This window comes from [Clostridium] clostridioforme AGR2157 (assembly GCF_000424325.1).
GTDB classification, from domain to species: domain Bacteria; phylum Bacillota; class Clostridia; order Lachnospirales; family Lachnospiraceae; genus Enterocloster; species Enterocloster clostridioformis_A.
Genome location: NZ_AUJR01000041.1, coordinates 1 through 44,951 on the forward strand (window position 1 = coordinate 1; position 44,951 = coordinate 44,951).

Here is a 44,951-nt window from a genome sequence, read left to right on the forward strand (position 1 = left end):
AAGCTTTACTCCGTGACAGCGAATGTTTTATCGCCACTTTCACGTCCGTGAGACCTCCCCGGGTACTCACACGTTCTTTCCCACTTATACCTGCCCCGTTTACTGCTGGCGTTCCGTGCAGTTATTGGACTTTAGTTTGTTAGGCAACCTCATCCACGCTTCACAGCCTATCCGGACAACTTTTACAGGCCAGTGGTTTGCCTCCGGCTTCCTTCAGACCCCACCTCACGATGACGCCCTTGCCATTGGCTGCACCCTTCCCACTGCCGGGCGGGTCAGGGACTTTCACCCGTTAGAACGTGCGCCCGCCGGGCGCACCTACAACCATACAGGCGGGTATTTCTCCCCGCCTGTATGGTTCTCATCTTTTCCGGCCTGTTTCACCGGTCCATCTGATTACTTTAACTGGTCTTCCGTGTAATAACCGGAATCAATCAGCATTTCTTTGTAATTATCGATTGTGACAACCACCGGCTCGCAGAGATATGTGGGGATTACGCCTGTGCCGTTGTCATAAGACTTGGTATCGTTTACTTCTGCCTCTCCGCCCTGCATAACGGCGTCCACCATCTTAACTACCTGTGAGGCCAGGGTACGTGTATCCTTGAATACGGACATTGCCTGCTTGCCTGCAATCAGGTTCTTCACATTGGCGATATCACAGTCCTGACCGGTGATGATGGGATATTCGCCGGTATAGGAGGATGCAAGGGCATTCTCAACACCCAGTGCGGTGGAGTCGTTGGAGCAGAGCACTGCGTTTAAAACGGTACCGTCGGAGTAATTTCCTGCGATGATGGTATCCATTCTGTTCTGTGCCTTCTCTGAATCCCAGTTAGCGGTTGCCACCTGCTCAAATGTGGTCTGGCCGGACTTTACAACCAGCTTTCCGCTGTCAATGTATGGCTGAAGCACGTCCATGGCTCCGCCGAAGAAGAAGTTGCAGTTATTGTCAGCCGGGTCGCCGGTGAACATCTCGATGTTAAATGGTCCGTCGTTCTCCTCTAATCCAAGGGCCTCTACCAGATATTCGCCCTGCTTCTGTCCTACCATGTAGTTGTCAAAGGTTGCGTAGTATGTAACAGCGTCAGAGTTCATCAGAAGTCTGTCATAAGAAATAACAGGTATGCCTGCTTCCTTTGCCTGTCCCAGAGGCTCGCCCAGAGAGCTTCCGTCGATGGATGCGATTACCAGCATCTCACAGCCGTTGGAAATCATGTTCTCCACCTGGGATACCTGAGTCTGTACATCGTTGCTGGCGTACTGAAGGTCTACCTCATATCCGGCTGCCTCCAGCTCTGCCTTCATGTTGCTTCCGTCCTGGTTCCATCTCTGCAGGTCCTTGGTTGGCATTGCCACGCCAATCAGGTGCTTTTCGCCGGATGCAGCCCCGTCCTTTGCTGCTTCTGTCTCAGTCTTGGTATCCTCTGCTTTGGCGTCCTCTGCCTTTGCATCGGCCTGCGCCTCTGTATTTGCCTCTGAAGCAGGAGCGGCTCCCTCCTTGCTTCCGCATGCCATTAGGCTGCCTGCCATGGCTAATGTAAGCATGGTCACTAACAATTTCTTTTTCATATTGTAAATCCTCCTCCAAATGTTTTTGATGGTTTCAATATACCACAGCCTGCTCTGGACTTGCTTGGCACCCATCTGCACACTTTTAAGAGGTTTAAAAAAATGCCCTGTGCTCTACAGGACATTTTTGCTGAGTTTGTATTATTTTTAGTTAAAAATGTGCTAGCTGCAATCCTTTTCTTACCTTGTATTTTAGGCTGTATCTTACTGACAGAAAAATCAGTTTACATTCAGATACACATCCTCCTTGGCGTGGAACCCGCCCTTAATGATGACCTCGTCCATATTTTCCTTGGTGACGGCAATGGGCTGCAGCTCCAGATAGGGCACATTATAGGTGCCGTCATAAGCAGTGTCCTGCACCTCCCCGATTTCCTCCCCCAGTCCCAGGAGCACCGCGCATTTGGCAGCCATGCCGGCCTCCTGTTCCACAGATTTAAAGGCCGTCATTTCCTGGGTTCCCTCCACAATGCGCTGACAGGCTGCCAGGTCGCCGTCCTGACCGGTCACGCACACCTTTCCGGCCAGCCGTTCCTCGGACAAGGCCCGGAATGCCTGGCTGGCCAGATCATCGTTTCCGCAGATGATTCCCTTTACATTGTGGCCCTGTTTTAATCCTTCCTTGGTATAGGTATAGGCGTTCTCTGCAATCCAGCCAGGGCAGTTGGACTCATAGACCACATTGAGATTGCTGCCGGCCAGGGTCTCGTCGATGCCTTCGCGGATGAGCCTTACATTGTTATCGGTTAGCGGCCCCTGAATCAGGAAGATATCGCCTCCGTCCGGAATGTTTTCCAGCATGCTCTCAGCCATCAGCCTGCCCACCTCGGTGTTGTCAAAAGATATGTACAGGTCGCATCCGGCATTCAGTATGAGCCGGTCATAGGAAACCGTCTTGATTCCCGCTTCCCTGGCTTTAATCATCACGTCTGTCAGCGCTTCACAGTCCCCTGCCACTACCACGATGACGTCCGCCTGCTTCTTGATGAAATACTCAATCTGGGAAATCTGTTCCTTCACATCCCCGTTGGCATTCTGTACATTAACCTCCGCCCCCAGCTCCTTTGCCGCGGACACGAACACATCCCTCTCCCGCATCCATCGTTCTATTACAAAGGATTCAAAGCTCAGTCCAATCTGTACCCCCTGCTCCTCCTGCTCCACACTGCCCGCCGCCGCGTCCTCTGTCTTGGCGCAGCCCGAGGCCGCCAGGACTGTGAACAGTGCTGTAAGCAACATGCAGGCACTGCGCCCCGCGGTACTCCTTTTGCGTATACCCATATCGTTTCCCTGTCCTTTCCTTGTCCTTCTCTTAACCTTTGCCTGCCCCGTTCTCCATCCGTTCCCTGTACTCGCTGGGATTGACGCCCTCGTATTTCTTAAAAATACGGCTGAAATAATTCGGGTCGCTGTATCCAACCATGGCGCATATCTGCTTAATGCTGTAATCCGGATTCCGGAGGCAGGCACAGGCCTGTCTCATCCTGGTCCGTGTCAGGTACTCGATGAAATTTTCCCCTGTTCCCTGTTTGAACAGCTTGCTGAAATAGTAAGGGCTTATATTCACCAACCTGGATATCTCGTCCAGGGAAATATCCTTCTGGTAATTTTCGTCAATGTATTTCCTCACCGTATCCACCAGGTACTCCATCTCCTTCTTTTTCTCAGTTCCCGCGCATTTGCATATTTCCCTTGTCTTTTCCAGGAACCAGCGGCACAATTTGTCGCTGTCAGATGCCTCCTTTATCTCCCGGATATAACTGCCCCGGGGCTTCAGGCCGAACTCAGTGCCGTCCTTTGTGCATATCCGGTACTCCAGCTGCATGATTAGCTCCAGCACCTTAGCCTCCATGTCCTCCCGGCAGACATACCTTCCCTGCATGCGTGAAAACAGTTCAGCCCCGCAGGCAGCGGCTCCCTCGCTGTCCGCCTTCAGCCCCCGCTCGTAATAACTGTATTCCAGCTCCTTTGGATATTCCCCGGTCACATCCTCCTGCCTGCTGGGGATATCCGTGATGTGGACCACATGGCTGACGCTCTCCCGCAGGGCCCTCAGCGCCTCCCCGTATGACTCCTTTGCGTTTCCCAGAGTTTTTGTGCTTCCGATGCCGCTGCGGAAATCGCTGCCAATGTGTTCCTCCAGCTTCTGGAGCATGGTCCTGGTCCTGGTGATGACCTCCACCCGCTCTTCATATTTAAGCACCGGCTCAGAGGAAGGCACAAACAGTACCACCCGGTTGCCCATGACAGGCCCGGTGATACAGGAAAAATAATCCTTCACGATTTCCCTCATGTCCTGGTAATACTTGTTGGCCTTTACGCTGGAACCGATTGCATTGGTCAGCCTGCCGCTCTCATCCCTGTCTCCGAATTCCAGCACCAGGCAGAAACCGTAATTGTCCTTAATTCCCAGCAGTTCCTCGTAGCCGGAGCTGTCCGCTCCGCCGTCGTCCTGAAGCATGTTGTAGATAAACCCGCTCTCAATCATGGGCACCACGATTTCCAGCCTCTCCCTGATTTTAAGGTCGTCGCTCCGCTTCTGCCTGGCTTCCTCCACCCGCTGCATGGCTTTCATGCATACGTCCAGGATGATCTTTTTATTGGAAATGGGCTTGGTCAGATACTCCATGACACCCAGGTTCACTGCCTCCTTTGCATAGGCGAATTTGTCGTAAGCCGTGATGATAATGACAATCATCTCCTTATTGACCTTCCTTATTTCCTGGATGGCCTGGATTCCGCTGAGCCCCGGCATATGGATGTCCACAAACGCAATATCCGGGTGAAAGCTCTCTGCCATCTCCACCACAGCCCTGCCTGTCTTGACGCATCGTATATCGCATTCACTTCCAAAGCTGGTGGTAATGATATGCTTAAGGGACTCCAGCATGATTCCCTCATCATCTGCCAATAATATCCGAAACATTTCCAATCTCCTCCTTCACCGGAATATGGATAATGACCTCGGTCCCCATTCCGGGACCTTCGCTTACAATCTGAACCAGGCCCTTTTGCTGGTAATACAGTTCCAGACGGCTGACCACATTGTCCAGGCCGATCCCCGTGGAGTCGCCGTCGTCCGGTGTTTCCTGCTTCCTGCCCTCCATGACCTCAAGAATCCTCTCACGGCTCATGCCCTTTCCGTTATCCCGCACACTGATGCGGATGGAATCCCTGCATCCCTGAACCGTTAGAAGGATTGTCCCATTCTCCTCCATGCCGCGGATCCCATGTCTGACCGCATTCTCCACAATGGGCTGCAATATCATGCTGGGCATCTTCACATCCAATACCCGCTGGTCTACGGACTCTTTAAACTGTATGTCCCCTGCAAACCTCACATTCAGTATGTAGATATAATTTTCAGCCGCAGCCGTCTCATCCCCTACCGTGGCGTCCCCCAGCCCCTTCTTCACATTGTAGCGGAAGAACTCCGCCATCTTGTCCAGGAAAATACAGGTCTTTTCCGCGTCCTCCATCATGGCCAGCTGGGCCCCGGCATTGAGGGAATTAAACAGAAAATGGGGATTAATCTGGGACTGCAGGTATTTGAGGCGCGCTTCCTTCAGGTGGTTTTCCATCAAGAGCTCCCGCTCCAAAAGCTCCTGCTCCTTCTCCGCCCCCTCCTTTACCTTAGCCACATATTCCTCCAGACTGCCTACCATCTGGTTGAAGGTCCTGGTGACAATGCCAATCTCGTCGTTGGAATCCGTATCCGGCATCTTTACGTTAAAGTTACCCTGTCCCACCAGATTCGCGGTCCTTGCCAGACTGGTAAGGGGCGTTACCATATCCTTTACCAGCATCCTGAGCACCATAAGTCCTGCCAGCATGACAATCATCAGGATTACCATATTGAAAACCTCCATATAGCGAAGGGCTTCCCTCATGGTCTGGTAGCTGGCAGAGTTGTTTTTAAACTGGAACTCATTGAGCTCCGATATGCGCGTGTTGATGTACTGATACAGGGTAAGGGCTCTCTCATAGGCCTCCCTGTACCGCTCCACGTTCCGCCCCCGCTTGGCCTGCACCGCATCCTGGGTCACATCCAGATAGGATTCCGACATCATGCGGATGTTCTTTTCCAGGATTTTCCCCGGCTTGTCAACCGTCTTATCGTTCAGGCGTTCTAAAAATCCCCGGTATTCCTGCTGGCTTTTGTAGTAGCTCTCAAGGCTGTCCGAGCTCTTCACGGACACATAGTCCCCCATGTCCTTCTGCACATGCTCCAGGGCCTCCGACAGCCCGCTTAAGTTCACATTGCTGGCATATACCGTATCCATCTTGCCTGCTATCTTATTTACCTGGAGATAGATAAATATGTTGCTTATAAATAATGTCAGTATCATAAGAGTCACGGCCAGCAGTATTTTCTTCTCCAGGCTAAGATGGCCCCATATGTTCTTTCCCGGTCTCTCCATACGCATCGCTCACTTTTCAGACAGGCTCTAATCCACATTTTCTTTCGTGACAAACTGCAAATCCACACTGTAATAGGAATTTGCATGCCCCTCCTGCAGATACTCCTCCAATGCCTGCACACAGTACCGCCCCATCTGCTCCGTATCGATGACAAGCGTTACCGGAATATTCCCCTTCCTGACAGCCTCCAGAAGCTGGTCCGACTTGTAATACCCCAGAAGCTGGAGCTCCCCCACCTTATTGTAGTCAATCATGGCCTGGTAGGCAGCCTCTGTATCCACGGCCTCGGTACACACCAGGACGTCCGGTATTCCCTCCTTGCGGAAGAATATGTTCCTGATGGTCTCGTCCGCATCCACCTTCCCGGTGGAGCGCATGGTCTCCTGTATGAGCCTGACCCTTCCCGATGTGTCCGGGGAGGTCACCAGCAGGTTATTAATCTGTTCTGCAATCTGCACCTGACTGCTGTTATCCCTGTCGTGGAGCAGAAGCATCACCTCCACATCGTCCTTATCCGGCGGCACCAGCTTTAAAATCTGTTCCCCGTACTGCCGCCCCAGCTGGTAGTCGTTGACCCCCACAAAGCTTATGCGGCTGGTATCCGGAGCATCCTTGAGGACCGTGACCACAGGTATTCCCTCCTTACCAGCCTCATTAATCCGCTCATCTATCTTATGACCGCCCGTGTATTCCAGGATGATTCCGTCCACCCTGGAGGCAATGGCCATGTCCATGAGACTCTCTATCTCTATGGTGGAGGAGAGACTCTTGCCCATCAGCTCCACCAGGGCATTGTGCTCCCTGGCAGCCTCTCTGGTGCTCCCGTACACATCCTTCCAGAAAGGCATATCGGAATCCTCCACAATCATGACGTAATGGTAGCGGTATTCATTTCCATCCTCGCCGCCGTCCTCCCCCACCTGCTTTAAGACATTCTGGTAATAGGATCTGGTGACCAGCGTGAGGAACAGCACTACCAGTATTCCCGCAATTACAATTATCCGTTCCAAGCGTACCCGGTTTTTCATTGTTTTTTTGTGCCTGCCCTCTCAATCAGCCTCTTCTATTTTCCCCCAGCCACACATTATAATAAAATATCGGTATCCCTCTATTTTATAGCCGCCCCCAGTTCCTGTCAATCCGCCTTATCTTTTCACACTATCAAATCTCCCCCCGTCGTGCTATAATTAAATTATCACGTTCAGCCTGGGGCTTAGCCATAGAAGACCCGGCACACGGCAATGTAATGATATACGAGGGGGATGGTTATGGTATTAAGATGTTTTTCGGCTCCGGATGAAAAGTTAAATCTCAGCTTTTATCCCTGCAGCTTTGACACTGGCCTGGGAGACCACTATACATACTGTAAGGAACCACTGTGCATTTATAAGACAGACTATACAAAACTCCTGCTATCCTACCTGGAATCAGAATTCCCGGAATTTGACGTCTGTTGGGATAACCGCATACCTGCCGGGACCTGGAATATCATAATAGAGAAAATCGAAAATGACATGAGCCACATCCATTTCGACGATACTGTCTTTGACTTTTACAGCCGATTCATCGGCTGGATTGCAGATGCATTGGAGCAGGAGGATATAATTATAGTGGAAGGGAACCAGTAAGAAAGCGGCTGTAACTCACTTTTAAATGACAGCAGAAAAATGGTTTCATAGGGAGCCTTTGCCATATCTGCCAGCCGTACCAAAAAACTGTAAAATATATTTTCATAATTCTTACAAAACATGATAGTGGGGAATGATGTCCTCATAATGCCCATCCTTCATCAGGAATCCTCCCGGTATCACCCCCAGCTGCGTAAACCCAAGCTTTTCATACAGATGCAGCGCCGAAGCATTGCTCCTAACCACCGCGTTAAACTGCAGGATTCCAAATCCCAGCTCTTTTCCCTTTGCCATACAATGCTTCACCAGAGTCTCACCGATATGATGTCCCCGCAAATCAGCTCTTACCGCATAGCTTGCATTGCAGATATGGTCACAGCGCGCCTTAAGAAAATCAAGCCCCCCGCTTATATTACACACTTCATGGAATACCGGCATCCCCGAGTGGAAATTATTCTTCATTTAGTGATTCAGATAAGCATCCACAGATGCATTTGCCTTCTCGATGACAAGTGCTTCTTCTACACCGGTCAGCTGTCCTTCTTTTACAACGATCTTACCATTGACTACCGTGTAATCTACACTGCCCTTCAATCCAACTGTACACAGCATGGATTTTACATCGTACTGGGCACCAACCAGTTCCAGTCGGTTTAAATCAATCATAAAGAAATCTGCTGCCATTCCCTCTGCAATCTGTCCCAGTTCTTTTCTTCCCAGAATTGATGCACTTCCTCTGGTATCCATTTTCAGGAAATCATAACCGTTAGGTGCTTTCTGACTCCAATTCAAACGATGAAGCAGATAAGCCACACGCATTTCCTCTAACAGATTGGAACCATCGTTACTATTTTACATTCTTAACCAGCAAAGTTCCCTTCATTTTTTATCCCCTTCTGCATAATACCGTTTCATAGTATCCACTATATTTCTGGTGTACTGCTTGCAGTTTAAGGTAATCACGAAGACGCCTGCTGCATTTTCGGCAATTCATATAACATGTGAGTCCAGCTACGTTTTAAACAGCTATATAGATATATTTTTGTCAATCTGCTTTGTCCTTTCGGATCATCATCCGCATTGCTTCTATATCGGTCTCAATGGCTCGCTGCTCCCAGCCAGTCGGGTAGTCCTCGGCATCGTTGGAATATGTCAAAATGTTCTGCAATCAAAGATGCACGTTCCACACTGCCCGGAAGCTACATATTTTCAATCTGGTCTTTCTTCATCCCAGCCAGTTGCCAGTCCTTCGTTGACAGTCTCATAAATCACCTCACCGGTAATCAGGTTGCCGGAAACCGCACTAATCATAGCAGCACGTTTCTTTCTGCGATGACATACCGTATACAGTGCGGAACTCTCCATCTCAACATTCAGGCAGCCCAGTTTGGAAAGCATCTCTTTTGCAGTGTCAATGATCGCACGGGTCAGATCAAAATCCGGTACAGCCGGGAAACATTCCGGTACATAGAAACGGCTGGTTCCCTCATTTTTCATGAAATCGGTAGAGATCGTAAAATCGCTGATTTCTTTTCCTATTAATGACATATTGTTTCCTTTTCAGGAAACCGCAAAAAACAGCCAGACAAGTTTCCTCATCTGGCTGTTCCCACGCTGCGTTTCTACTCTTCAAACGAATTAATGACTGATAATTCCGGCTTGATATCATACTTTTTCTTAAAGGCAATGGCTCCCACGATTCCAGCCAGGGTACCGCTGATGGCAGCCAGCAGCAGCGCCATAAGTACCTTTAATGGCGGATTGAAGGCAAAGGGCGCCAGCAGTCCGGGTATGGGAGAAGCGGTTCCCGGGGCATTGTTGATAATGCCCAGGAATGCGGCGGCCACTCCCGAAAAGCCTCCCCCGAAAAAGTTGGAACAGTAAATCGGTATGGGATACTTTGTTATGATATGTGCCTGCGTCAACGGCTCCATCATAACAGCTGCCACGTTGCTGTTATCCCCGAAGTGGAGCATTTTAAAGATGACGCCGTTGGTAAAGGAGCCGCCGAAGCAGGCAATGGCTGCAATGCCCATGGGCAGTCCCGTAAGTCCCAGCATGGCGGTAAGGGCCATGGAGCTGAGGGGCGACGTACAAATCATCTTGATGACCCCTCCCAGCAGAAGTCCCATAAGGACGGGTGACTGCTCTGTAGCTGCCGTAATCATGCCGCCGATGTGTGCCAGGGCCGCATTCACAGCCGGATCCACCAGGAATGCCATGAATCTGGCAATCGGTGCAATCAGGAGAGCTCCCAGCACGGAATCCAGGCCCTGCGGAAGATGCTTCTCAATAAACGGTGCAATGAAACCAATTGCATATCCTGCGATAAATCCCGGAAGGATGCCGTATCCTCCCAGGGCAACGCCTGCAACTACCGCGAACACGGGATTCACTCCCATGCCTATCGGTACCATGATTGCCGCTGCCACGCCGCCCATGTTGCCCGATATGGTGCCCGTTTCCCCAAGGAATGCCAGGTGAAGCAAATCTCCGGATATGTACCTGTGGACAGCCTCCACAAGGAAAGATGCGACTGCTGCATTGGCCATTCCCGACATGGCCGCTGATCCCTTGGGCGCCTTCATGCTGAAAAGTGAGAAGGCTGCCAGCGTCAATAATAGTAATCCTAACCCCGTAATAATTGTCATAAATCTACGTTCCTCCTGTTTTTTGCTCTCCGTAGATATGCCTTGGCCGCTTTCCACCACAGACCGCCGTTACACAGCTCTTAAGCTAAGATATATCCTTGGTAGAGTTTTCGCAATGCAGGTAACGAAGAAGTCCCCAAAATTGCAAAAAAACAGAGACAGACATAAACGTAGCGTAGATGTCTGCCTCTGTCCTTTTACCTGAAAGTTTCCCTGACGCGGTTGCTGCTATGCCGCCGGTTGCTTCATCGGTATTCACATTTTAGTGACCTTCTCCAGAGTCCCGTCCGAATTCGATTCTTTTGCCTGAGAGTTTGCGCATCCCCTTCGGCGTTACCTAACGGTAATCTCTCCCGAATTCATCAACCGGTCTGTCATTAACTTTGTTTATATTTTAACATCAAACATAGAAAAAAGCAATAGAATTATGTTCAGTTTATTTATTTTCGCAAAAATTAAACCATATTTTTATGCATTTATCACAATTTATTTTGCAGAAAATGACAGAAAACAAACATATGTCCATTTATTCCGGTCAATCCGGTCCATGAGTCCCCGGCTGATGGCCCTCAGTGTCACCAGCTGGAACAGATTGTCCTCAGAGATGGTGATATCCGCTATCTCCCTCCTCCTTCCTGACCGGCACTGACTCTCCTGTCATGGAAGCCTGGTTCACCATGGCGTCCCCGGAAGTGACCACGCCGTCCAGAGGTATCACATTTCCCATATGGACCGTTACCAGGTCCCCCTCCCGGATCTTTGAAACAGGGACCAGGACCTCTGTTCCATCCACATTCTGCCATACCCTGGAAATGTTTAAGGACATGCTCCTGGCAAGGTCTCCCACTGACTTTTTATGGGTCCATTCTTCCAGAAGCTCCCCTATTCCCAAAAGGAACATAACAGAACCAGCCGTATCAAAATCCCTTCTCAGAACAGACACGGCAATGGCCGTGGCGTCCAGCACCTCCACCTCCAGCTTCCCCCTGAGCAGACAGCGGATTCCCTTCAGCAGATACCAGATGGAGTGGACTGCCGTATAGACGGCCCGGGCAGGCGCCGGCAGGAAGGACTTGGTAAACGCCCGCGCCATTACCTTCTGAGCCAGCTTTTCCTTGTATTCACGGTTCAGGGCCCTGCCGCTGTTCTTCGGCACCAGCTCCCGAACCGCTCATTATCATAAGAAAACCCCTGTATTCCCTCCAGGATTTCCCCGCAGCTGCCCTCATACAAGCTGTCTCATCTTCCTTCAAATCTTCTGAGGTCTGCTCCGGGGCTTTCTCCCCGCTCTCATCCTCAAATACGTCCTCCCGGCAGCGCTGCGCGTTGATTTCCCTGGCCTCTGTTCCTACTTATGCTTATAGCCTGTGTAAACCGTCATCGCCAGACAGAATACCATGGACCAAGCTCAGAATCTGTGATTTTTCATCTTACGTCACATCCTTTACGTAAACAATCCTTATCAGATACAAAAGAGTACTGATAGGAACGAGTCAGGACACCGATTTCCTCCAGTGTGCTTACAGTCCTGTACACGGTGGCCATCCCCAGCTTCGGATCACGTTTCCGCGCTTCGTAGAAAATCTCCTTGCAGTTTGTCCAGTTTCCTTCCAGGATTACATCCAGGAGCATCCTGCGCTGCTGCGTAATCCGCATTCCCCTCTTCTGAAACTCGTCTATCACCTGTTCCTTCTGCCACATGTCGGTTCCCTCCTCACCTGCAATCGGCCATATCGAAATGTGTCCGGAAAATGCCTGCGTAAGCTTTTCCGGACACCTCTGTCCCCCAGGTCTGCCGCAGCCGGACTGTCCAGAGTCCACTTCCGCCTGCATCAGGGCTGTTATGATACTGTCTTTATCTTTACATTCACATTAAGGGAATTGCTCTCTTTATAAGGCCTTACCAGCAGATAGATGAATCCGGCCACGGCTGCAATTGCCGCAATGGTTCCGATTCCAAAGGTTCCTGCTGTAAACCAGCTGCCAAACTGGTATATGCACAGTGCCACCACATATGCGAGTACAGTCTGATAACCGATTGCAAACCAGGTCCACTTTGCATTGTTCATCTCACGCTTGATGGCGCCAATGGCCGCAAAGCAGGGCGCGCACAGCAGATTGAACACCAGGAAGGAATATGCGCTGACAGCCGTAAAGCTCTGGGCCAGTGTTCCCCAGATTTCCGCCCCGTCCTCAGCCACTTCCGCAAAACCATAGAGAATGCCGAAGGTGCCAACTACATTTTCCTTGGCAACCAGACCTGTGATGGCCGCCACAGCAGCCTGCCAGTTTCCCCATCCAAGAGGAGCGAATATCCAGGCAATGGCCTGACCGATGTACGCCAGAATTCCATCAGACAAATCCTCCACCATTCCAAAGTGTCCGTCCACAAAGCCAAAGCTGGATGTAAACCAAACAAAAATGGTGGACAGCAGGATTACTGTTCCCGCCTTTTTAATAAAGGACCAGCCTCTCTCCCACATGCTGCGCAGAACATTCGACACGGTTGGAAGGTGGTAAGCAGGAAGCTCCATTACGAACGGCGCCGGGTCGCCTGCAAACATTTTTGTTTTCTTTAAGATGATGCCGGAGCAGATGATGGCTGCAATTCCTACGAAGTAGGCACTGGGTGCTACCCAGGAAGCGCCGCCGAACAGTGCTCCTGCAAACAGTGCAATAATGGGCAGCTTTGCTCCGCAGGGAATGAAGGTGGTGGTCATGACGGTCATTTTGCGGTCCCTGTCATTCTCAATGGTACGGGAAGCCATGATGCCTGGAACGCCGCAGCCGGTTCCAATCAGCATGGGAATAAAGGACTTTCCTGACAATCCGAACTTGCGGAAGATTCTGTCCATGATAAATGCCACCCTGGCCATGTAACCGCAGGACTCAAGGAATGCAAGGAAAATGAACAGCACCAGCATCTGGGGCACGAAGCCAAGCACAGCGCCCACGCCCGCCACGATACCGTCTAATATCAGGCTGGAAAGCCAGTCAGCACAGCCGACAGCCGTGAGGAATCCCTCCACAATAACAGGTATGCCCGGCACTTCCAATCCGAATAGGCTCCAGCCTTCCCCAAACACGCCGTCGTTAGCCCAGTCAGTGGCCCAGGTACCCACGGTGGTAACTGAAACATAGTAGACAACCCACATTACTGCCGCAAAAATCGGGAGAGCCAGGAAACGGTTGGTGACGATATGGTCAATCTTGTCGGAGACACTCATCTTCTCCCTGCTCTTCTTTGTATAGCACCTGCCAATAATGGATGTGATATATGTATAGCGCTCATTGGTGATGATGCTCTCAGCATCATCGTCCATGGCGTCCTCCATGCGCCCTATGATGCTTCCAACATCCGGAACCATGGTCATCTGCGCCGCAATCTTGTCATCCCGCTCAAACAGCTTGATGGCATAGAAGCGCTTCTGCGCCTCACGCACATTGCCTCCGATGCACTGCTCGATTTCCTCCAGGGCCGCCTCCACATCGGAGGAAAACTTGTGTACCGGCACGGACGCCCTGCTGTCCCTCGCAAGCTCCGCTGCCTTGATGGCAGCCTCCATGATGCCGGTACCCTTTAATGCGGAAATCTCCACCACCGGGCAGCCCAGTTCCCTGCTCAGTGCCTGAATGTTAATCTGGTCCCCGTTCTTTTTAACAACGTCCATCATGTTGACAGCCATCAGCACGGGAATTCCCAGCTCCATCAGCTGGGTGGTCAGGTACAGGTTGCGCTCCAGGTTGGTTCCGTCCACAATGTTTAAGACGACATCCGGACGCTCGGTAATCAGATAGTTCCTGGCAACCACTTCTTCCAGTGTGTAAGGCGACAGTGAATAAATGCCGGGAAGGTCCATGATGATGACATCCTTGTTCCCCTTAAGCTTGCCTTCCTTCTTTTCCACCGTGACACCGGGCCAGTTTCCTACAAACTGATTGGACCCGGTAAGGCCATTGAACAGCGTGGTCTTTCCACAGTTGGGATTACCGGCCAAAGCAATTTTGATTGACATTATCATATCCTCCTCATTCTCTTATTGAGAAAATTTATCAACAAATTAGTTGCAACTAACTCAATCTTTAAAAAAAAGCAGTTCCTACTGCACTTCAATCATCTCGGCATCCGCTTTCCTTAAGGACAGCTCATAGCCCCTTACATTCACTTCCACGGGGTCACCCAGAGGTGCCACCTTGCGGACATAGACTTCCGTCCCTTTTGTGATACCCATATCCATGATACGGCGCTTTACAGCCCCTTCTCCGTGAAGTTTAACAACCGTTACCGTGCTTTTGCATTTTACTTCCTTCAATGTGCGCATCTTATTAATGCTCCTTTCCTTACCATACCCGCGGCCAGTTTACACCATAATCTTATTGGCCATCTCTTTGCTGATAGCAACCCTTGATTCCTTTACATTGACAATCACATTCCCATTGTTAGCAGAAACAACAGTCACGCTCGCTCCCGGTACGAATCCCATGTTCTCCAGATGACGTCTTACCTCTTCCTTACCGCCCACCCGGACTATGGATGCCACCGTACCTTCTTTTACCAATGTCAACGGCATACCCTTCACTCCTCTTTCTGAACCTGATGTAATTCTGTTCCCTGTATCCATATTGCAGCCGGATAGTTATGCTATCCTAACTGCAAATTTAGGTTAGCACCAGTTAACTGAAATGTCAATCATTTTTTCAATTTAATTGCGGTTTTTTGCAATTTCAGCCCTGCTGCCAATTTGCGTTTCCTTTCAGGGTATGATAGAATAGAAAATAGCCGCCGCAGACTTAGAGCTAACTAACGTTTATCAGTGGGAGGATTTGATTAAATTGAAAATACAGGAATCAGCTGAAAATTATCTGGAAACAATCTTGATTTTAAGCCACCGCAACCCCTATGTCCGCTCTATCGACATCGCCAACGAGCTGGCATTTTCCAAACCCAGCGTCAGCGTGGCCATGAAGAATCTGCGTGAAAACGGTTATATCCTCATGGATGACCAGGGCCATATCACCCTCAGCAGCATAGGAAAAGAAATCGCCGAGACCATGTATGAACGCCACACCATGCTTTCCCAGTGGCTCATGTACCTTGGCGTGAATGAACAGACAGCAGTGGAGGATGCATGCCGCATTGAACATGTGGTCAGCGCCGAAAGCTTCCGGGCCATCAAGGACCATATCACCAATGGGCATGAACTTCCGGGAGACAACGTATAAAACACGCAGTCAGGAACATTCACAAAAACACAGCGCTTACCTGCCATACAGTGCGGAAGCGCTGTGTCTTTTTATGGCTTCTCACTGTTTCTCTGTTCCTGCTGCTGTGTTCCCGCTGCTGTGTTCCCGCCGCTGTTCTTGCTGCTGTTCCTTCTGATATTCCTACTAATGTCCCTGATTTTCTTCCAGGTTCCCCGGCCTGTCCGTCCTTATATACACGCTCTCCGGCCGCCCCTTGGTGGTGGTCCTGGTCTTATACGCAATCTTTAAATACCCCTCCTGCTCCAGTACGGCCAGAAAACGGTTGGCGCTCCGCTTGGTGATGCCCAGCCTGAGCGCGAGGGTCCTGGCTGTGATTTCCTGCTTATCGGAGGCGCTGATGGCAGTAAATATTTTCTTTACCGTCAGGGGCGAAAGCTTGGACTGTACGTCCAGCACCTCGCTGTTGTCCACATTCATGAGAAGCTGGCCGGAGACCCCCATGGGACCGATGAGCTGCTCCCGCTCATTGATCAAATAGGCCAGGGACTGCTTAAGTTCAGCCTCGTGGCAGGCGTCAAGGGCATTTAACCGGGCCTGGGAAAGGCTGTTCCCAAGGCCGCAGCCGATGCTGAAACGGGCGGACAGCTTTTTCTCCCTCAGAAACGGGCTGAGGCGGTCCTCCTTAAAATCTCCGGTCCAGCCCGACACATGTTTCTTGGTGGACACGATTTCCAGCCCGTAATGGCGCCGGTAGACCGAACAGTCAATCATGGATGCCCCTATAAATTCAATCACAAGATTTTCAAGCCTCATATAATCATAATCCAGCTCCTGGAACATCTCGCCGCCGAAACCATTTTCCGACAGCTTCACGATGATGACTCCCGGTATCTGCTCCTCCAGCTTCCTGCGCTCAATCTCTTTGAGAAGCTTATCGCACATCTCCCCCACATATCGCTTGCTGGGAAAGGGGAAATAGACCTTCACGCCGGCCTCCTGCAGTGCCGGCACAATGCTGGAAAACCTCGTGACGGATAAATCAACCTTTCCTTCCTCCCAAAGCCTTACATGTTTCCTGTACTCCTCCTGCTCAATCCTAAGCATCCGCTCCATGTCAAACTCATCCTCTGAAAGCTCCCGGATATCAGGCATGGGGCTGCGCCCCTCCACAAAATCCTTAAGGCCCACACCGAAGATTTCCACAATATCAGCGTAAACCCTTGTAAAATCCAGATTCCTGTTCTCATTTAACAGCTTCAGAAATAAGCGGTACAGGGCAGCCTCATCCGTGTTGAAAAAACAGATGGGGCGTTTCTCTTCTTTATAATAAAGATGTATCATATGCGCAGGAAAACTGCCGGAGGTTAGAATGCCGTCAAACTCCTCGGTAACATTTTCATGGATATGCTGTATATCCGAAAATGTCTTATACGTAAATATGCAATAATCAAAGTCCAGGTCCGCAAGCATGGACTGGAGAAACTCTTTTATATATTCTGTTGCAATGACTGCAATCTTACTCTTCAATTCCATTCCTCCCAAAACCGCTCTGTCTCCTATCTTAACATAGCAACGGGAAATCCGCACCCTCCAAATAGAAAAATCCCTTGTTTTTTGTCAATTGTGCATATAATTTTTTTTATTATCTTGACATCTATGGTCTTTTTGCTATAATAAAGACGAGTCTTTATATAGTCTTTTTATGCTTTAGGAGGGTACCACAATGAACGAATTCTTACGACGAGCAAAGGAACTTGAACCCCAGATGCAGAAGGACCGGCGCTACCTGCACCAGCACGCCGAAGCAGGAGAGCACCTGCCCGGCACAGCCAAGTATGTCATGGAACGCCTTGCTTCCATAGGGCTTTCCCCCCGGGAAATCTGTGACTCAGGCGTCACTGCCCTGATTGAGGGCAGCCGCCCCGGCAAGACCATTCTCCTCAGGGCTGACATGGACGCACTCCCCATGAATGAGACCAACAGCCTTCCCTTTCAGACGGTCACGGATGCGGCCCACAACTGCGGCCATGACATACATACCGCCATGCTTCTTGCGGCTGCCCAGATTCTGTACGAGCGCAGGGATGAACTCTGCGGGAGCGTCAAGCTGATGTTCCAGCCGGCGGAAGAGGTCTTTACGGGTTCCGAAAACATGATTAAGGCAGGGCTTCTTTCCAATCCCACAGTGGATGCCGCCATGGGCATGCATGTGATGTTGGATACCTCGGTTCCCTCCCTCAACTATGGCACAGGCTTCATTACATCCTCCTGTGACGGTTTTAAAATCACGGTAAAAGGCGTGGGCTGTCACGGCGCCATGCCTCATCTGGGTATTGACCCCATCAATGTGGGCTTCCATATTTACAGCGCCTTCCAGAACCTCATAGCCAGGGAATGCGACCCCGGCGAGAAGGCAAGCCTTACCCTGGGCGCGTTTAATTCAGGATCCACATCCAACATTATTCCTGACAGCGCCGTGCTCATGGGCACTCTGCGCACCTATAATAAGGAGCTGCGCGCCAGGCTTGTAAAAAGGATGCATGAGATTACAGAATACATGGGAAAGGTCTTTGGAGTGACCGTTGAATACGAATCCCTCTCCGAGGTGCCCTCCACCTACTCTGACCCGGACCTTACCAGGGAACTGGCAGGATATGCCGCCGAGGTGGCGCCTGATTTCATTAAACGCACGGATTACTCCGTCACACCTTCCGATGATTTTGCCCGCGTGTCCGAAAAGGTCCCCACTGTCTACTTCATGATAGGATGCAGGGTGGATGGATGCACGGTCCAGCACCATAATCCGGGCGTATTATTCGATGAAACCGTCATGCCCTACGGGGCCGCAGTACACGCAGCCTGTGCATTTAACTGGCTGAACAGGAGAAACGCATAATGGAACGCAAAAAAATATATTATGGCTGGTTTGTTGTCTTTGGATGTCTCATGATTACATGTACCATGGTGCCCCCCATCATGGCGCTCAGCAATAAATTTCTGATTCAGGTCACGGGTGAGCTTCAGATTTCCAGAAGCGCCTTTACCCTGGCCAATACCATTCTCCAGGGCCTTGGAATCTTCCTGTCCCCCATTGTGTCGGCCAGGCTTGCAAGAGGCAACATGAAACGGATTCAGACCGTCAGTATTATTGGCTTTGTCCTTTCATACGCCTCCTTCTCCCTTGCCACCAACGCGATTCATCTTTACATTTCCTCCCTCTTTACCGGTATTTTCTTCTTAAATGCCTCCCTGATTCCGGTAAGCATGATGATTACCAACTGGTTCGTCAAAAAGAGAGGACTTGCCATGAGCATTGCCATGGCCGGAATCGGCGTGGGCGGCACCATCTTCAGCCCTGTCATCACATGGCTGCTGGGAGCCTATGGCTGGAGGAGCACCTACCGAATCATGGCTCTCATTATCCTGGTACTGGCCCTTCCCGCTGCCCTGTTCATCCTCAGGAAACGTCCGGAGGACATGGGACTTTTACCCTATGGCAGCGAGGATGCCTCCATCCAGGATGCTGCCTCCAAACGTATCCCCAAAAAGGCCGACATTATATTTCCGCTCAGCGTGAAGGAATCGAGGACAAAGCTGTTCTTCATCCTTTTCATCTTCGGCATGCTGTGCAACGGACTGATTAATACCGGCTCCCTGGGCCACTTCCCTCCGGCCATTGAGGAACTTCAGGGCCCCCAGGTACAGGCTTTAATCATCTCCATGTATTCCATGATTGGTATTTTCGGGAAACTGGTCTTGGGATGGCTCAATGACAGGTTCGGCGTTGTGACCAGCACTGCCTTTGGATGCATCACCTTTGCCCTCTCCTTTATCTTCATCCTTTTTGGGCAGAACATCAGCATGCTCTACATCATGGCCTTCCTCTTCGGCCTGGGAGATGCCATCGGCACCGTGACCCCTCCTCTTATTACCTCCGCCATCTTTGGCGCTGAAAAATACGGCGAGGCATACGGAATCGCCAACAGCTTTACACAAATCGGCCTTTCCCTGGGAGCGCTCATGGTGGCTGCCATATATGACGCCAGCGGCTCCTACAATACGGCCTGGATTCTCCTTCTTATCCTGACCCTGGGCGCCTTCACGGGCTGGGTGGGCGCGTACGCGGCATCCAGAAAGTACTGCCAAAAGCCTGTGGCGGACAACACGCAGAATGCTCAGGCCACGCAATAAAGCCAGAAGCGGAGCAGGATATAATTAAAAGATAAAAGCAAAGCGCCTTCAAACCATCCATGTATACCAGAATGGTGTTGGAGGCTCAACACATTAAAAATAACTCGGTCAAAGGCCGCTTCCCGCTGCTTCATAAATCCCCAATCAAAAATTCCCTCCTGGTTATGGGTTTTGTAGACAAATCAAAATACTCCACCCGGCCCAGGATCAATCATTTCTCCGTCAAATCATTGTATCATCCCTCATTCCCTCCACTATATTGATGTCGCGTATCCTTCTGCCGGCTGTCCAGTATGCCATACCCACAAATACCAGAATCACTCCCCAAAACAGTGCCAGAGGCTTTAATGGTATGACGGACAGATAATCACGGAACATAAACCTGCTCTGCCGGACCGTGAATATGACGAATCCTATATTAACCGGAATGCTTGCCACAACGGGCCTCAGGCCCACGATACATGCCTCCATGGCCAATATCCGCGCCACTCCTTTAGATGTAACTCCCACTGACAGATATCGGGCAAATTCCCGTTTTCTCATGTAGAGTCCGCCCAGGGTGTTGGCATATACATTGGCAATGCCCACAAGGGCCAGAAGCCCGCAAAGACTGCCCATGATAAGCTGGTATCCTCTTCTTACATCCATCTCATATGCTTCCTCTGTCTGCCGGTTTTCCAGCTCATAGTCCGATTTCCCGTCCATCAGGCTGCGCACGCTTTCTTCCAGCTCCGGGACCGCCTCATCCGATACAGCTTTGATCTGATAATGCACTTCCTTTGGAATCCTGCATGGTTTGTATATGCTCCTGTGTGCAGCTGCATTATTCCTGCATTTTTTCCGTCTGTATTTTCACCAACCCAATTTCCACGATCTGCATATGCAGCATCTGTACTTCCACCGTCCCTGTTTTCGCCCATCCCCATCCCTTCAATCATCACAACAGTCACGGGATACTCAAACGGCCTGATAAACGGGAGGTCCCCGGCAATGTCCCATATCTCTTCCAATAACCGGTTTCTGGTCAGCACTTCTCCCTGCCGGTTCAAAAAGACCAGCAGCAGCCTGTACTCCAGGGCTGACAATATGATTTCCTGTCCGTCCCTGGTTACGGTCCCCTTCACAGTGTCCACAAGCAGGTCCCCAGCCCGCAGCACGGACCGGCTCCTGCCGCTTCGCCTGAGCACGTTCTTCACCCTGGAATTCAGTTCCAGGGGACGGAAGGGCTTTGCAATATAGTCATCCGCCCCCAGCTCAAATCCGGTTACCACACTTTCCTCGTCTCCCATAGCCGTAAGGAAAATAACCGGAATATCAGACTCCCGCTTCATGGCAGTGCAGACCCAATACCCGTTTCCGTCAGGAAGCATCAAATCCAGCAAGACCAGGTCAAAGGGTTCCCGCCGTATCCGTTCAAGGCTTTCCTCCCTGGTTCCACCGCAACAGCCGTAAATCATTATATTATAACCAGCCCCGGGTGAAAAGACAAGTTAAAAGGCGGGACACTTATCGCATCCCGCCTTCCGGCATTGTTGAATCAACTCAAAGAACCTATGGCGGGGAATGTTCCTCCTACAAAAGGAATATACATAACCATAACTTCTACAAACTTCGTATAAAGGAGGTTTTGCCCATGTGCACAGCTATGGTCACACAGACGTCCCAGGGGGACATTTATTTTGGCCGGACCATGGATTTTTCTTATCCCCTTGAACCAGAACTGTATGTGGTTCCCAAAGGTTATCAGTGGAACAATATCATGAACACCCACCAGGTCCGCAACCGTTACCGTTTCATGGGAATCGGACAGGACATATCCCCGGTGGTCTTTGCAGACGGTGTCAACGAGATGGGGTTCGGGGCCGCTGTCCTCTATTTCCCCGGCTATGCCCAGTATGATTCCCCTGACTCTGAGGATCCGTCCAGACCTGCCATCACAGCCCTGGAACTCACAGGATTTCTCTTAGGTTTAAGCGCATCCGTGGAGGAAGCAGCATCCCTTCTCCGCACCATCCGAATCGTTGGCGCCGAAGACTCCATAACCGGAACCGTTGCCCCGCTCCACTGGCTTGTGGCGGACCGGACCGGCAAATCCATGGTCATTGAAAAGACAGCCGACGGCCTGCATCTCATGGATAACCCCATAGGAGTCCTCTCCAACAGCCCTGACTTCCAGTGGCACCTGACCAACCTGCGCAATTACATGAATCTCTCCTCCACGCAGAATCAGTCACAGACCTGGGGCAGTCTGGAGCTGACCCCCTTAGGACAGGGCACCGGCAGCTTTGGCCTGCCCGGTGATTACACTCCTCCTTCCAGGTTTGTCAGGACCGCATTTCTAAAGACCCATACCCCCATTCCGGCAGGCAGGGAGGAAGCAGCGCTGACCTGTTTCCATATAATGGAAAGTGTCAGCATTCCAAAGGGCCCGGTCATCACCGGCCGGAATACGCCGGATTATACCCAGTACACAGCCTTCATCAACCTTTCCTCCAGAGAATACTTCTTCAGGACCTACGGCAGCAGCTGCATCACCTCTGCATCACTGCCCGGCAATCCGGATACGGAAAGCGGCATGAAATCGCTGGCAGTCCTCAATCAGCCCGCTGCCTTTTGCCGATTACCCGCGTCTTCGGACACGTTCTAACACCTGGTAGAGATATTCCACATCCACAGGCTTAGTCACAAAGCCGTCCATCCCGGCCTCTGCTGCTGCATCCGCATCCTCCTGAAAGGAATTAGCTGTCATGGCTATAACAGGGATGGAAGAGGCATCCTGTCTCTGCATCCCGCGGATGGATCGGCAGGCTTCCAGGCCGTTCATCTCAGGCATCTGGATATCCATGAGAATAGCCTGATAGGTCCCGGGACTGCTCTGGGCGAACAATTCCACAGCCCGTTTTCCATTCTCCGCCCTGCGCACACCGGCCCCCTTATCTTCAGAAGCTCAATGGCTATCTCCGCATTCAGGTCATTATCCTCGGCCAGAAGGATGTTCATATGTTCCAGACTGCCGCTTTCCTGCCGGACCCGCCAGGGGAAATACAGCTGAAAAATAGAATACTTCCCTTGCCCAGCTCACTCTTAAGCTTCAGTTCCCCTCCCATCAGCCGCACAATAGTCCTGTGATAGTAAGTCCCCGCCCGGTTCCCTGGCTCTTGGAATAGTTGGACCCCACCTGTTCAAAGGCTCCGAATACGCGTTTCTGATTCTCCTCAGATATGCCCACACCGTTATCAATCACCTGAAACTTATAGGTCACCTGCTGATCCGCGCAGCCGGTCCGGGTCACCCGCATGGTGATGCTGCCGCCTGCCGGGGTAAATTTAAAGGCATTGGAAACCAGATTGGTCAGAACCTGCTGGAGACGGATAACATCCCCCTTAAGCGTATGGCTTTCCACATCCTTTGTAACGGTAAACTCCAGTCCACGGCGCGTGGCCTCTGGGGTCAGCATGTCCTCAAGCTCGTCCACGGCCTGGTTCATGGAAAATGCCTCATTTGACACCGTCATTTTCCCGCTCTCAATGCGGCTCATATCCAGGATATCGCTGATTAACCGCAGCAGATACTGGGATGAGGACCGGATTTTCCCCAGGTTTTCCCTTACCTGTTCCGGGACATCCTCCATCATTGATGTTAAATCGCTGAGTCCCACAATGGCATTCATGGGCGTACGTATCTCATGGCTTCAACTCCACGACAGATGCGGTACGGGACCCTATGGTCATCATATTCTGGTTAGTCAATGCGGTTTTCTGTTCACTGCTCAGACTGTTAACCGACTTATTCAGGATAGGAAGCAATTCGCCGTCAACCGGCCTGGTAACCGCAAAACAGATATCATTTCTGTCATTAACCAGGGTATTCGGAACCACGTTTGGGTAGTGGTGGGCCTGCATATCGTGCTCGATTTTGGTGGAGATTCCGTAGAAAAAATCAACCTCCCCATTATTCACTGCCCGCAATGCCGCCCTGACATCAGGAAAGTATCTGACCTCATCCGCCTAGCTCCCACCAGACCATCCGAGGGATAGCTGACCCCCTTGTTCATGACGATATGGACGCATACGCCTTTGAAAGAGCCAGCCCCATGTCTGCCCCGTCCTCCTCGGAACCCAGAAAGGCTCCCAACACATCTGCCTTTCCCTGATATACCAGATCCAGCGCTTCCTGATAGGTGGTGCCGCAAAAAGGCCCTGGTATTCCAGGGCCCGGCATGATAACTTTTTCACAATCGTAAAACATTCAAAGCCATACAGAAACGATTCAGGTGCGGCAATATCCCCTTCTATCTCAGTCCGGCCTCCCTCAGCATCCAGGCAATCCTGGCGCTTTCCTCCAGCTCTTCCAGGCAGTAAAAGGCGTCCATCAGATTTTTTCCCGGCACCACTGCCCCGTGCTGCTTCAGCAGATAGCCGTCGCTTTCCATCACACGCTGCTCAAAAGCGTCAAACAGTGCCTGGGAACCCGGCTTCTCGTAGGGAACCAGCCCCACCTTACCCAGCTTCATCTTCAGATACGGGGTATGGTCCGGGATTGCGTCTGTTTCGTCCTCAGCCGGCACAAAGCTCCACAGCACCCCATAGGTGCCATGGGTATGCAGGATAGCGCCTGTTCCCGGCTTTTTCTGGTATACCTTCAGATGCAGGGGCCATTCCTTGCTGGGCTTGCTGCTGCTCAGACATTCCCCGTTCATATCCATGACTGAAAATTCATCCTCTTTCAGGGTTCCAAAGCAGCTTCCGCTCTGGCTGATGTACATCCTTCCATCATGGAAAAAACTCATATTAGCCGATGAACCGGCTGTCTTGTTCCTCTCAAACAGACTCCTTCCAATCCAGACCGCGTCCTTTAATTTCTGCGCTAACTCCTTGTCCATCATTTTCCTTCCTCCATCCGCGTCATCTCCAACACTTTCACAAAAAACTCTTCCTGCCCGAAATTCCCGGACTTTAATACAAGGCGAAGCGACTCATTCTCCATGGGCACCATGACCGGCACTCCGGGCGCCACGCTGGCGCCAATCTGGTAGGAAGAAAATCCCAGCCGTTTTGTCACCGCACCGGAGGTCTCTCCCCCTGCCACCACCACTCTCCTGATTCCATGGGCCACTGCCCGTTCCGCCAGCTTGGCGGCTGCCTGTTCCAGCATCTCTGCCACACGCTCCTGCCCGTATTGCTGCACTTCCTTCACATTTCGGGCTGTATCAGAGCTGTACACCAGCACCGGGGTTCCCCAGTTTTCTCTCACAAACTTCCACGCGTCCTCCAAAGTCTCCCTGTCCTCAAGCATGGCCACAGGGTCCATCTTATAGCTGAGTCCGCCGTGGGCCTGGAAATAGTCAATCTGCCCCAGGGTAGCCTTGGAACAGCTTCCCGCAAGCAGAATGGCGGATCCCTCTGCCTGAATATCAAGCTCCGGCAGCATCTCCTGCCGGCTGCTCAGCCGTTTTGCAAGCGGCTCCAGAATCCCGCTTCCGCCTGTCAGCAGGGCCAGATCCCCGAACAGCTCCACAATCCGTTCCCCATCCTCCATATCCCGGTAATCCGGTATCACATAGAAATGCTCCTGCCCGTCCGCTTGTTCCGTAAGCATGGCAAGGATTTCATCTGCCGGCCTGTTCATCTGCTCCTTCCAGAGCTCCACACAGGGGTACTTGCTCTGGGGCTTCATCAGGTTGGCGATTCTGGAGTCCCACATGGGAGTCAGAGGATGCTTCTTCATAGGGCTCTCATGCAAAGGCACATCGCCCACATACAGTTCCCCATTTCTTACCACACGTCCGTTGACAGGCAGCGCCGGGCACAGTACCGTATAGGACACCCCAAGGAATTCCATGGCGGCGTCTGCAACAGGGCCAATATTCCCCTCCGGAGTAGAGTCAAAGGTGGAACAGTATTTCAGATAAAATTTCTCCACGCCCTGCTCCTTCAGCCAGCCAAGGGACCGCATGGTATCCGCCACTGCCTCCCCGATATCCTGGGTCCTTGATTTAAGCGCTATCACAATAGCCTGTACTCCCTCCGCAATCCTGCTTCCTTTTGCCGGAATCCCGTTAAAGAGCTGGACCGACATGCCTCCCTTTACCAAAAATGAAGCTGCGTCGCTGGCGCCTGTAAAATCATCGGCTACACATCCGAATATTGGCATAGTTTACCTCCTGTTATCATGAAATGATATATTATACAATTATATTAGCAAATTTCATGCCAACATGAATCACAGCCTTCCTGCTTTGTTCTTCAGCCATATATGTTGCAAAACCGTTGACCAAACTGTTGCATTATTGTAGAATCGAAACAGCAACAACTGTACCATCCGCCATAGGAGGCCCGCTATGATTCATATACTATTCATTGTACCATATCCTGAACTTCGGGAAAAGGTTGAGTATGTCTTAGACAACCATCCTGAAAACAAACGAATTTCCGCCAACATACAGGTATTGACAGTTGACCAGATTTCACGGATTAATGCAGGAAGCTACGATGCTGTCATCGCCCGGGGGTTCAGTGCTAAACAGCTGAAAGCCATGCATCCCCAGACTCCCGTTATCGACCTGGCCATTTCCGGTTATGATATCATACGCACGGTAGCTGAATGCCGCAAAGATTTTAATTCCACACAGATTGCCATTTGCGGATTTTACGGAAAAATATATGAGGCCTCCGACATATGCAAACTGTTAGGATGCGAAGTGGAAATTTATCCGGCCAGCAATCACAGGGACCTGGAAGCCAACATAGACGAGGCCGTCGCCCATGGATGTGACGCGCTAATCGGAGGATACTCCGCTGTAGAGCTGGCTGAAAGACATGGCATCCCATCCCGCCTGATACGTACCGGAGAGGATACCATCCTTCAGGCAATCAATGAGGCCATACGCACGGTCGAACAGATACAGATCGAACGAATTGTCGCCGAGACCTATAAGACCATCATATACGCGTCCAAGGACGGCATCCTGTATATTGATTCCTCCGGTACCATACGGGTACGCAACCGGGTGGTCAAAGCCATGAACAACAATATCAGCCTGCTGTCAAGGTCTCTGCAGACAACCCTTCCCTATCTCTACAAATCCTTTAGCGAGGTTTTAAAGGGGGGGCAGGAAATAAACGGCAGCATTCTTACCATCCCCAAAAGCAACCTTACCGTATCCGCCTCCTTTGTTCCTGTTGTGGTCAATAACAACATTTCCGGCGTCGTGATTACCTTATCTGATATAACTGAGATACAGAAGCTGGAAAATCAAATCCGCCGGAGCCTCAGCGAAAAAGGACTCCGTGCAAAATATACCTTTGGCGACATTATTCATAAGAGCGCTGTCATCGACGCCACCATTGATACGGCGCGCAGATATGCTGCCTCGGATTCCAATGTCATCATTGTGGGAGAAACCGGGACAGGAAAAGAATTGTTTGCACAGAGCATACACAATGCCAGTCCTCGTAAAAATGGACCTTTTGTCGCCATCAACTGTGCCGCTCTACCGGAAAATCTGCTGGAAAGCGAGCTCTTTGGCTATGTGGAGGGCGCCTTTACCGGCAGCGTCAAAGGCGGCAAAATGGGACTCTTTGAACAGGCGCACGGCGGAACCCTGTTTCTGGATGAAATCGATGAATCCCTTTCCACCCAGACCAAGCTGCTGCGGGTCCTCCAGGAACGTGAGGTCAGAAGAATTGGTGATAACAAGGTCATCTCCATCAATGTCCGCATTATTTCCGCCACCAATAAAAGCATCAATCAGCTTGCCGGCAAAGAACTGTTCCGCCGTGATTTGATGTACCGCCTGGATGTTCTGAGAATTTTCCTCCCCCCTCTTCGCCAGAGAGACCGGGACGCGGAACTTCTGTTCCTGCATTTGTTGCGGCAGCGGGGGCAGGAGTGCGGGATACCTGTTCCCGAAATCAATCTTTCGGCCTTATCTGTCCTTAATGATTATCCATTTAATGGAAATATAAGGGAACTGCGCAACATTGTAGAGCGCTCTCTGGTAATCTGCTCCGGAAATGCCATCACCAGAGATGATTTGCTAAGGGCGCTATATCCCCAGGATTTAGAGGATTCATCTCCGGTTCCTGTCTATACTGCATCTCAGACCTCCAGCGAAGAAAGTTCCATCATATGGGCACTTGGAGAATGCGGCGGCAATCAGACCAGGGCTGCCAGGCTGCTGGGTATTAACCGTTCTACACTATGGAGAAAAATGCAGAAATATAATATAAAAATATAATTCAATTCATGCAATGGTGTTGCACATTTTGTTGTGATATCGTTGCATTTTTTGCTGTAATACTGTTGCAATCGCACTCCCCCTCACCCCCCCGGTGTATTTCTCACTATATCGACCTTTTTCTTGTGTCTTTTATGAAGCTTTTATTATTTTTAGCCGATATCCATATACTTGGCATAATAATTGCTTTAAACAACTGCATCGAGCAATAGGAACACGCCATGCTCCGGCCCTGCCGGGGTGGTCAGTCTCCGGGGTATCCTGTCCTTAAACGACGGTCCATTTCTTACCATGATTGCACTGGGCACCACCGGCCTTGCGGAAATTCCAATTCTGTCTCTGGTAGCAGCCATAGTTCCTCTGATTATCGGTATGATTTTGGGCAATCTGGATTAAGATTTCAAGGTGCTGTTATCCAACGGATTAGCTATGCTGCTTCCCTTTAACGGCTTTGTGCTGGGAGCCAATACAAGCCTGTTTACTATTGCAAAGGCCGGTGCCGGCGGTATTGTCCTTGGACTTATAACTGTTTTGTTTACGGGTGTGCTAACTTATTACCTGTACAGCCTGATTCGAAGAAAACCGGATCCCATGGGAATGGCCATTGGTACCACCGGAGGCAATGCTGTAGCTGTACCTGCATCCGTTGCCATGGCGGATCCTTCCCTGGAGCCGGTAGTGGGCGTGGCTACCGCGCAGGTAGCTGGCGCTGTTGTTATCACAGCCATTCTGACCCCCATTTTGACCGGATTCTTTGCCAGAAGGGCTGCTAAAAGGCAGCAGAAATAATGATGAGCTTAATTGCATTGAAAGAAAGTGAGGACTTTTATGGAACGTTATATCATTAAGGCAAACAAAATCATAGCGGGAGATCAGCTGGAAGTCATGGAAAACAGCGGGCTTCTGATTGAAAATGGAAAAATCCAAAAAATATACGATAATATCTTTCAAGTTGAAATACCAGAGCAAACAAACGTAATTGATTATGGCGATAAGGTAATCATCCCCGGCATGATTGACTGCCACAACCATCTGGCATTAGACGCCAGACTTGAAAATCACCTGGTCAAAATGGAGGACTGCGAGGCAGAGCAGACCATACGCGCCATTAAAACCATGAAGGACGACCTGGCAGCCGGTGTAACCACCTCCAGATGTCTGGGAGACAGGTTCTATATTGATGTAATATGTAAAAAGGCGCAGAAGGAAGGACGTATCGCAGGACCGAAGCTGGTTGTCAGCGGCATCGGCATGCGCAGCAGCCATGGGCATGGATATGTAGGAATGCCCCATTGCGGCGCGGAAGCTTTCCGCAGGACCTCCAGGGAAAATATCCCCGCGGTGTTGATTTTCTGAAAGTATTCATGACAAAGGTAATCAATGCAACCCCTTTCATCTATCACTTTTTGACCTTAGAGGAACTGAAGGCAGTGGTGGAAGAAGCAAAAAGCGTGAATATAACCACAGCCTGCCATTGCTCAGGGGGACAGGGATTAGACGACTGCCTGACTGCGGGCATTGACTGTCTGGAACATGTGTATTATATCACCCAGCCCCAGGTGGAGCGCGTTAAAAAAGAGGACCGCTGGGTGGTATATACTCCCAGCTACGCCCTGAACGACCAGCTGTTATTCAAGTTCTCGCCTCATGACAGGGAGGGGAGCCTTCGTGAAAAGGAAATTATCTGCAAGTGCTTATCCGGCGCCATTGAGGGCGGACTTAAGTTTGGCATTGGCACTGACGGGCTGCATCAGGGTTTGGCGCAGGAAGCATGCTATATCTCTGGTCTGGGTGCTAAAAACCGGGATGTACTGGCCGGAATCACAATCAACGCGGCTCGGATCTGCGGGGTAGACGGAAACACCGGCTCTATCGCGGAAAGAAAAGCAGCTGATTTTGCAGTCCTGGAAGGCAATCCGTTAGATGATATCGAAGCTTTAAAGAAGGTTACATCTGTTATCCAGGACGGAACCATTATCTTCTAAATTATTAGGGGAGCACTGCTTTGCTGTTAAATCTCCCTTTCCATCTGCAAAAAGGATGCTGCTGCAAACTGAATTCGCTTTGCAGCAGCATCCTTTTATTCTGTGTCACATCTATATCATGTTAAAGCCTGTGTTACAATCAAAGCTTCAATCCTTCGTTATATAATTCATAAGGAAGGCTTCCTGACAAATCCACCACATTCTTTGTTATGGGCTGCCCTGCCTTTACATCCTCCAGCAGTGTTGTACCATTTAACAGATAGAATGGAGCCACATTTCCCGCATCCTTAAGTTCCCACAATTCCGGAACCAGGCCCTCGATGGAATGATGATGTCCCTGGACCTTAAGTACGGTTCCCCTGGGCATGTCCTTCTGAGCCACACCGGTCATAACGGAAACCTGACGGCATTCAGAGTGGGTACCCAGTCCCAGGATATCTCCTAACAGAATGGATATGGGCGTCTCCAGTCCCATATAATGATAAGGAAGATAGATACATGCATATTTACCATTACGGCTTACCACATGCCCTTTACTTGTAAGCAGTTCCCATACCGTTTCATTCTCGCATCTGATGATGATGAACTCACCACCTGCAAAACTGGCCTCATCCGGCGCACGCAGATTGCAGAATACATCTACCACGCCAGTCTTCTTAAGTATGCCGCCATCTTCCTCCGGAATAAAGATATCTGCCAGTTCGCTGATCTTTGCAACAGGATAATTCAGACGTCTGTCAGACGGCACCAGCCCGGTGACATTGGACACAAGATTCATCTCGCAAAGGTCGGCGGAAATAACTGCCATATATTTTTCTAACAGCTTACGGCGTCCCTCCAATGTCTCACGGCCTTCATAATGCCAGAACTCCTTCAGACCAGGAATATTCTCATGTGGTTTTTCAGGGCCTTCCATATAAGTGAATTCGTCAGTATCCGGATCCCATACAAAGTCATACTCGCTGGCTTTGCCCGCTGCTATGATCTCTAATCCCAATACTTTTCCCCAAGAGTAAAGATCCAGAAGGTTTCTTGGCTGATCTCCGTTAACCAGAGAGTATACGGTGCCGTGTTTCTCAGCAATATTATTTAAAATAGGGCCGCACACGCTGTCAGTCTCCTTTGAAACCATGTAAACATTGATTCCCTTCTTTAATGCGGCCGCGGATACCTCTGAGCTCACAGCCGTGTTTCCCGTACACTCAACCAATGCCGTAATATCGCTTTCCAGAACCAGCCGGTAGTCATTTACAATAAGAACCCCATGGCTGGGAGCGCTCTGGACCTGCTCTTTATTCCCGCATATAATAATATCCTCTTTCTTATATCCAAGACCTGTGAGCACCTCTACACATTCGTCCGTATGCCGTGAAGATATCAGCCTCAGTTCCATTAACTCAACCTTTGGAATTTGTGCCAACAGCGTATAGCCATAGCCGCGGGTTGCACCTATAATTCCTACTTTTGACTTTTTTCCGCCGTTGTTCTTAAATAAACTTGTGTAATCCATATCGCGCATTTCCTTTCTGTTTTGTATTTTTCTTTTCACCCTGCCTGTAACAGCCGTTTCTGCCTCATTCTGTCTGAATGTCAAGAGCAGTCTGTGATGCTTCAGGTAATGATATGAGTATATTTACTACTACTAAACTATAATAGCAAATATCATGCCAAAAACAGATTGACGAAAATATAACAGAATTTTTACCCAAAAAACCAGTAAAATAAGGGCGCTGTCAAAACATAAGAAACATGGTAATATGCTGATTCAATTAAACTTCGTGACATGTATGCAACAAAAACAGTCAACAATGCAACAGCGTTGCAACTGCTGCTAAATGCTCTATTTCTCAGATGTCTTATCATCCAGTCTTTTGGGGACATCTCCCCGCATCATTAGCCACCCCCACATTCTTAGTCACCACCACATCGCTCCCCAGCCCCAGCACGTCCGCCACCACCACCTGTCCAATATGCACCGGTGCCTGGATACGTATTTTTTTTATTTCAGCGACCACATCAAATATCCTGGATTTTGGGATTGGGTTTGTCAGGCGGACGCCGGCCAGCTCCAGCTCCCCATTCTCCACCAGGACTGATGTGGCAATGTTTCTCATGGGATTGACCAGTTCCCGGGTCACATAATCCATTCCCTTGGGACACGTGTTTCCGGTTATGGATTCTATTTTGCCGCCGCTCCATTCCGCCTCGATACGGCAGCCCTGGGGACACATGATGCAGACAAATTCTCGTTTCATGAAATCCTCACCTCCAGCCCCTGCTCTGTATTCAGCTTATCCGCCCCTATGGGAATCTGTATCATCTCCGCCGGAATGGCCCGCTTCATCCTCCGCATCCCGATAACCCTGTTTCCCTGAAATACCTCTATGGTACAGTTTTCCCGCGGCTCCCTAACCCGCAGGGAAAGCTTGAATCCGACGGAGCCGCTTATCCTACGAGGAACTGTATGAGTCACCTGTCCGTCTGTCCTTATCTCCAGGGGACAGTAGGCAAATGGCCTGACCTGATATACCGGACCACGCCATCCGCCAGACTCTCCGCCTCCAGGGATACGAAATCCACCAGGTCGTGGACCTGGAGAACATTACCGGCGGCAAAGATTCCCTCCACGCTGGTCTGGTAATGTTCATCCACCACGGCTCCCCTGCTGCGCTCATCCAGCACTACGCCTGCTCCCAGAGATAACTCATTCTCCGGTATCAGGCCTACGGAGAGAATCAACGTATCACAGGCATACTCCTTTTCCGTCCCCGGAATAGGGCGCATGTTCCGGTCCACCTGTGACACCGCCACGGATTCCAGGCGCTCTATCCCCCTTATGTCCGTGACTGTATGGCTAAGATACAGCCATGGAGGCCATGCGGGGCTCTATCATCAGTCGTACCTGGAGCAAATCCCTGACCATTTTCCGCTTATCGCACACAAGGGACAGTCCCAGCGGATCCTCTGTCAGCCCCAGCTTCGCAGACACAAAGGTCCCGGCCCCCCGGCGCCGCCGGTCTGCCGCTGTTTCCAAAAGAAGGTCAATATCCCCGCATGAGCATCCGACAATGGTTCATATGTATTGGATGACTTGGATTCCTGCTTTTTTCTCAGATAAGATGTCAGCTTCTCAGCTATTTTTTCGCCCGGCATACAGCTCCCCCTGTCTCATCCCTGTCACTGCTTTGGGCAGAGAGCAAATAGTCGATAATGCGGATATCATGCTTATCCACTTCCCTGAATTCATATCCTGTATGGAATATCTTCTGCCCCTTTGCCGAGATACACGGTATGGTCCTGCCCTCAAAGACCGCGCTTCCAAAATAATCCGCCTCAAATTCATACCATCCGCCTTCCAGGTCCGCCTGCTTTGCAGTTCCATCCTCGTTGATTACAAATGGATGGATATCCACATAACTCAGCTCCGGGTGGCAGAGTTCAATCCGCACCGGGCGCCAGTCCGTCGTGATTTCATACCCATGGGAAACCAATGTGCGGAGCAATGCGTCTGTATACCGGGCATCAAAGTTAATATCCACGTCCCTGTGCTCCCTGGTCTGTTTCCCAAGCAGCACATCCACACCCCAGCCGCCGTCCAGCCAGTACCGCATGCCAGATGTCTCCATCAGGTCCAATACTTTCAATAAATCTGCCTTTGTTACTGTCTCTTTTTTTATCATAAAATCTCCGCCTTTCCCCATAAACTGCTCATCTGATGCTTTCTGTCACTGCATCAAGTTTACCATATTTCTCCCCTCATATCTACCCGGTTCAGCAGCTGAAACGGAGGAGAAATGGAAACCGGGAGAACCCATCGGACCTCCCGGCATTCCAGATATCACGTCTCTTCCCGCAGTTTCTGAATCAGCTGTTCAAGCTGCGGTACCGGCTGCATACATTCATGCCCCACACAGAGGTAAAATAATTCTCCGGCCTCAGGCACCGGATAATCTCTTGTATAGGGTGCCAGACGCTCCATTTCCCGTACATTTTCCTCTGTTTTTACCACCACAGACAGCCCCTCTGACGTTTCGGCCAGGTTTGCGAGCTGAGCAATCAGCTTCCTGTGCCTTTCCGTGTCAGCGCCAGGCGACAGCGTACACACCAGTTCCTTAGTGGGATACAGTACATCCATCATGGTCAGAAGCCCATAGCTGTGCCCAGAAGGATATCCGTCCATGGCGCCTGCCAGGTAATAGAGCTGTTTCTCCAGCACCTTCTGCCATTTGACCTCGCCGGTAATTTGGGTCAGCCGGTGCAGTACCTGAGCTGCCACGGAATTCCCGGACGGCATGGCGCCGTCATAGGTCTCCTTTGTCCTCACAATAAGCTGTTCCCCGTCCTCAGCATACAGATAAAATCCCCCGCGTTCCCGGTCAAAGAACTGTTCTGTCATTATCTCCGCCCAGGCAGCTGCCCGTTTCAGATAATCAGCCTGGAATGTCACCCGGTACAGCTCCAGCAATGCAAGACTATAGCAGGCATAGTCATCCAGCTTTCCCTCACCTGCGGCATCTCCGTCACGGTAGCGCACCATCAGACGCCCGTCCTTCACAAGGCGGCTGTTTATAAATGCTTCTGCCCTGACAGCCATATCCACATACTGCTTTTCCCCCAGCACAGCTCCTGCCATTGCGCATGCACAAATCATCCATCCGTTCCAGGAAACCAGTATCTTGTCGTCCTTGTGAAGCCTGGTGCGGTCAAGCCGGTATTGATACAGTTTTTTGCAGTCCTCATTTTTTCTGCCGCCAAAGCTGTTACGGACGCCATGACAGACATTGCCGCCATGGTCATCACCGCCCCATGGTTCCTCACAAATCTCCTCGTAATTCTCATTTTCCAGCAGGTTGGGTATGCTCCTGCCTTCAAAATTACCATGCCTTGTAATTCCGTATTGCCGGCAAAAGTCCCTGCCCGCTTTCTCTCCCAGTACCGCCCTTATCTCCTCCTGGGTAAACACATAGTATTTTCCTTCCACACCATCGCTGTCCGCGTCCTGTCCGCAGTAAAAGCCGCCCTGGGAATCCGTAAGCTCCCGCCTGACGTATTCCAGAATCTTTCCCGCCACACATCCATACATCTTCCGCCCGGTGCGTCCATAGGCTTTGATGTAAGCCATGACCAGCAGGCTATTGTCGTAGAGCATTTTCTCAAAATGGGGCACCAGCCACTGTCCGTCCGTGGAATATCTGGAAAATCCGCCTCCAATGTGGTCAAAGATACCGCCCCTGTACATCTGCACCAGGGTTGTCTCCGCCATGGCCAATGCCTCCGGCCGCTTCTCCCTTGCGCTATACTCCATCAGGAATATCAGGCTGTGGGGCGTGGGAAACTTGGGCGCGCTTCCAAAACCGCCGTTTTTACTGTCAAAACTATCCGCAAACTGCCTGAAGGCCTGATGCACCGCCGCAAGCTCCGGCTCGGCCCATCTTCCTGTCCGTTCCTGGCTTTTTAGGTGTTTCTCTATCTGTCCTGCCTGGTCCAGAAGTTTTTCTTTTTTCACCTTCCACTGAGCTGCGGCCGCTGTCAGCAGTTCTTCCAGACCAGGCCTTCCATAACGGGCCCTGGGCGGAAAATAGGTGCCGGAAAAAAATGGCCTGCAGTCCGGTGTCATTATTATGGTCAGCGGCCAGCCACCCTGTCCGTTCATGGCTTGGCACACTGACATGTATACAGAATCCACATCCGGCCGTTCCTCCCGGTCCACCTTAACACAGACATATTCCCTGTTCAGGATTTCTGCAATCACATCATTTTCAAATGATTCCCGTTCCATCACATGGCACCAATGACATGTACATCATCCGGGACATGTCAGCTGTACCCAATAGATAGGAAAACAGGCTTATTTTCAAGCCTTGCTTTCTCAAATGCCTCCTCTCCCCACGGAAACCACTGCACCGGATTGTACGCATGCTGCAGCAGATAGGGCGATTTCTCATTGATTAACCTATTGGGTCTGTTGTTTTGATTGTCCACAATATCACCTCCCTGTTACTGAATATTTGCCCTACTATGTTCTCCATGGATACATAGAATTATACCCTCCCACTGTCAGTTATGTATATCTGTTCGGGCTGAAATCATGTCTTTTGGGAGCGTACACAACCAAATGCAGGATGTTATAATTCCTTTAGTTAGATGGTTCTAACTCCATATCTGCTTTGCATAATTAAAAGATACAGAAAAGAGGAATACCCATGACATTAAAAAACAGACAGCCACGGCACATATACCAGGCAAAACAGGCGGAAATGCTTGGCCATACAAAGCCAGCGTTTTTGGCGGGAATCCGCATTTTAAAAGAAAACGGGCTGGTTGCCATGGTTGTGTGCATGTGGAGTATTGACAGACAGGGCTGGTTATTGGAATAATGGGCAGCGGGGAAGCAGGCGTCCGGTGATATCAAGACAAACAAACGGTTTCCCCCGCGAACACCTTCATAGCCTCCTCTTCATCAAACTGCCTGGAATACAGTTCATAATAGTATCCCTTTTGCTCCAGCAGTTCCGGATGGCTGCCCCGCTCTATGATTTTCCCGTCCTTTACAACCAATATCAAATCAGCCTGACGGATTGTGGATAAACGGTGTGCAATCACAAAGGAAGTATGTCCCTTCAGCAGATGAGCCGTCGCATCCTGAATCAGTTTTTCTGTTTGGGTATCAATGGAGGAGGTGGCCTCGTCCAGAACAAAAATGGCAGGATTGGCCAGGACCGCCCGCGCAAATGAAATCAGCTGCTTTTCGCCTGTGGACAACAGGCCTCCGCTTTCGCCCACATCGCTGTCATACCCCTTTTCCATTTTCGCCACAACCATATCTGCGGACACACTGCTCGCCGCCTCTTCAATCTCCTCATCCGATGCATCCAGGCGGCCATACCTTATATTCTCCCGCACAGTTCCCGAAAACAGGTGAGGATTTTGCAGCACATAACCAATCTGGCTGTGAAGCCACAGCTGCGACCGTTCCCGGTAATCCACACCGTCAATCAATATTCTTCCCTTTGTAGGTTCAAAGAACCGGCCCACCAGGTTCACAAGGGTAGACTTTCCCGCCCCGGTCTCACCCACAATGGCAACATTCATACCGGCAGGCACATGAAGGTTAAAATGTTCCAGCACATATTCCTTCCCGTCCGGATACATAAAAGAAACATCTTCAAACACGATGTCTCCCCGGATTTTTTCCCAATTATCCTTATTGGGTGAAAAGGCGTCTCCGTACTTCTTAAGCACATCGGTCCGGTCTACCACATTGGGCTTTTGCTCCAGCAAATCCATTACCCGCTCAATATTCGCCTGACAGGAAATCAAATCTGCCAGCAGTCTGGCAAGCTGCTGTATGGGTTCAAATATAACGACCGCGTACGAGATAAATACAGACAGTGTCCCCAGTTTTATGATATTCTCCTGAACCATATAGCCGCCCTTTGCCAATACAACCGCTGAGGCCACAGAGCTGAAAAACAAAATAGCCGGAATATAGACCGCATTCAGCTTTGCCGAATGAATTGCCGCCTGATGCATATCCGATGTCTTTTCTAAGAAGCGCTTCTCATTGTCTGTTTCAATGACCATACTCTTTGATGTCTTAACTCCGGTAATGCCTTCATTGTACGCGCTGGTAATCTGGGAATTGATCCGTCTCACCTTCCGGTTCCATTTCAAAATCCGATTCTGGAAATATACTGTCAGCAGAGCAATACACGGAACAATCATGGTGATGATAAATGCCAGCTGTGGATTCAGTATAAACATAATCACAAACACACTGACCACATAAATCAGAGCCCAGAACATATCCACCAGGCCCCACGCTATCATCCCCGCAATCCTCAGAGTATCACTCATCACCCGGGCATGGATATATCCCACCGGAGTCGTATTATAGTAGGAAAATGACAAGGTCTGCAAATGTTTAAACTGCGCTCTCTTTAAATCTTTTCCCACATTCATCTCTATGGTTGTAGCCGCGTGAACCGACACATACACACAGATAGTCTGACTAACAATAACCAAAATATAAACCAGCGTAAATACTCCAAGTCCATCCAAACGGTCCGGTATAATGAATGTATCAATGGCATAGCTCTGGAACAGAGGCACAAGGATATCAACTCCCGCAAGCAGAATATTAAGTCCCAATGTAATTGCAAAAAACTTCTTATATGGCTTGAAAAATGGAAACAGCTTCATCCATATACTGAAGCTGAAGGGATTGTTATACTCCTGTTCTTCATATGCTGCCATTGATTATCCCCCCATCCTTCTTATCCATTTCATCCTGCCCCATCATCTCTCTGTCATCACGGCTCATCTGTATTTCATAAATCCTGCGGTAGATTCCATTTCCCCGTATCAGTTCCCCATGCGTTCCGCGTTCTTCTATTTTCCCCTGATTCAGCACCAATATCTCATCCGCTCCCATAAGGGATGTCACTCTGTGGGATATGAGGATTACGGTTGCCTCCTTCATATGTTCCTTCAGCGCACACCGGATGTTATAATCTGTCTGGGAATCCACTGCTGATAAGGAATCGTCAAATACCATAACCGGCGCTTTCTGAAGGAGCATTCTTGCAATAGCAATCCTCTGCTTCTGCCCTCCTGACAAAGTGACTCCCCGTTCCCCCACAAGAGTGTCATATCCGTCCGGAAAACTCAAAATGGCGTCGTCAATGCACGCAATTCGCGCCGCATACCGAATCTCCTCCAGAGACGCGTCCGGTACGGAGGCAGCTATATTTTCCCGGATTGTCCTGGAATACAAAAACGGTTCCTGCAATACCATTCCTATATTTCTCCTGAGCTCCTCAATAGGGATATCCTTAATATCTCTGCCGCCAATACAAATACTTCCCCTGTTTACCTCCAGCTCATAGAGCCGCGAAAGGAGCTGGATTACCGTAGACTTCCCGCTGCCCGTTCCACCCAGAATCCCAAACGTACTGCCTTCAGGGACTGTAAACGAAATATCCCGGAGCACATCCTTTCCTTCCTCATATCCAAAAGATACATGCTGAAAGGAAATATTATACTTCCCACCGGAATTTTCGCTTTCCTTCCCGTTTTTTTCATCTGCTTTTCCATAGGCTTCTTCCTGAGAACGAATAATATAATCCACACGTTCAAAAGAAACGCCTGCCTTGCTCATATCAGAAAGAATACGCCCAAGGCCGCGGATTGGCCACACCAGCGTTGAATTGTAAGCTGCGAATGCCACAAATTCACCAACGGATATGAAACCATTTACTGCCTCTATCACTCCGAAGATAATAACCGCAATCACCTGCAGTCCCGTTATCAGATCCCCAATCCCCCAGTACAGTCCTGATAACGTCCCCAGACGAATCCACAGCTTGGCAAAAGCATTATTCTTCTTGTCAAACCGCTCCATCTCAAATTGTTCCCGGCCGAATGCCCGCACCACACGCACTCCTGTGGCATTTTCCTGCACAACCGCAGAAAGTTCTCCCTCCGCTTCGTCCGCAGTGGTGAACCGCTTAGCTATCAATCGGTAAAACACAGTGGAGTACACCACAACAACCGGTACGAACAGAAGAACGATGCAGGAAAGCTTCGCATTCATGGAAAACATCATAGCAAAAGACATAAGCACAAGAAATGCCGTGCGGAACACCTCCAGAAGCTGAGTAACTACAAATCCGCGTATCACCTCCACGTCAGAAGTACACCGCTGAATAATATCCCCTGTCTGGTTCCTGTCATGCCATTTCATGGGAAGCTTCTGCACATGAATAAATAATGCATCTCTTAAGTTTTTAGCAAAATTCTCCCCCGCCCTGGCCGTATTGGTACGGCTGATATAGGTAAAAATCCCTGAAGCTACCGCCACCGCCACAATCATCAGCGCCAGTATCCAAAGGTGACTGGACAGATAGCTTCCTCCGTTCCTGCTGTTTCCAATGTTTCCACTAAGCACCTCATCAATGCTGAACCGGAAAATCTGCGGTGTCAGGGCATTTAATATGGTTGATATCAGTGAGGCGGCTATGGCTGCTGCAAAATAGATTTTGGAACCTTGGAGGAACCTGAATATTAGATAGAGTTTTCTGTGTTTAAGTCTTACATTTTTTTCCATCTTATAATCCTTCTCAAATCATATGGCATATCCTGTTCACCATTTTTCTGCTTTAACCGGCCCAAAACCAGGGACTTTCTGCATGCATCAATTATTTGTAACTGTGTGGGGGATGGGGGGGGAGAGAATGGGGGTGAGATTTTTGATGGTGAATGTCCGCTCTCCCATAACAGCAGTTTTAATTTCTCTATGATACTTTGTCTGTGCGTACATGAACTCCCTCCCATTTCATAAAATTTTGATAGCGTAAAAAGGTGGCACTGCGAAAAGTGCCGCCCTCTGGCCTGTCCTCACCTTGGGACAAATTGTCTCGAACTTAATAGTCTTGCCGGCCAGGCCGCCGATCACGGCGGCCCCGGCCGTGTGGGAGCTTGAGGGTCCGATCATGTTGGGACCCAGCACGTCAAAGACGCTGATAAAGGACATCTCAGGCCCTCCCGGCCTTAGCGGGCCTGGCGCCGGTGATGAACTTCTGGTAGATGGACTCCACGATCACGCCGATGGCGTTGTCACCGGAGACGTTGCAGGCGGTGCCGAAGGAGTCCTGGGTGATGTACAGCGCCACCATGATGGCGCAGATGGGACCGTTGGGGTCGCCGGCCTCCGCGCCGAAGATCATGTACAGGAAGGGCAGGGCGGTCATAATGGAGCCGCCGGGGGCGCCGGGGGAGGCGACCATGGCAATGCCCAGGGTCATGATAAAGGGGATGACGACGCCCAGGCTGATAGGCAGGCGGTTCATCAGGCACACGGCGGTGGCGCAGGCGGTGATGGTGATCATGGAGCCGGCCATGTGGATGTTGGCGCACAGGGGCACCACGAAGTTGCGGATCTGCTCGGAGACGCCGTCCTTGGCGGCGCACTGCAGGTTCACCGGGATGGTGGCGGCGGAGGACTGGGTGCCGATGGCGGTGGCGTAGCCGGGAATCTGGTTGCGGATGAGCTGGACGGGGTTCTTGTGGCTGATGGCACCGGCGACGACGAACTGGATGCAGATGCAGATCAGGTGCATCAGGATGACCACCAGGAACACCTTCCACAGCACGCTGAGGATGGCGAAGGTCTTTCCGGACTTGGTCATGTCTACAAAGGTGCCGCAGATGTAGAGGGGCAGCAGCGGGATGATCACGGCGTGGAGGACCTTGTCGATGATGCCGGAGAAGTCCTTCATGCACTCATAGAGGGTATTGCTGATGGTCTTGCCCCGCAGCATGGACAGGCACAGCCCCAGCACAAAGGCGAGCACCACGGCGGACAGGGTGTCCAGCAGGGGCGGGATGGTGATGGAGAGGTAGCTGTCCAGGGACACGCCGGCGGTGGCGGCGATCTGTTCCATGGCCCCTTCGCTCATAAAGTGGGGAAAGAGGCTGGAGGCGACCAGGTAGGAGGCTGAGCCGAAGATCAGGGTGGATGTGTAGGCCAGGGCCACGGTAATCAGCAGCAGCTTGCCCGCCCCGCTCTTCAGGTCGGCGATGCCCATGGTCACATAGGCCACGATCATCAGCGGGATGATGAACTTCAAAAAGGTGCTGAAAATGCCGGATGCCGTTACGATGATGCGGCAGAACCACACGGGCAGAAATTGACCGATCAGGATACCAACAACGATTGCAATCAGAATTTTGGGAAGAAGGCCGAGCTTAAACGATTTCTTTTCCATAACACAACTACCTCCGTTTTATTTGGCCAATTTTTTCCTTGACCAGTGGATGATTTTAGTATAACATACCCTATATATTTATGCAAATTCATATAATTCATAAAACGGTTGAAAAAAATTCAACTATAATCCGGAGGGAAGCCATCATGGAACTGCGTCAAATCAATACCTTTGTCCGGGCCGCGCAGATGAAGAGCTTTTCCAAGGCGGCAGACAGCCTGGGCTACTCCCAATCGGCGGTGACGGTGCAGATCCGGCTGCTGGAGAAGGAGCTGAACACGCAGCTGTTCGACCGGGTGGGGCGGCAGGTCGTCCTCACCGGGGCGGGGGAACAGTTTCTGTCCGGGGCCTGTGCCGTGCTCTACGAGGTCAACAAAATTAAGCTCTCCGTGTCCGGGACGGAGGAGCTGCGGGGGAACCTGCATCTGGGGGTCATTGATTCCCTGTGCATGGCCAAGCTGCCCGGCATCCTGACCCGTTTTCGCGCCCTGCACCCCAGGGCCGCGGTTCAGATCACCACCGGCTCCCCGGAGGAGCTGATTGAAAAGATGGAGCGGGGCGCGCTGGACCTGGTCTATATCCTGGACGCGCCCAGGTACAACAATCTCTGGTGCAAGACGCTGGAGCAGAAGGAGGAGATCGTCTTTGTGGCCTCCGCCTCCCTGGGGATCGGCGGCCAGGGGGCGATGGATCTGTCCGGGCTGCTGCACCTGCCCTTTTTCCTCACCGAGCGGGACGCCAACTACCGGCGGGCGCTGGACGTCAAGCTGGCCTCCCACAACCTGTCGGTCACTCCGTTCCTGGAGACCGGGGATACCGCGCTGCTCCTGCGGATGCTGGAGGTGAGCCAGGGGATATCCTTTCTGCCCCGGTTTATGGTGGAGCGGGGCGTCCGGGAGGGGAAGCTGGAGGAAGTCCGGGTCCAGGGCTTTCACCTGTCCATGTACCGCCAGATCTTTTACCGCAAGGACCGCTGGAAGACCCGGGAGATGGAGACCTTCATCCAGCTGGCGGAGGAGTAGGGTCCTCCGGCTGTTTGCGGCCGAGGAGCTTCATCAACGTCTCCCGGTTGTTTGGCGTCTCCCCGCTCGGCACCCGCTCCAGTCCCGCACGCAGCCGCCTACCAGATAGTGGCCCGCGCCGGCCAGGACCAGTGGGACATTTTGTCTCAAAGTTGCTATGCGATAATTCTGACTTTTCGGGAGGAATGGCCGGGGTCTGCTGGGGACCGCCTTGTCAACCAAAGCAGGGTGGCCCCCAGCAGACCCCGGCCATATCGCGTAAAAAACTGCCGCTTTGAGTTGCCCAACAGCGGCGGTTTTGTGTAGGTTGGCTCCATTCTTGAGTGTCCAATTATTATACCCTGGTCAAATACACTAAGTTGTTTTGCATACCAATACCTGCGGATGGAAGAACAGAGGAAATCCAGTTCACGTCTAACGCCGTATAGGAAAAAATGGGAATAAGAATTACCACAATGGAAATCAGCAACACCGATAACGCCTAAATTGATGTTCGGCAGATTGATATCTGAAAACAGCATTTGCAGAGATGTTTTCAAGCAGTTCGTTCCAAATGCCAGATTTGAAATCAGCAGATGGAACGTGATACCGATAGTAAACGCCACAATAGAGATCGTACAGGATGCCAATATTCTTGTAACCGCCAATTTAATGCGCCCATGCTTGGTACAGTATAGACCTGAATACCGTCCTCCCGCAAGCGGAACGGATTGTAGCCGGTCTTGACGGTCACGGAGTATTTTACTTCCAGGCAGTCTAAAAGCTGCTTTTCTCCATACCTTTTTGCAAACAGGTTAAACGCATATGGCTTTATCTTGGTTAATAAACCTTTCTGGCAGTCTTCATCACACGTATAACAATGTCCAATTCCCTTTTCCAATGAACATTTTCTGTTCTCACACCAGTCTTTATCCGCACATTCCCCGGAATTACAGCCTGCACAGTTTGTATTTTCCGAACATAAGCAACAGAATTCTTCATCTGCATAGAGTGGTCGGCTTTATTTTCTTCCCTTGTTTTTGTCGGGCCATATAGTGGCTGCATGGCAATTCCTCACATTGACCGCAATGCCCGTATTTTCTTTGATTGATGCAGCATTCATAAATGTCACAGCAGCTTTCTCCTGTATATTCCAGCCAGAATACTTTGCCTTTTATCTCCCCGCTTCCCCGGCAATCCGCCGGATAATACTCACAATCTGAGCATATGGTACCAACAGCGCATCTTCTTTACCATGGGCATTTTCTCCTTATCACATTTTCCACTGGCACTCACTGCACTCTGCATCATGGATTGAAATAATTCCTCCACATTCCTGGCAGGTATATTTTTCTTTTTGCTGTGCCAGAAATACAGCCATTCCCTGTTCTTTTACCATTTTGCTATTTCCCATCAAGCTGGCATGGTAGCGGGTATTATAACTTTTTTCCAACCGTTTTATCTGCTTACAGGGATATTCAGGGCATTCAAAACAATATGTAATCTGCCGCTCCACCACACAATCCTTTATCCTGCACTTTCTGCAGTACTCTGGTTTTCCCTGGTCACTTTTCAAACAGCCTGCGCATGGCTTTTTATGATAGCAATGCTTATAACAAACCAGGCAGTTCATCCCACAGGGCGCAAACATGACGGGTTCTATATTTTCTGGCATCTTCATTTTCAATCAACTCCTCTAACCAGTTTATAGTTCGGAAACCAGCGATATCTTCATTGGATAGCGGTCTCTCAAAGCTTTGAAGAAACCGTCCATTGTGGACAACTCTACACGGCAAATGCCGCAGATCCAGCAAGTATATTTTATCATAATTCCATCTGTAACTATAATATTGGTCTTTCCAGCAGCATTTGGACCATAAATTACAGATGAACATAAACTGCGATATGTTCTTTTTCGCAGATGTGCCAGATACACGACTTTATAACTTTTTAAGAAAAAAAATATCGTACAGGACACTTTGGTGTATAATTAGTTTGCCAACAAAATATACAAAGGAAAGTGACCCTGTACGACAAACTCATTATACAACGAAAAGAACCTGATTGGTAGACTTCATCAATATTTTTCCATCTATTTTAAAACGTTTTCTTCCCCTACCGCGGAGACTTTATTTCTACTGGCTTTATCCATACTTGCCATGGAGTCGGCGGATTCCATCCGTTCCCTCTACCGACATTTTTTGTCTGCCATCACCCAAAAGTCACTGACTGCTTTTTATTATGCCTGTTCCTACTCCAAAGCAGACTATTCCAGATTCATGAATGTAA

General features: G+C 50.4%; 41 protein-coding genes, 7 pseudogenes and 1 riboswitch. Of the genes and pseudogenes, 11 read left to right on the top strand and 37 right to left on the bottom strand.

Annotation, left to right across the window (positions count from 1 at the left end):
* Nucleotides 1-396 precede the first annotated feature (396 nt).
* The 5 genes from chvE to G614_RS0116805 form a co-directional block, all read right to left on the bottom strand.
* Nucleotides 397-1,572: a multiple monosaccharide ABC transporter substrate-binding protein gene (chvE, locus tag G614_RS0116785; RefSeq protein WP_027642882.1), complete on the bottom strand. Its 1,176-nt coding sequence runs from the start codon at nt 1,570-1,572 to the stop codon at nt 397-399.
* A 219-nt stretch (nt 1,573-1,791) separates the two neighbouring features.
* Entirely contained in the window at nt 1,792-2,853 is a 1,062-nt protein-coding gene (locus tag G614_RS0116790) for a sugar ABC transporter substrate-binding protein (RefSeq protein ID WP_027642883.1), read from the bottom strand.
* 31 nt (nt 2,854-2,884) lie between these two features.
* Nucleotides 2,885-4,498 carry a response regulator gene (locus tag G614_RS0116795; RefSeq protein ID WP_027642884.1) on the bottom strand — a complete coding sequence of 538 codons (1,614 nt, stop codon included), beginning with the start codon at nt 4,496-4,498 and terminating at the stop codon, nt 2,885-2,887.
* Nucleotides 4,473-5,999: a sensor histidine kinase gene (locus tag G614_RS0116800; RefSeq protein ID WP_044918055.1), complete on the bottom strand. Its 1,527-nt coding sequence runs from the start codon at nt 5,997-5,999 to the stop codon at nt 4,473-4,475. The genes G614_RS0116795 and G614_RS0116800 overlap by 26 nt, the downstream gene beginning before the upstream one ends.
* 21 nt (nt 6,000-6,020) lie before the next feature.
* Nucleotides 6,021-7,022 carry a substrate-binding domain-containing protein gene (locus G614_RS0116805; RefSeq protein ID WP_027642886.1) on the bottom strand — a complete coding sequence of 334 codons (1,002 nt, stop codon included), beginning with the start codon at nt 7,020-7,022 and terminating at the stop codon, nt 6,021-6,023.
* A 240-nt stretch (nt 7,023-7,262) separates the two neighbouring features.
* Here G614_RS0116805 and G614_RS0116810 point away from each other — a divergent pair, with 240 nt between their 5' ends.
* Nucleotides 7,263-7,622 carry a hypothetical protein gene (locus G614_RS0116810; protein ID WP_027642887.1) on the top strand — a complete coding sequence of 120 codons (360 nt, stop codon included), beginning with the start codon at nt 7,263-7,265 and terminating at the stop codon, nt 7,620-7,622.
* Nucleotides 7,623-7,733: 111 nt separating this feature from the next.
* Here G614_RS0116810 and G614_RS27775 read toward each other — a convergent pair.
* The 9 genes and pseudogenes from G614_RS27775 to G614_RS0116860 form a co-directional block, all read right to left on the bottom strand.
* Nucleotides 7,734-8,003: pseudogene (locus G614_RS27775) on the bottom strand (GNAT family N-acetyltransferase); the annotation flags it as partial.
* A gap of 81 nt (nt 8,004-8,084) precedes the next feature.
* Nucleotides 8,085-8,471 (bottom strand): annotated as a pseudogene (locus G614_RS0116820) (amidohydrolase family protein); the annotation flags it as partial.
* Between the two features lie 360 nt (nt 8,472-8,831).
* Entirely contained in the window at nt 8,832-9,170 is a 339-nt protein-coding gene (locus G614_RS27780; RefSeq protein ID WP_049948073.1) for a hypothetical protein, read from the bottom strand.
* A gap of 74 nt (nt 9,171-9,244) precedes the next feature.
* Complete coding sequence (locus G614_RS0116835; protein WP_027642889.1) at nt 9,245-10,273, bottom strand: PTS sugar transporter subunit IIC; 1,029 nt, start codon at nt 10,271-10,273, stop codon at nt 9,245-9,247.
* Nucleotides 10,274-10,557: 284 nt separating this feature from the next.
* Nucleotides 10,558-10,639, bottom strand: a riboswitch (glycine riboswitch).
* A 244-nt stretch (nt 10,640-10,883) separates the two neighbouring features.
* Nucleotides 10,884-11,506: pseudogene (locus G614_RS0116840) on the bottom strand (heavy metal translocating P-type ATPase); the annotation flags it as partial.
* Between the two features lie 192 nt (nt 11,507-11,698).
* A complete protein-coding gene (locus tag G614_RS0116845) occupies nt 11,699-11,974 on the bottom strand; it encodes a Fur family transcriptional regulator (RefSeq protein WP_027642891.1) in 276 nt (91 codons plus the stop codon).
* Nucleotides 11,975-12,114: 140 nt separating this feature from the next.
* Entirely contained in the window at nt 12,115-14,289 is a 2,175-nt protein-coding gene (feoB, locus tag G614_RS0116850; protein ID WP_027642892.1) for a ferrous iron transport protein B, read from the bottom strand.
* A gap of 84 nt (nt 14,290-14,373) precedes the next feature.
* The gene (locus G614_RS0116855) at nt 14,374-14,595 is read right to left on the bottom strand and encodes a FeoA family protein (RefSeq protein ID WP_002565570.1); all 222 of its coding nucleotides are present in this window, start codon (nt 14,593-14,595) and stop codon (nt 14,374-14,376) included.
* A gap of 39 nt (nt 14,596-14,634) precedes the next feature.
* A complete protein-coding gene (locus G614_RS0116860) occupies nt 14,635-14,844 on the bottom strand; it encodes a FeoA family protein (RefSeq protein ID WP_027642893.1) in 210 nt (69 codons plus the stop codon).
* A 262-nt stretch (nt 14,845-15,106) separates the two neighbouring features.
* On the opposite strand from G614_RS0116860, the gene G614_RS0116865 reads away from it, so the two are divergent.
* The gene (locus G614_RS0116865) at nt 15,107-15,496 is read left to right on the top strand and encodes a metal-dependent transcriptional regulator (RefSeq protein WP_027642894.1); all 390 of its coding nucleotides are present in this window, start codon (nt 15,107-15,109) and stop codon (nt 15,494-15,496) included.
* 165 nt (nt 15,497-15,661) lie between these two features.
* Here G614_RS0116865 and G614_RS0116870 read toward each other — a convergent pair whose 3' ends face one another.
* The gene (locus G614_RS0116870; protein WP_027642895.1) at nt 15,662-17,005 is read right to left on the bottom strand and encodes a hypothetical protein; all 1,344 of its coding nucleotides are present in this window, start codon (nt 17,003-17,005) and stop codon (nt 15,662-15,664) included.
* 196 nt (nt 17,006-17,201) lie between these two features.
* Between G614_RS0116870 and G614_RS0116875 the strand changes: the two genes are divergently transcribed.
* Together G614_RS0116875 and G614_RS0116880 are read left to right on the top strand one after the other, a co-directional pair.
* Nucleotides 17,202-18,374 (top strand): M20 metallopeptidase family protein, encoded by a 1,173-nt coding sequence (locus tag G614_RS0116875; protein WP_027642896.1) that lies wholly within the window; start codon nt 17,202-17,204, stop codon nt 18,372-18,374.
* Nucleotides 18,374-19,669 (top strand): MFS transporter, encoded by a 1,296-nt coding sequence (locus G614_RS0116880; RefSeq protein WP_027642897.1) that lies wholly within the window; start codon nt 18,374-18,376, stop codon nt 19,667-19,669. Before G614_RS0116875 ends, G614_RS0116880 begins: the two co-directional genes overlap by 1 nt.
* Before the next feature lie 222 nt (nt 19,670-19,891).
* Here G614_RS0116880 and G614_RS29325 read toward each other — a convergent pair whose 3' ends face one another.
* Both G614_RS29325 and G614_RS32845 read right to left on the bottom strand, forming a co-directional pair.
* Nucleotides 19,892-20,443, bottom strand: coding sequence for an FtsX-like permease family protein (locus G614_RS29325; protein ID WP_242828117.1), 552 nt, complete (start codon nt 20,441-20,443; stop codon nt 19,892-19,894).
* Nucleotides 20,374-21,126, bottom strand: coding sequence for a response regulator transcription factor (locus G614_RS32845; RefSeq protein ID WP_242828118.1), 753 nt, complete (start codon nt 21,124-21,126; stop codon nt 20,374-20,376). The genes G614_RS29325 and G614_RS32845 overlap by 70 nt, the downstream gene beginning before the upstream one ends.
* 176 nt (nt 21,127-21,302) lie before the next feature.
* Between G614_RS32845 and G614_RS0116895 the strand changes: the two genes are divergently transcribed.
* Entirely contained in the window at nt 21,303-22,316 is a 1,014-nt protein-coding gene (locus tag G614_RS0116895) for a linear amide C-N hydrolase (protein ID WP_027642899.1), read from the top strand.
* Here the strand turns inward: G614_RS0116895 and G614_RS32850 are convergent.
* From G614_RS32850 to otnK, 6 genes are all read right to left on the bottom strand, one after another.
* Nucleotides 22,290-22,592: a response regulator gene (locus G614_RS32850; RefSeq protein ID WP_027642900.1), complete on the bottom strand. Its 303-nt coding sequence runs from the start codon at nt 22,590-22,592 to the stop codon at nt 22,290-22,292. The two genes, G614_RS0116895 and G614_RS32850, sit on opposite strands and share 27 nt — an antisense overlap.
* Before the next feature lie 183 nt (nt 22,593-22,775).
* On the bottom strand, nt 22,776-23,339 hold the full coding sequence (locus G614_RS32855; RefSeq protein ID WP_027642901.1) for a sensor histidine kinase: 564 nt from the start codon (nt 23,337-23,339) through the stop codon (nt 22,776-22,778).
* Between the two features lie 13 nt (nt 23,340-23,352).
* A complete protein-coding gene (locus tag G614_RS32860; protein WP_242828119.1) occupies nt 23,353-23,628 on the bottom strand; it encodes a hypothetical protein in 276 nt (91 codons plus the stop codon).
* Between the two features lie 91 nt (nt 23,629-23,719).
* The gene (locus G614_RS32865; protein WP_242828120.1) at nt 23,720-23,890 is read right to left on the bottom strand and encodes a hypothetical protein; all 171 of its coding nucleotides are present in this window, start codon (nt 23,888-23,890) and stop codon (nt 23,720-23,722) included.
* A gap of 70 nt (nt 23,891-23,960) precedes the next feature.
* Nucleotides 23,961-24,554 carry a class II aldolase/adducin family protein gene (locus tag G614_RS0116925; protein ID WP_027642904.1) on the bottom strand — a complete coding sequence of 198 codons (594 nt, stop codon included), beginning with the start codon at nt 24,552-24,554 and terminating at the stop codon, nt 23,961-23,963.
* Entirely contained in the window at nt 24,551-25,822 is a 1,272-nt protein-coding gene (gene otnK / locus G614_RS0116930) for a 3-oxo-tetronate kinase (RefSeq protein WP_027642905.1), read from the bottom strand. Before otnK ends, G614_RS0116925 begins: the two co-directional genes overlap by 4 nt.
* A gap of 187 nt (nt 25,823-26,009) precedes the next feature.
* On the opposite strand from otnK, the gene G614_RS0116935 reads away from it, so the two are divergent.
* Nucleotides 26,010-27,908, top strand: coding sequence for a sigma-54-dependent Fis family transcriptional regulator (locus G614_RS0116935; protein WP_027642906.1), 1,899 nt, complete (start codon nt 26,010-26,012; stop codon nt 27,906-27,908).
* Between the two features lie 188 nt (nt 27,909-28,096).
* Here G614_RS0116935 and G614_RS32870 read toward each other — a convergent pair whose 3' ends face one another.
* The gene (locus G614_RS32870) at nt 28,097-28,261 is read right to left on the bottom strand and encodes a hypothetical protein (protein ID WP_242828124.1); all 165 of its coding nucleotides are present in this window, start codon (nt 28,259-28,261) and stop codon (nt 28,097-28,099) included.
* Here G614_RS32870 and G614_RS27800 point away from each other — a divergent pair.
* The 3 genes and pseudogenes from G614_RS27800 to G614_RS32880 all read left to right on the top strand — a co-directional run bounded on the left by G614_RS27800 (nt 28,200) and on the right by G614_RS32880 (nt 29,893).
* A pseudogene (locus G614_RS27800) lies at nt 28,200-28,697 on the top strand (2-keto-3-deoxygluconate permease). The gene G614_RS32870 and the pseudogene G614_RS27800 sit on opposite strands and share 62 nt — an antisense overlap.
* Before the next feature lie 39 nt (nt 28,698-28,736).
* On the top strand, nt 28,737-29,264 hold the full coding sequence (locus tag G614_RS32875) for an amidohydrolase family protein (protein ID WP_242828121.1): 528 nt from the start codon (nt 28,737-28,739) through the stop codon (nt 29,262-29,264).
* Nucleotides 29,265-29,272: 8 nt separating this feature from the next.
* On the top strand, nt 29,273-29,893 hold the full coding sequence (locus G614_RS32880) for an amidohydrolase family protein (RefSeq protein WP_242828122.1): 621 nt from the start codon (nt 29,273-29,275) through the stop codon (nt 29,891-29,893).
* A gap of 139 nt (nt 29,894-30,032) precedes the next feature.
* Here the strand turns inward: G614_RS32880 and G614_RS0116950 are convergent, their stop codons facing one another.
* From G614_RS0116950 to G614_RS34510, 7 genes and pseudogenes are all read right to left on the bottom strand, one after another.
* Nucleotides 30,033-31,403: a homoserine dehydrogenase gene (locus tag G614_RS0116950; RefSeq protein WP_027642907.1), complete on the bottom strand. Its 1,371-nt coding sequence runs from the start codon at nt 31,401-31,403 to the stop codon at nt 30,033-30,035.
* A gap of 349 nt (nt 31,404-31,752) precedes the next feature.
* Nucleotides 31,753-32,148 carry a DUF1667 domain-containing protein gene (locus tag G614_RS0116955; protein ID WP_027642908.1) on the bottom strand — a complete coding sequence of 132 codons (396 nt, stop codon included), beginning with the start codon at nt 32,146-32,148 and terminating at the stop codon, nt 31,753-31,755.
* Nucleotides 32,145-32,758: pseudogene (locus G614_RS34505) on the bottom strand (NAD(P)/FAD-dependent oxidoreductase); the annotation flags it as partial. The gene G614_RS0116955 and the pseudogene G614_RS34505, both read right to left, overlap by 4 nt.
* Nucleotides 32,748-32,927 carry a hypothetical protein gene (locus G614_RS32195; RefSeq protein ID WP_027642911.1) on the bottom strand — a complete coding sequence of 60 codons (180 nt, stop codon included), beginning with the start codon at nt 32,925-32,927 and terminating at the stop codon, nt 32,748-32,750. The pseudogene G614_RS34505 and the gene G614_RS32195, both read right to left, overlap by 11 nt.
* Before the next feature lie 100 nt (nt 32,928-33,027).
* Nucleotides 33,028-33,573: a nucleotidyltransferase domain-containing protein gene (locus G614_RS0116975; protein ID WP_003525862.1), complete on the bottom strand. Its 546-nt coding sequence runs from the start codon at nt 33,571-33,573 to the stop codon at nt 33,028-33,030.
* A gap of 158 nt (nt 33,574-33,731) precedes the next feature.
* Nucleotides 33,732-35,672: a thioredoxin domain-containing protein gene (locus G614_RS0116980; protein WP_027642912.1), complete on the bottom strand. Its 1,941-nt coding sequence runs from the start codon at nt 35,670-35,672 to the stop codon at nt 33,732-33,734.
* Nucleotides 35,673-35,710: 38 nt separating this feature from the next.
* Nucleotides 35,711-35,875 (bottom strand): DUF255 domain-containing protein, encoded by a 165-nt coding sequence (locus G614_RS34510; protein WP_007035798.1) that lies wholly within the window; start codon nt 35,873-35,875, stop codon nt 35,711-35,713.
* 221 nt (nt 35,876-36,096) lie between these two features.
* Between G614_RS34510 and G614_RS31370 the strand changes: the two genes are divergently transcribed.
* Nucleotides 36,097-36,270, top strand: a complete 174-nt coding sequence (locus G614_RS31370; protein WP_155245068.1) for a hypothetical protein — start codon at nt 36,097-36,099, stop codon at nt 36,268-36,270.
* 31 nt (nt 36,271-36,301) lie between these two features.
* On the opposite strand, the gene G614_RS0116995 is transcribed toward G614_RS31370, so the two are convergent.
* From G614_RS0116995 to G614_RS0117010, 4 genes and pseudogenes are all read right to left on the bottom strand, one after another.
* On the bottom strand, nt 36,302-38,149 hold the full coding sequence (locus G614_RS0116995; protein ID WP_027642913.1) for an ABC transporter ATP-binding protein: 1,848 nt from the start codon (nt 38,147-38,149) through the stop codon (nt 36,302-36,304).
* Entirely contained in the window at nt 38,136-40,001 is a 1,866-nt protein-coding gene (locus G614_RS0117000) for an ABC transporter ATP-binding protein (RefSeq protein ID WP_027642914.1), read from the bottom strand. The genes G614_RS0116995 and G614_RS0117000 overlap by 14 nt, the downstream gene beginning before the upstream one ends.
* Nucleotides 40,002-40,319: 318 nt before the next feature.
* A pseudogene (locus G614_RS34515) lies at nt 40,320-40,427 on the bottom strand (L-serine ammonia-lyase, iron-sulfur-dependent, subunit beta); the annotation flags it as partial.
* Nucleotide 40,428: 1 nt separating this feature from the next.
* Complete coding sequence (locus tag G614_RS0117010) at nt 40,429-41,661, bottom strand: dicarboxylate/amino acid:cation symporter (protein ID WP_027642916.1); 1,233 nt, start codon at nt 41,659-41,661, stop codon at nt 40,429-40,431.
* Between the two features lie 80 nt (nt 41,662-41,741).
* On the opposite strand from G614_RS0117010, the gene G614_RS0117015 reads away from it, so the two are divergent.
* Nucleotides 41,742-42,683 (top strand): LysR family transcriptional regulator, encoded by a 942-nt coding sequence (locus G614_RS0117015; protein WP_330366947.1) that lies wholly within the window; start codon nt 41,742-41,744, stop codon nt 42,681-42,683.
* 745 nt (nt 42,684-43,428) lie between these two features.
* Here G614_RS0117015 and G614_RS34520 read toward each other — a convergent pair.
* Both G614_RS34520 and G614_RS0117025 read right to left on the bottom strand, forming a co-directional pair.
* Nucleotides 43,429-43,653, bottom strand: a pseudogene (locus tag G614_RS34520) (DUF3795 domain-containing protein); the annotation flags it as partial.
* Between the two features lie 282 nt (nt 43,654-43,935).
* Nucleotides 43,936-44,343: a DUF3795 domain-containing protein gene (locus G614_RS0117025; RefSeq protein WP_027642919.1), complete on the bottom strand. Its 408-nt coding sequence runs from the start codon at nt 44,341-44,343 to the stop codon at nt 43,936-43,938.
* Nucleotides 44,344-44,951 lie beyond the last annotated feature (608 nt).

What these genes read in the sequence shown, in the direction of transcription:
- G614_RS0116980 (WP_027642912.1), bottom strand. Translation starts at nt 35,672, where the DNA reads ATGGAACGGGAATCATTTGAAAATGATGTGATTGCAGAAATCCTGAAC.
- G614_RS0116975 (WP_003525862.1), bottom strand. Translation starts at nt 33,573, where the DNA reads ATGATAAAAAAAGAGACAGTAACAAAGGCAGATTTATTGAAAGTATTG.
- G614_RS32870 (WP_242828124.1), bottom strand. Translation starts at nt 28,261, where the DNA reads ATGGCTGCTACCAGAGACAGAATTGGAATTTCCGCAAGGCCGGTGGTG.
- G614_RS31370 (WP_155245068.1), top strand. Translation starts at nt 36,097, where the DNA reads ATGACATTAAAAAACAGACAGCCACGGCACATATACCAGGCAAAACAG.
- G614_RS0116795 (WP_027642884.1), bottom strand. Translation starts at nt 4,498, where the DNA reads ATGTTTCGGATATTATTGGCAGATGATGAGGGAATCATGCTGGAGTCC.
- G614_RS0116895 (WP_027642899.1), top strand. Translation starts at nt 21,303, where the DNA reads ATGTGCACAGCTATGGTCACACAGACGTCCCAGGGGGACATTTATTTT.
- G614_RS0116805 (WP_027642886.1), bottom strand. Translation starts at nt 7,022, where the DNA reads ATGAAAAACCGGGTACGCTTGGAACGGATAATTGTAATTGCGGGAATA.
- G614_RS0116855 (WP_002565570.1), bottom strand. Translation starts at nt 14,595, where the DNA reads ATGCGCACATTGAAGGAAGTAAAATGCAAAAGCACGGTAACGGTTGTT.
- G614_RS0116995 (WP_027642913.1), bottom strand. Translation starts at nt 38,149, where the DNA reads ATGGCAGCATATGAAGAACAGGAGTATAACAATCCCTTCAGCTTCAGT.
- G614_RS0116935 (WP_027642906.1), top strand. Translation starts at nt 26,010, where the DNA reads ATGATTCATATACTATTCATTGTACCATATCCTGAACTTCGGGAAAAG.
- G614_RS0116950 (WP_027642907.1), bottom strand. Translation starts at nt 31,403, where the DNA reads ATGGATTACACAAGTTTATTTAAGAACAACGGCGGAAAAAAGTCAAAA.
- G614_RS32865 (WP_242828120.1), bottom strand. Translation starts at nt 23,890, where the DNA reads ATGCCGGGCCCTGGAATACCAGGGCCTTTTTGCGGCACCACCTATCAG.
- G614_RS32845 (WP_242828118.1), bottom strand. Translation starts at nt 21,126, where the DNA reads ATGATTTACGGCTGTTGCGGTGGAACCAGGGAGGAAAGCCTTGAACGG.
- G614_RS0117010 (WP_027642916.1), bottom strand. Translation starts at nt 41,661, where the DNA reads ATGGAAAAGAAATCGTTTAAGCTCGGCCTTCTTCCCAAAATTCTGATT.
- G614_RS32880 (WP_242828122.1), top strand. Translation starts at nt 29,273, where the DNA reads ATGACAAAGGTAATCAATGCAACCCCTTTCATCTATCACTTTTTGACC.
- G614_RS0116880 (WP_027642897.1), top strand. Translation starts at nt 18,374, where the DNA reads ATGGAACGCAAAAAAATATATTATGGCTGGTTTGTTGTCTTTGGATGT.
- G614_RS0116810 (WP_027642887.1), top strand. Translation starts at nt 7,263, where the DNA reads ATGGTATTAAGATGTTTTTCGGCTCCGGATGAAAAGTTAAATCTCAGC.
- G614_RS0116925 (WP_027642904.1), bottom strand. Translation starts at nt 24,554, where the DNA reads ATGATGGACAAGGAGTTAGCGCAGAAATTAAAGGACGCGGTCTGGATT.
- G614_RS32875 (WP_242828121.1), top strand. Translation starts at nt 28,737, where the DNA reads ATGGAACGTTATATCATTAAGGCAAACAAAATCATAGCGGGAGATCAG.
- G614_RS0117000 (WP_027642914.1), bottom strand. Translation starts at nt 40,001, where the DNA reads ATGGAAAAAAATGTAAGACTTAAACACAGAAAACTCTATCTAATATTC.
- G614_RS0116835 (WP_027642889.1), bottom strand. Translation starts at nt 10,273, where the DNA reads ATGACAATTATTACGGGGTTAGGATTACTATTATTGACGCTGGCAGCC.
- G614_RS0116790 (WP_027642883.1), bottom strand. Translation starts at nt 2,853, where the DNA reads ATGGGTATACGCAAAAGGAGTACCGCGGGGCGCAGTGCCTGCATGTTG.
- G614_RS0116860 (WP_027642893.1), bottom strand. Translation starts at nt 14,844, where the DNA reads ATGCCGTTGACATTGGTAAAAGAAGGTACGGTGGCATCCATAGTCCGG.
- G614_RS0116845 (WP_027642891.1), bottom strand. Translation starts at nt 11,974, where the DNA reads ATGTGGCAGAAGGAACAGGTGATAGACGAGTTTCAGAAGAGGGGAATG.
- G614_RS0116800 (WP_044918055.1), bottom strand. Translation starts at nt 5,999, where the DNA reads ATGCGTATGGAGAGACCGGGAAAGAACATATGGGGCCATCTTAGCCTG.
- otnK (WP_027642905.1), bottom strand. Translation starts at nt 25,822, where the DNA reads ATGCCAATATTCGGATGTGTAGCCGATGATTTTACAGGCGCCAGCGAC.
- G614_RS0116875 (WP_027642896.1), top strand. Translation starts at nt 17,202, where the DNA reads ATGAACGAATTCTTACGACGAGCAAAGGAACTTGAACCCCAGATGCAG.
- feoB (WP_027642892.1), bottom strand. Translation starts at nt 14,289, where the DNA reads ATGTCAATCAAAATTGCTTTGGCCGGTAATCCCAACTGTGGAAAGACC.
- G614_RS0117025 (WP_027642919.1), bottom strand. Translation starts at nt 44,343, where the DNA reads ATGAAGATGCCAGAAAATATAGAACCCGTCATGTTTGCGCCCTGTGGG.
- G614_RS27780 (WP_049948073.1), bottom strand. Translation starts at nt 9,170, where the DNA reads ATGTCATTAATAGGAAAAGAAATCAGCGATTTTACGATCTCTACCGAT.
- G614_RS0117015 (WP_330366947.1), top strand. Translation starts at nt 41,742, where the DNA reads ATGCAAATTCATATAATTCATAAAACGGTTGAAAAAAATTCAACTATA.
- G614_RS0116955 (WP_027642908.1), bottom strand. Translation starts at nt 32,148, where the DNA reads ATGAAACGAGAATTTGTCTGCATCATGTGTCCCCAGGGCTGCCGTATC.
- G614_RS32855 (WP_027642901.1), bottom strand. Translation starts at nt 23,339, where the DNA reads ATGAATGCCATTGTGGGACTCAGCGATTTAACATCAATGATGGAGGAT.
- chvE (WP_027642882.1), bottom strand. Translation starts at nt 1,572, where the DNA reads ATGAAAAAGAAATTGTTAGTGACCATGCTTACATTAGCCATGGCAGGC.